The organism is Hymenobacter norwichensis DSM 15439 (assembly GCF_000420705.1).
Taxonomy (GTDB): domain Bacteria; phylum Bacteroidota; class Bacteroidia; order Cytophagales; family Hymenobacteraceae; genus Hymenobacter; species Hymenobacter norwichensis.
Genome location: NZ_ATVL01000006.1, coordinates 57,672 through 115,342 on the forward strand (window position 1 = coordinate 57,672; position 57,671 = coordinate 115,342).

Below are 57,671 nucleotides of genomic sequence, written 5' to 3' on the forward strand. Positions count from 1 at the left end.
GGGAATACAGCTTCTGCACGCTCACCGACTGCGCATTGACGGAAATATTAAGTAGGTTTCGGGACGAGCCAAAGCAAAACAGCAGCGCCACTAATTGCCAGGTTTCCTGCGCGAAGCCCAGCAGCGCCAGCGCTACATTGTAAAGCACCGCGCCCCCCATCATCACCTGCCGGCTGCTAAAGCGCTGATGCAGCCAGCCCGTAACGGGGAGCGTAAGCATGAGGCCGGTGGGCAACGCCAGCAATACGCCACCCAGCTCAGCCTCGTCTAGTCCTAGTTGGTGCTGAATGGTGGGAATCCGAGAGGCCCACGTGGAAAACCCGAAGCCCGAAACAAAGAAAAACAAGGCAATGGCTACCCGCGCCCGTTGCGCGGTGCTGTTTTCCAAAACTTCCGTCGTTGCCATACAAACACTGCTACCTGAGTGGCAAAGGTACGCCGGGCGTGTAGGCCACCGCCGCCGTGCGCCGGAATTAGTTAGGTATATGGCGCCGTAGCTAAACAGTACGCTTGGCGTTGGCAGCCGCAGCCACTCACGACAACCCCACAGTAGGTCACCTCGTATCAGCCCTCATTACAGCCAGCCGGCTATATGCTGTTCTCCCTGACGTTTCCTTTTATGAACAAGAACCTGCTCTTTCTGTCGGTAGCCGCGGCCACACTCGCCGCTACCTCCTGCACCCAGGATAAGCCTGCCGCCGTGGATGCCGCCACTACGCCCGCCGCCGATACGGCCGTGGTAGTAAACGAAGCCCCTGCCGACACCGCCGCCTACCGTACCGACGCCGATGCCCTGGCTGCCCGCGTAGCCCAAGACCTGAAGCTGACCGATACCGTAGTGGTAACCCGTATCTCGAAAACCTACTACACCCGGGGCCGCCGCCTCAACGAGGCTAACGCCCGCTATACCGCCGATACCACTGGCCGCTATGCCACCCTGCGTACCATTAACGACGAAACCGACCAGCAGGTGAAGGCCATCGTGCCCGACCAGTATGATACGTATGCTGCCAACCGCGGCACATATTATGATGGCACGCCCTACACGGCCATTGTGGTAGCGCCAGCAGCTTCGGCCAGCGCCGCGCCGGCTCGCCGCCGCGGACCGGCCATTGAGAAGTACGAGAAGAAGGCCAACGGCGAAACCAAAATCAAGTACGCCAACGGCAAAACCGTGAAAATCGATAAGGACGGCGACACCAAAGTGGAGTACCCGAACGGTACCAAAGTGAAGCGCGACGCCGACGATGGCAAAGTGAAAGTGAAAAACTAACCAGTAGTTTTCTGCTGAATTCGAAGCCTCCATACCCAGCGGGTGTGGAGGCTTTTTTCGCGCCCACGGTTTCCGATTTGGTTGCCTGTCAATGTAGCCTCGCGGCGGAAATGGTAAGCTAGGGCCTGAGCGCTGGCAACGTTGCCGGCAACGATTGCATAAATAAATCAATCGTTTGCCTGTCCGCTTGGGCCTGGAAACATGTAGTATAGTTCTTCGATATTATTGTCGGCCTTGTAACAGGCCCTGCGTTCTGTCTCAGAATTCTACCACCTAATTCCCCCTGATGCGTTCAAGCTCTACTCTTCCTGTTCTTAAAAACTATGTAGCAAAGCCCGGCCAATGGCTGGCGCTAGCTGTAGCGCTAACTGGCCTGGTCCCGGTGGCGCAGGCCCAGCTGCCGTCGTTTCCGGGGGCGGAGGGCGCCGGCAAATTCACCAGCGGCGGCCGGGGTACAGTGGCAGTGCCAACTACGGTGTTCGAAGTCACCAACCTCAACGATGACAACCTGCCGGGCAGTTTCCGCTACGCAGTAACGGCAGCGGCCACGCACCGCACGGTGGTATTTCGGGTGTCGGGTACCATTCATCTGCTGTCCGATTTGCGGATTTCGCGCGCCAACACCACCATTGCCGGCCAGACTGCGCCCGGCGACGGTATCTGCCTGGCCGACTACCCAGTAAGCGTCAGCAACGACAACGTTATCATTCGGTTTATCCGCTTCCGCCTCGGCGACAAAAACCAGAACCAGGGCATGGTGAATGGTAGCGGCGACGATGACGCTTTTGGGGCCCTGAGCCGTAAAAACCTGATGATTGACCACTGCACCATGAGTTGGTCGGCGGATGAGGCCTGCACCGTGTACCGCGGCGACAGCACCACGATGCAGTGGAACATCATGAGCGAGCCGCTCGACTACTCCTACCATTTTGAAACCGGCGACACCGACTTTGAGCGGCACGGTTACGGCGGCATCTGGGGCGGGCGCAACGCCTCATTCCACCACAACCTGCTGGCGCACATGCGCGGCCGGATGCCACGCTTTGATGGCAGCCGCAACCTTTCGCCGAACACCGCCGGTCAGGAAAACGTGGATTTCCGCAACAACGTCATCTACAACTGGGCCAGCTACAACGTGAATGGCGGCGAAGGAGGCAACTACAACATTGTCAATAACTACTACAAGTACGGCCCCAACACACCCACCAGCTCGTCGGGTGGGGTGCCCATCCGGAGCGAAGTGCTGAACCCGTACAAGCAAACCTCGTTGCCCTACGGCCGCTACTATATGGCTGGCAACTACGTGGATAGCTACCCCAACGTAACGGCTAACAACTGGCTGGGTGCCGTGATGAACGGCGGCACCCGCGCCGATACCACGCTTTCCAAAGTCTTGGTGCCCTTCACCACCGTGCCCGCCATTGCCCCGCAAAGCGCCCTGGCAGCCTACGCGGCTGTGCTGCAAAAAGCCGGCTGCGTGCTCCCCACCCGCGACACTTTGGACCAGCGCATCGTCAACAACGTGCTCAACCGCACCGGCCGCCTGATTGATGTGCAGGGCGGCTACGCGCACGGCACGCCATATAGTGTTTCGCAGTCGGCGTGGCCAACGCTCAACTCGCTGCCCGCCCCCCTCGACACCGACCAGGACGGTATGCCCGACGCCTGGGAAATTAGCATGGGCCTGAACCCCACCAACGCCGCCGACCGCAACACCCGTGGCACCAGCGGCTACACCATGCTGGAAAACTACCTCAACGGCCTAACTGCCACCGTGCTAGCCAAGTCCGCCGCTGTGGATGCTTCGGTGGCTGCCATTCAGGCCTATCCTAATCCGGCTCAAAACCAGCTCACGGTAGCCCACCCGGTAGCCAGCCGCGGTGCCGAAGTGCAGCTATACAGCCTGATGGGCCAGCTGCTGACCAAGGTAGCCGTAACGCCCGGCTCGTTGGAAACCCGGCTACCCGTAAACCGCCTCGCGCCCGGCACCTACTTGGTGCGCTACTCCGACGCCGCCACGCAACTGACCACCCGTTTCGCCCGGCAGTAACCAGTTACCAGGTAGGAGTTGCCGGTTGCCAGTCATGCATTCTGCAAGTCTTGGGTAACCGGCAACTCCTACCTGGCAAACGGTGACTCTCAACTGATTCCTTTCCTGTACCCTAAAAATTCCCTTTATGTCTCATTTGTACTCTATTAAGAGCTGGCTGGCAACGTGTTGCGTTGTGCTACTCAGTGTATTTGGTAGCCGGGCTTTGGCCTATGACTTGGTGGTAGCCAAAGACGGTACCGGCAACTACACCACCGTGCAGGCCGCCATCAATGCCGCGCCCATGGGCCGCACGGCGCTCTACACCATCTTCATCAAGAATGGCAAGTACCGCGAGAAAATAACGGTACCCAGCAACAAGCCCTTTTTGCAGCTCGTGGGCGAAAGTGTGGCCAACACTATCCTCACCTACGGCGACGGCGCCAGTGACCCGCTGCCCGGCGGCGGTACCGTGGGCACCCAGAACTCGGCTAGCTTCACGGTGAATGCGCCCGACTTTTCGGCCCTCAACATCACCTTCGTAAATTCCTACGGCGACGGTACGCAGGCAGTGGCCGTGTTGCTGAATGCCGACCGATCAGCTTTCAAGAACTGCCGCTTCCTCGGCAACCAAGATACGCTCTACACCAAAGGCAGCGGCGTGCCCCGCCATTATTTCCGCGACTGTTATATTGATGGCAACGTAGACTTTATCTTCGGTAGCTCGGTGGCCTTGTTTGAAAACTGCGTGGTGTACGCCAAGGCCCGCACCACAGCCGGTAGCTCGTTCATTACGGCGGCCAGCACACCACCGGGCCAAACCTACGGTTACGTGTTCAAGAAAACCAAGCTGCCCGCCAATACCGGCGGCACGGTGTATTTCCTAGGCCGGCCCTGGCAGAACTCCACCGGCAGTTCGCCGCTGGCCAACAACAAAACCGTGTTTATCAACAGCACGATGGGCGCGGGCCTGATTCAGCCGGCCGGCTGGACCGCCTGGGACGCGGGCACCAATACCAGCCTGATTACTTATGCTGAATTCCGGAGCCGTTTCTACGCCGGCAACCTACTGCCTACCACCCAGCGCGCCGCTTGGTCGCAGCAGCTAGCCCCAGCCGATACGGCGGCCTACAACCGAAGCGCCATGTTTGGTACCTGGGACCCGTGCACCGTGGCTACCGGCCTGTGCACCAGCACCACTTCCGCCGATATTGCCGTTTCCAACTTCCGGGCCGCGAAAGGCGCTACGCAAACCACGTTGAACTGGAACATCAGCTGGGCCATGAGCCAAATCAAGTACGAGCTGTTTCGCTCCGCTGATAACACCACGTTCAGCAAGATTTACGAGGTAACGGCTGCCACCGATTCGCTAATCAACTTCCAAGCTACCGACCCGCTGCCAGCAGCCGGCACGGCGTACTCCTACTACGTGCGAGCCTCCAAAGCCGGCGCGGCTACGCACATCACCGACACCGTGCGCATATCGAGCGTTGCCACGCTTACGGCCCCGGCCAGCCTGGGTACGTTCGTGCAGTATCAAACCGGCACGTCGGCAGTGCAGACCTACGCTATTTCGGGCGTGAACCTGACGGCTAACGTGACGGTAACGCCACCAACTGGCTATGAGGTATCGGCCAACGGGGGCACCAACTGGTACACTGCTGCCACGCCGCTGGTGCTAACGCCTGCCAACAATGCCTTGGCGGCCACCATCAGCGTACGGCTCAATGCTACGGCGCTGGGCGCGTATGCCGGCAACATCACGCATGCTAGCACCGGAGCCACGCCCATAACAGTGGCCGTAACGGGGTTGAAAACCAACAACACCCAAACCATTTCCACCCCGCTGCAATGGTGGTCGATGCGGGTTTCGGCGCAAGACAGTGCGGCGGTTCGTTCCAGCGCCGTAACGGCCAGCACGGCTACCCTGCGGCGGATGGCTGTGTCGGATGCTTCCACGGTAACATTTATCCCCGGCTATTCCAGCCAGTTTGGGCAGGCACTGGCTCCTATTGCGGCCGGTTCCTGGTCGACGACGGCCACACCGCCGGCCCCGGTGGCGGTAGGTTCCAGCCTCAACCGCCGCTTCTATGAGCAGTTCACCATCACGGCTGCCCCTGGCCGGGTTATACGCGTCGATTCACTGCTAATGAATACGGCTTTCTACAATACTGCCAACGGCCGCATGGCCATCGTGTACTCGTTGTCGGGCTTCACCACCGCCGACTCCACTAACATCCCGGCTGGTGGTACCATAGCCGGTACCACGCTGCCCACCACCGGCAACGGCGCCTACAACACTCCCGTGGCGCTGAACAACCAAACCGCCGGGCCCGCCAGCGTGTATCGTTTCGCGCTGTCGGGCACGCCTGGCGGCATAACGCTGGTTAGTGGCCGCACCCTTACGGTTCGGCTGTATTTCGGAGCTGGCTCCAACAACTCGGGCCGCTACGCCTTCCTCAAAGACGTGCTGTTCAAGGGGGAAAGCATAGTGGTAGCCTCCGCGAACCAGCCATTGGCCGGCACTTTGCTGAACGTATTTCCTAACCCCACACTGGACGGCCAGCTGACCGTGGAGCTAACCGGCTACCGGCACGCGGCCGAGCTGACCGTGCTTAATGCGCTGGGCCAGGTGGTGCGGCGCCAGCCAGTAGCCGCCGGTCAACGCCAGCAGCCCCTCGACCTTAGCGCCTTGCCATCGGGCATGTACATCCTACGCGCCACCACGGAAGGTGGTACCGACACACGCCGTATCGTACGGCCGTAGTTAGGTGCGCGCTAGCACACATGCGAAAATCCCCGCCGGTACTGCCGGCGGGGATTTTTGTTTGGACTCTATAGATGTCTCGAGGTAGAGTTCAAGTTTATAAGAACTTGGGCAGTAGCTAAATGCTAGGGTCGGCCGTTCAAGGCAGTCTGAGACTTGGTGCTGGGCGCGTGGAGCAACTCAAGCGTGTGAGCTAGCAACTCGGAGCCGCCCCACTGGCCGTGGCCGGGGACTACCACTGCGGCTTTGGGGTAGCGGGCCGCCACGGTGCGCACGGCTACGGGCCACTGTTTCAGGTCGGCGTCGTCGATGTTGCCAAGAGTGGTGGCATCGGCCCCTTTCACTAGGCAGCCGCCAAACAACACCCGCTGCTGCGGCAGCCAGGCCACCAGGTTGTCGGGGGCGTGGCCGGGGCCAGGAAAGAACAACTCCAGCCGCGTCCGGCCCGCCCGAATTACTGTGTAAGGCTTGATGGCGGGGGTGGGGGTACCATAAGAAAGACTAGCGGCCCGCTTGGCCGTGAGGGGCGTGCTGTACACCTTGATGTGGTTGGCTTGCAGCACCGCCACCCCGCCCATTCGGTCTTCGTGCGCGTGCGTGACAACGGCCAGCCGAACGTGCTGGTGCAGGCTGTCGGCCACCCAGCGCAGCAGTTCCATTGTTTGGGCGGGGTCCCAGGCAGTGTCAATTAGCAGAGCGCCGGTTTTGGTGCTGATGATGAGGCCGTTGGAAGAAACCGGCGTGGGGCTGCCGGGGTAGCGGTGGTAAGACGTATGCACAAACACCCCCGGCGCTACAGACCGCACTCGTAGGTGCAACGTGTTGAGTTTGGTGCCAGTGGGAGGGGAGGCCAGCAGCCAGGAGGGCAAGGAAATCAACAAAGCCACCAGACGTAACCGGGGCCATACGGGCAAGCGCAAAGATGAAACGAGCATTCGAAAACTAAAAGACAAGCTGGCCTAACGCTGTCGAACTCGGAATAGTGCCTACCTTTTTCAACTGCTCACTAGCGCTGCGCTGCTTCAGGGTTAATAATTCGCCTGTCTTCCGTTACTACGCCAAGATGAACCGTGTTGAAACCCAGCGAAAAGCAGCCGACCTTACGTACTAGGCTTGCGTAATGCGTCCCTGATTTGTCGTCCCTGTTTTCACTTGCTGCCCATGTCTGCCGTTTCTGCTGCTGCTCCGCTCGATACTACCACGCTAACGCAGCTTTTCCAGCAGCAGAAGGCCCGCTCGGAAGCTTTGCGCCGCGAGGATGTTTCGGCGCGTGTGGCCCGCTTGCGTAAGCTGGGGGAATGGATAGACGCCAACCGCAAGGCCATTCAGCAGGCCCTGTATGCTGATTTCCGCAAGCCCGCCACCGAAACCGACGTTAGTGAAATCTGGCCTTCCCAAACCGAGCTGAAGCACACATTCCGGCACTTAAAGCGCTGGGCCGCGCCACAACCCGTAGATACGCCGCTGGCCTTGATGGGTGCGCGCGGCTGGATGCAGGCCGAGCCCAAAGGCGTGTGCCTGATTATTGCGCCCTGGAACTACCCCTTCTATCTCGCCATCGACCCGCTGATTTCGGCGCTGGCTGCTGGCAACTGCGTCATTATTAAACCCTCCGAAATGACGCCTGCCGTGGCTGCGCTGCTTAGCCGCATGGCCCGCGAAGTGTTCGACCCGGCTGAAGTATCCGTAGTAGAAGGCGATAAGGAAGTAGCCACCGAACTGCTCAAGCTGCCCTTCGACCATATCTTTTTCACGGGCAGCCCGCAGGTAGGTAAGGTGGTGATGCGGGCCGCCGCCGAGCACCTCACCAGCGTCACGCTGGAGCTGGGCGGCAAGAGCCCGGCCATTGTAGACGAAACCGCCGACCTGCGCGACGCCGCCGAGAAAATCGTGTGGGGCAAGGGCATCAACGCCGGCCAAACCTGCGTGGCTCCCGACTACCTGTTGGTGCACGAAGCGGTGCGCGAGCCGCTACTAGCGGAAATAAAAGCTGTAGTACAGCGCTTCTACAACCCCAACGGGCAAGGCGTGGTGGCTTCCGAGTCGTTTGCGCGCATCGTCAACCAGCACCACTTCGAGCGGGTAGCGAGTTTGCTGGAAGATGCCCAGCAGCGCGGCGCTACCGTAGCCCTGGGAGGCCACGTAGACGAGCGGCAGCGCTTCATCGAGCCGACGGTGCTGCTCAACGTGCCCGCCGACAGCCGCGTGATGCAGGAAGAAATCTTCGGGCCGCTGCTGCCGGTGCGCACTTTCCGCACCCTGATGGAAGCCACCGACGAGGTGAATGCCCGGCCCCGGCCACTGGCGCTGTATGTCTTCACCCAAAGCAAGGAAAACCAGCGCTACCTGCTGCGCAATATTCCGGCTGGGGGAGCGGCTGTCAACGAAACTATTTTGCAGCTAGCCCACCCCGAGTTACCGTTCGGCGGGGCTGGCAACAGCGGCATTGGGCGGGCGCACGGCCACGCGGGCTTTCTGGCCTTCAGCAACGAAAAAGCGGTGTTCAAACAGCGTATTGGCCGTACCGGCATCAAGAGTTTCTACCCGCCTTACACGCCCAAAGTGCAGCGCATGGTTGGCTGGCTGCTCAAGTACTTATAATAGTCAGCCTAAGTAGTGGAGCCGGTGCCAGTGCTGTCCTTTCTGCCAGCTGATCGGTCGTTGCTAGCACCGCATGAATAACTAGCATCGGGCAACAACCGGCCAGTATGCCAAAGACCGGACAGACGAGCGAACTTTCGCGAAGTACTCTGCAACTTAGTGAGTTGTGGATGCTGAATATTGTCTTTAATTGCGTGCCAAGTTGCGGGCACAATAAGTGCAAAAGCCATCCTACTTTGGCTGCGCGGACGCTAGGTCAAGAATGATGGCCGAAAGGAATATCCAGTGCCTATCACATGATAAACTTACTCTTAACTGCCGGCCAGGGCTTTGGCTACCAGCGCCTGTGCATCGGGTGATAGGTCGAGCTGCAAGGCTAGTTCGTGGCCATGCGGAGTCATTTTGCGCCAGGTTTTCTGCACGATGTCAATTACTTTTTCTTCGGGGTGTCGGGCGGCGAAATCCAGAAGGTAATAGCGCAGAAATACCAGGCAGATAACGTCTTCCAGCAGTTGCACTTCGGGGTCGTGCTGGAGTTGCTGTTTCTGCACTAGAGCCTGTACGCGGACAATCAACTCCGGCTCATAACCAACTTCCTGCAACAGTTGGCCGGCCAGTTCGGCGTGGTATTGCTTGAGGCGGTTGCGCCATTTGTGGTAGCCGGCGCGGTCCATAGCAAAATCCTGGCGCGGGATAACCCAGCGTTGAATGTGCTGGCACCGCACCGCTAGTTGCAGCGCCTCACTGGCCTGTGGGGCCACTTCCTGCAAACAGGCACTCATACGCTGGGCATACAGCACCTCCTTGGGGTAGGAAATGCCATCGACTACTTCCATGTTCGGGTCGGTGCTGTTGGCTGCATCGAACTTGCGGATGGCCGCTTCAAATCGTTGAGGGTCGGTCGGCATCAGTGAATTAATGAAGTGGTGAGATGGTGAGTTCGACGATCAGCTTACGCCACTTGCGCAGATCCGCGCAGTTTGGCTTGTAAGAACGGAAAACTCACCATCTCACCACTTCACAATTTCGCCATTTCGTATGCAAGCCGAGTAATTTTGCGGAAAAATCCCGATATTTTCCAGGTGAAGTGGCCTCAGCCGGCCGCGTCGTTCCCACCCGCCTCGTTCAAGCCCGTATGACCTTCACCGAAGTCCAGCGCGAAACGCTCCGCGCCCTCGCCGATACCTTTATACCCAGCCTGGAGGGCCCCGCCGAACAGGCCGCGTATTGGCGCCGCAGGGGCTCGGATGGGTTGAATATCAAGCAGATAGGGGATATTCTGAACGAGCAGCCGGCCGCAGCGCGGGCAGAGTTTATGAAGCTGCTGGGCTTGCTGGACACGCCTACGCTGGGTTTAACGTGGTTTGGGCCGCTGCGGCCATTTGCCCGGTTGCAGCCCGCTCAACGCGAGAAGCTGCTGCAAAGCTGGGCCCACAGCAACATACCACAGCTGCGCAAAGGTTTCCAAGCGCTGCGCAAGCTGTTCACGTTCCTGTACTACGGCGGCTCCACCGCCGAAGCCGGTAACCCGGTGTGGGAAAGTATCGGCTATACGGGCCCCTTGCCTGCCGATGCGGTGGTGGATGCCCCTAAACCCATCCGAACCCTGCGCCCCAGCCAGGACGTAACCTACCACTGCGACGTGCTAGTGATTGGCAGCGGCGCGGGCGGCGGGGTAGTAGCCGGCGAATTGGCCGCCGCCGGCTATGATGTGCTGGTGCTGGAAAAAGGGCCCTACTGCCACGGCTGCGACTTCACACAGCGCGAAGTGGATATGCTGGGCAAGCTCTACGACGGCAAAGGCACCCTAAGCACCCAAGATGGCAGCATCGGGCTTCTGGCGGGCTCCTGCCTCGGCGGCGGCACCACCGTCAACTGGGCCGGCGCCTTCCGTACCCCCGACTACGTATTGGCGGAATGGGCTCAGGAACACCAAGCACCGCATTTCACGTCATCAGCATTTCAGCAAAGCCTTGACGCTGTAAGCCGAGCCTTGAGCGTAAACACCGACTACCCGCGCCACAACGGCCAGAACCAAGCCCTCTGGGACGGCTCCCGCAAGCTGGGGCAGGAGGTGAAGCTGATTCCGCGCAACGAAAAAAACCTCACCGACTCCGAAAGCCACTTCCGCGCCCTCGGCTACAGCAGCCTCGGCGACGCGTACGGCATCAAGCAAGGCACTCTGAACACCTATTTGTTGCAGGCCTTTGAGCACGGTGCCCGTTTGCTAGCCGATACGCAGGTGGAGCGCGTAACCATAGCCGCCGGCCGCGCTACCGGAGCCGAAGCCGTGCACACCACTTCCGATGGCCACCAGGTGCGCGTGACGGTGCAGGCCCAGAGGGTAGTAGTGGCAGGCGGTGCTATCCAGACGCCGGCGCTGCTCTTGCGAAGTGGCCTGCGGCATCCACATTTAGGCCGTCACCTTAATCTGCACCCGACGGTGGTGGTATCAGCACTGTACGAGCAGGCCATGAACCCGTGGTTCGGGCCGAGCATGTCGGTGGTCAACGACAGTTTTACCCGCCTCAATGGCACCAACTACGGCGTGAAGCTGGAAACCCCGCCCGCCCATACCGGCCTGATGAGCATGGTGCTGCCGTGGCTGTCGGGGGCGCAGCACAAGCAGCTGATGCAGCAGGCGGCGCATCTGGGTTCGTTCATTGTCCTGACGCGGGACAGGGACGGGGGCCGCGTCAGCATCGACCGGCACGGACAAGCCCTGATTGATTATGCGCTGAGCGAACATGACCGCGCCAACATGCTGACGGGTGTACGAAAAGCCGCCGAAATCCATGCCGCGGCCGGAGCGCACACCATCTTTCTGCCCCACGGTACGCTGCCCACCTTGCACGCCAAGCAGGGCCAGCTACAGAACCCCGCCGTGCTCGACCAGCTGCCGCACCTAAGCTGGAAGCCCAACCAGTTCGGCCTTTACAGCGCCCATCAGATGAGTTCCTGCCGCATGGGTGGCGACCCCGCCACGCACCCCGCCAGCCCCACCGGCGAAACCTATGAGGTGCGTAACCTATTCGTGGCCGATGCCTCGGCGTTTCCGGCGTGCAGCGGCGCCAACCCCATGCTTACCGTTATGGCGCTGGCCCACCATACCGCGCAGCAACTGAAAACCACTGGGGCTGCCGGAACTGCCGCCGCCGGTACGGGTCGGGGCCACGTTGTGCATGGGTAGCCGCGGCCGAAATAGCCGGACGGCGCGGTTTTCGCGTATGGGGTTGCACGTTCACCTATTTTTGCCCCATGCGCCTCTCACACTCCTTACTCGCCCTTTCTCTGCTGACGGCCACCACCTTCAGCTGTGCCCGCCGCAACAAGAATATTCCCGAAGCTAAATCCGTGACAGTAGCACCGGCGCCGGCCCCCACTGTAGCCCCCACCGCCGCCCGCGACCTGGCCGATGTAATGACCGATGAGCTGAAGCTACGCCCCGACCAGCAGCAGAAGGTGCGGGCCATCCTGAGCAGCACCGCAGAGCAGGCTAACACCGCTCAGAAGCAGTATGCTGGTAACCGCCCTGCTCTGATGACCGAGTTGAAGCGCATTAACGCCTCGTCTGATAAGCAGATGCAACAGGTGCTGACGCCCACGCAATATCAGCAGCTCAAAGCCAAGCAGCGCCAGATGCAGGCGCAAATGCAAAGCCGCAAAGGCAACTGATGCAAAACCGTTCGGGCGCGGGCAACCCTTTTGGTAGCAGCCACATCTGAGGTAGCAACAGCGTGTAGCTGGTATTCACCTCAATCCCCTGCGTCATGAAAAAAAGCTTCGTTTTGCTGAGTGTTGCCTTGCTGCTAGGCTACACCGCCCCGGCCCAAACCATGTCTGCCGCTCCCAAGCAACTGGCGCTGGCCCGGCAGCTCAACCAATTGATGCGCGACCCGGCCAAGCCCAAGCAGGACGTGCTGATTGCCTTGAACAGCTGCCATGTTCAGCAAATTATCCGCGACCGGGACGCGGACGTGAACTTGGATAACCCATTGGCCATGAGCTTTGCTAGCGGCAAATCGGGGTGGGCGGTAAGTTCTAGTAACGGGTTTTTCGAACTGAAAATGGACTTTGAGTGGTCGGACGTTACGGCCGTGAGCTATGCCCGCTCCGATGACAAAGACTCGAAAGCGTTGTATGAAATTCAAATCAAGCGGCAAAAGAAAAACAGCACTACCAACTCTGAGCTGCAACTCTATACCACTGATGAGGCTGTGGTAAAGAACTTGGTAGCGCAACTAAACAAGCTGCGGCAAGGCTGTAACCAATAAGTAACGGCCATAACATTTCGGGGGGCGTGGCCGTTGGCGTACCCAACAACCGCCTCTTCTGCATGCGCCACCAATCCTATCTGCTGCATTTCAATCCTAAGCTGAGCGTAAACAAAGCCGGCAAACACGTCCGCGACGGGCTTTCCACCGTGCTGCGTACCGGCAACAATGTGTGGATGAGCTGTGATGAGCGGACTAGTATTGAGCGGCTGCGCCTGACGGGCGCGCACGAGCTAAGTGCCCATTGCCGCTACGAACTGGCGGAGTTGCTCGACTTGGGTGATGATGGCGAAGTGGAAATTGACATCGAAGGCATGGCCGAGGCCGAGCATTATCTGTGGGTGATTGGCTCGCACAGCCGCAAACGCAAGCAGCCCAAGCCCGACGACGAGGACGTTGCCCACCAAATTTCCCGGCTAGCAGAAGTGAAAGAAGAACCCAGCCGCTACCTACTGGCTCGGATTCCGATGCTGCTCAACCCTACCACCGGCGACTATGAGCTACAGCGCGAGGCCCCGCACCCCACCGACCCCACCAAAACCTTGTGCGCTGCCCAACTCCGTGGCACCGACACCACCAACGACTTACTGGAACTGCTGGCCGAGGACCCGCACCTGAAACCTTTCATGCAGATTCCGGGCAAAGACAACGGCTTTGATATTGAAGGGCTGGCTATTGCTCCTGACGGACGGCTGTTTGTGGGCTTGCGTGGGCCAGTGCTACGCGGTTGGGCGGTGGTGCTGGAGCTACAGCCCTGCGAAGACAAGCACGGCCGATTGCGCCTCGATAAAGTGCCGGGTGCCACCCAGAAGTACTACAAAAAGCATTTCCTGGATTTGGGCGGTATGGGCGTGCGGGAATTGCGCCAGCGTGGCTCCGACTTGCTGCTCCTGGCCGGCCCCACCATGGACCTCGACGGCACCATCGCCGTGTATTGCTGGCCCGATGCTCTGCGTTGCGAACAAGATAGCCTCATCGGTTCCGATAAGCTACAACGCCTCTTCGACGTGCCGCACGGGTTTGGTGCTACCGCCGGCCAGGACAAGGCCGAAGGCATGGCCCTGCTCGACGACCAGCACGTGCTCATCGTGTTCGACAGTCCAACGGATGCCCGCAAACCTGCCCCTCACCAAGTAACTGCCGACGTGTACAAAATCTGACGTCAGTTCATTTTTAGTGGTGCTGCCTAACCAGCGAATATCACCCGCTGGCTGGGGCTGTAAAACAAACGAGTAAGGTTCGAGGTATGGACCTGTCTGACCATTGCCCCCTTTATGGCGTTACTACGCACTCCCGAAACCACTCACCGCGTCCATTTCCAGGATTGCGACATGCTGGGCCACCTCAACAACGCCCGCTACCTCGATTACTTCCTCAACGCTCGTGAAGAGCACACCACCCAACATTACTCCCTCAACCTCGGCGAGCTGGCTCGTGAGCAGGGCTCGGCCTGGGTGATTACCAAGCACCACCTCAGCTACTTGCGCCCGGCAGTACACGCCGAGCGGGTGTTAATTCGTACCCAGCTCATTCATTTCGACAACTCCAACCTAGTAGTGGAAATGCAGATGCTTAGCGAAGACGGACAGCGCCTCAAGGCGTTGCTGTGGTCGGAAATGGCGTTTGTAAGCGTGAAATCCGCCACCCGCTCCGAGCATTCCGATGCCCTGATGGACATGCTGGAAGAGTTGGATGTGGAAGAAGTGCAGTATGATGCCGATGGGTTTGATGAGCGGGTGAAGTACCTGCGCAAAACACTCAAGCAGCTGCGCAAAGAATAGCGCCGCTGGCGTGCATAACTCGGGCCGAAAGCAGTAAAATCAGAACCCACTGCCGAGGCTAGGCGTATTGAAAAAGGGGCCGGGATAGACCCGCAGCCCCTTTTCTTTTTACCTCCCGATCATCATGAGCATCTTCAGCAGCGACAAACTCAAAGGAAAAAAAATAGCCATTGTTGCCACCGACGGTTTCGAGCAGGTGGAACTCACCGAACCCAAGAAATACCTAGAAAATGAAGGTGCCGAAGTGCACGTCATTTCCCTAAAAAGCGGCTCCATTAAAGGCTGGGATGAAACCGACTGGGGCGACAAAGTGGACGTAGACAAGGTAATAACCGACGCCCGCGTAGCCGACTACGATGCGCTGGTACTGCCCGGCGGCCAAATCAACCCTGACAAGCTGCGCGTCGAGCAAGACGTGGTGAACTTTGTAGGTGAGTTTATGCGCTCCGGCAAAGTAGTAGCTGCCATCTGCCACGGCCCCTGGACGCTCATCGAAACTGGCCTCGTGCATGGCAAGAAAATGACCAGTTACCCCAGCATCAAAACCGACCTCAAAAACGCTGGTGCCCACTGGGAAGACTCGGAAGTGGTAGTGGACAAAGGCCTTATTACCAGCCGCAACCCCAACGATATTCCAGCCTTCAATAAGAAGATTGTAGAAGAAATTCTGGAAGGCACTCACGCATCCCGCAGCTAAGCCGTTGGGTTCCATAGCAAAGGCCCCGCCGGCTCAACGGTGGGGCCTTTTGCATTTAATGACTTATTAAAAGTCAAGACTGCGTAGCATAGAGCCGTAGCGGATTCCTAAACAATGCAGCTCGGTACAGTTGCTCCGGTTTGACGGCTTTTCGGCCGTCGGGCTAGTTGTCGTCTGCTACCTAGTAAGGGTAGTATTTCATAACCGGCCCGACAGCCGAAAAACCGTTAAACCGGGTGAGCTAGTTCTAAAACCACTTTAGTATAGCAACTCCAGCAGCCGGCTGGCCTGCTGGTGATACACCAAGTAAAAGCTTACGTCAAATACAAATAGAAATCCGCCTTGCAGCCACAACGAACGGCCGAAACCTAGCAGGCGCTCCGGTAGCTTGTTGGCCGTGGCCGCCCGCGCCCGCAGCCAACTCCCAATGCACACGTACGCTACATCGAGGCCCGCATTGAAAAGCAGGATTTTCTCGAAGGTAAATTGCGCAGTTAAGCTGTCGGGTAACGTGAGGCCTTCTACGTGGTTAGGTTGCGCCCGGAGCATGCCCCACACTGCCAGCGCCACATTCACGAGGTTCCAACCCAGGTTCATCCGGTGGAAATATACTTCCTCGGTATGTACGCCTGATTGGTTGACTTGGTAGCCACTTACCAGCAGATTGAGCAGTGCCCATGCCCCCAGCACCGCCATGCCCCGCTCGGCCAGCAGCTCACGGGCCTGATTGATGGTGGGTAATGAATCAAGCAAGAGGAATGTCATAAGGTACAATAGTTTGCGGAACAGCTAAAAACTAAAAAGGGAAGCCGCATTGGCCTCCCTTTTCTGATAGTAGTAAACCCGCAGAAATAGATTTAGTTGGTGAACCCAACGCCTACATACACCTGAAAAACACCGTTTTTCACGTCTTTGTACACTCGGGCAGCAGTAGCAGAATCTTTATAGATGTCGGCCAAGCCCAAATCGTAGCGCGCACCCACGCGGGCGGGTCCTATGCGGGCTTCCAAGCCACCCACCACACCATAATCGAGACTATGCAGGCCGGCGCTGGAAATGCTTTTCTCGGCTCCAGCATCTTTCACCCGTACCAACAGCGACGCCTGTGGCCCTACGTGCACGCTCACGTTGTCGAGGAAATTGTACACGAAAAGCACGGGCACCTGAATGTAGTCCAGCCGGGTTTCGCGCGTAGTCGTCGAGCCACCACCTAATGGAACTTGCGTGTCGTCGTAGCCTTTGCGGGAAAACAGGATTTCCGGCTGGATGGAAACTTTGTCGTTTAAGCCAAACTGAGCGTACAAACCGGCGTGGTAAGTTTTCAAATTTGACAGCGCATCTTCGTACGTGTCGCGGTTGCCGCCCCGGATATCAGCCAGGTTGAAGCCACCTTTAATGCCGAAGCCATTGTTGCGCGAGTCACTGGTGGAAGGAGCATAATCGGTGGAAGAGCGCACTCCATCAACGCTTTGCTGGGCCGACGCTGTGAAGCCAACGCCGCATGCTGCAAGTAAGAGAAGTAGTTTTTTCATGGGAATAAGGGGTAAGTAATGGGGCGAAACCCAGGAAGCCACATATGGGCTGGCTAGTTGATGCTAAGCCCCTATACTTTCACCGGGCCGGAAAGTTGCGCCGGCTAAGTATTCGTAACCCATAAATTCTAAAGAATAAGCTAGTATCTCTGCTAATAGTTACTATCTTTGGCTCTTTACGGCCGCCGCCAGACGATTTGCGGGGCGTTAGCTCAGTTGGTTCAGAGCATTACCTCGACAAGGTAGGGGTCACTGGTTCGAGCCCAGTACGCCCCACGCAAATCACCCGAATCCGAAATAACCGTCTGTGAAGACGGTTATTATCGTTTTTAAGGGTGTAGAAAGTAGAACTGGGAATTCAGGCCTTAGACTTGATGATAGCTCTTTCCTGCCAAGCAAAACCAACCGTGTAGCTGATGCAAGTTGTGGCGCCGTTGCCAGTTTACTGGCTTTTTTGCCAGCTGATCGGTCGTTGTCAATACCATATGGCGAACTAGCAGCGGATACCAACGGTGGCATATAGCCGCCCATCATCCCGCTGAAAAACAGGCTGACGGGCGAACCTCCGCCAAGCACTCCACAACTTGGGGTAGCTAAGCTCTTTTTATCTCAGTTCTAAGCTCTACGTAAGATGCTCTCTATTGCCTGGGCACCCCTCTACGCACACCCCTTGCCCGACAATCACCGCTTTCCGATGCTGAAGTATGAGCTGTTGCCTGAGCAACTACTGCGCGAAGGCACAGTGCCGGAAAGTGCCTTCTTCATGCCCGTTGCGCCACCCGCCACCGATATTCTGCGCACCCACGAGGCGGAGTATTACCAGCGGCTCTGCACCGGCGGCCTCACCCGGCAGGAGGAGCGCGCCACCGGCTTTCCGTGGAGTACGCAGCTTATCGAACGTGAAGTAACTATTCTGGGCGGTACGCTGGAATGTGCCCGTCGCGCCCTGCAAAGCGGTATTGCGCTCAACATTGCGGGCGGTACGCACCACGCCTTCCGCAACCGGGGCGAAGGGTTCTGCCTGCTCAACGACCAAGCCGCCGCCGCTGATTACCTACTGGCTCACCCGGAATTTAATGTGCGTAAAGTACTGATTGTAGACCTGGACGTGCACCAGGGCAATGGCACAGCCAGCATTTTCCAGCAGGAGCCGTGCGTGTTCACCTTCTCGATGCACGGCGCCCGCAACTACCCGCACCGCAAAGAGCAATCCGACCTTGACCTGCCCCTACCCGACAACACCGATGATGCCGCCTACCTTACGCTGCTCCACAATACGCTCCCGCGCCTACTCGACGAAGTGCAGCCCGATTTCGTGTTCTACCTCAGCGGCGTTGATGTGCTGGCCACCGATAAGCTAGGCCACCTCGCCCTCAGCCGGGAGGGCTGCCGCCAGCGCGACGAGTATGTACTAGGCCTCTGCCACCGCCACAAGCTGCCCGTAGTGGTGTGCATGGGCGGCGGCTACTCCCCGCGCATCGCCGACATTATAGAAGCCCACGCCAACACCTTCCGCGCCGCGGCGGCTATATGGTGAAGTAGTAAACTTGTGAGATGGTGAGATTGATGTTTCAGCGGGCCTACTGGCGCAAATAGCGCAGCGGACTCATCATTTCACAAACTCACCGTCTTACCGTATCACAACTTGCCACCGGAAGGCCCAGCGCCAGCGTAGGGTATACTGCCTGATATTGGCTTGTTGGAGCAAGCGTTGCCAGTCTTGGCGGCTGAAGGAGCGGGCTACTGATAGCGGAGCATCATTCTGTACCAGATACGAGCCGCGTAACAGGCGCGTCAGCCATTTAATGCTATAATACGCCAGCGGGTGGCGGTGCAAATCGTTGATGATAACGGCAGTGCTAGCTTGGGTTTGGCATTGCGCTAATAGCGGCGCCAGAATTTCATCGGGGAAGTGGTGGCAGAACAGGCTGCACGTGATGATATCGAACGGCTGCCGCTGAAATTCCAGCGAGAAGATGTCATGCTGCTGGAAACTGATTTCCGGGAAGCTTTGGGCTTTAATGGCCGCGTATTCCAGCATGAACGGGCTGGCATCAATACCGATCAACTCCACCGGAATCTGGTGCTGGCGGGCCCAACGCGCCACTTTCCGAAGCGTGTCGCCACCACCGCTGCCTAAATCGGCGAGGCGCAACGGGCGACCCACCGGAAACTGTGGCCGCAGACGTTCCAACGCATCCAGCACCGGCGCATATCCTCCCAGCCACGTGTTGATGGTTTCCAACTCATCTAGGTTCTGGCGCAACGCATCATTGGCCAGCGAGTGGTCGTCCATCAACTCTTCTTCCGTTGCACGGCGCGTAAAATCAGGCATTGGGTATTAATTGCTGAATTGTTCAATAGTTGATGGCTGCATAGTCTGACTGCTGCTGGTATGCTGGTATTCAGCGCAACGTGTTCCAACAATTCAACTATTAAGCAATGCCGCAATTCCACCCATCAACACACCACCCGCAACAGCATGGCTTCCAGCGTGAGGCCGGGACCGAAGGCGAAGCTAAGAACCGGCGCTCCGGCATCAGCAGCCGTAAAGCCACCTAGTAGCTCCCGCAACACGTACAGGACTGTAGCCGACGACATATTGCCGTACTCGCGTAGCACTTTGTACGCTGGCGCGTTGTCGGCACGGGTCAAGTTCAGCTCCTGCTCGATGGTTTCGAGGATGCGCCGCCCACCGGGGTGAATGGCGAAATGTTTGATATCAGTCAGCTTAACGGGTAGGCGACGCAGCAGGTCGTCGGTGAGTTGGCGGATGCCCTTCTGAATCAGCCGCGGCACATACGAAGACAAGGTCATTTCAAACCCGAAGTCGTTGACGTGCCAAGCCATGTCAGCGTGGCCATCGGGCTCCAAGCCACAATGAAACGCTTCTAAAGCCAGATGGGGCCGTGTGCCCGATGGCCGGCCCAGCACCAAAGCCGCGGCCGAACCATCCCCGAACAAGGCGTTGGAAACCAGATGGTCTTCTTCGTGGTGCTTCTGAAAGTGCAGCGTGCACAGCTCGGTACATACCACCAGCACCCGCGCATCGGCATCGGCCCGGCAGATGGCGTCGGCCAGTTTCAGGGCGTTAAAGGCCGCGTAGCAGCCCATAAAATTCACGCACGTACGCTGCACGTTGGGTTGCAGCCCCAGTCGGTGTACCAGCTCAATGTCCAGCCCCGGAGCGTACATGCCCGTGCAGCTCACCGAAATCAGGTGGGTGAGCGAACTGGCCGGAATTTCGGGGGCCTGACTCAAACAGCTTTCGGCCGCCGCCGCCGCCAGCGGCAGCGCCTCGCGACGATACGCCTGCATGCGGGTTCCTACCGACGGAAAAGGCTCTAGATCAGGTGTGTTTGGGAAGAAAGTGAAGTCGCCGTTGGGGCGTCCGTAATCCGGTAGTACGGTGTATCGATGCTCAATGCCCGACATCCGGTACAGAGCCCGCAGTTTGCGCGTAGCTGCCTCGTCGAATTGCAAGGCCTGGGCCATGAAATCGCCAATTTGAGCTTGTGGAAGACGGTGGGAGGGGTTGGCCGTGCCAATGGCACTGAGGTAGCTAATCATTAAAGGCAGTATACGGAAATAGTGACGCGGTGAGATGGTGGAGCGGTGAAATAGTGAGGCGTGAGATTAGAATCTAACAGGCGAATCTGCATGAGTAGCGCCGGTCGAACGGCAAACACACTAGTTCGCTACCTCACTAGTTCACCAATTCGCCTCGCCATGGGTGCGGCGCATGAGGGCCCGCACGCCGCCGGGCCAGTGGCGCAGGCCACCCACCACGGCTTCGCTCATCAGCGGCCGGCCAAACAAGCCCTGAATCAGGCGGCCTACTTGTAGCCGCCGCCCAAACTGCGCGTGCCAACTGTGGCGGTAGCGGGCTTCCAGGGTGGCGCGATTGGTGCGGTGTTGCAGAAAATCGTGGAGGTGGGCGCTGGCTAGCTGGGCTCCGTGCAGTGCCATGGCCATGCCATTACCACACAACGGCGTGATAAGGCCGGCCGCGTCGCCGCACAGCAGCACGTGGTCTTCCACGCAGCTTTTGGGGGCGAAGGATATTTCGTTGATGACTTCGGGCTGCGGATACAATACTTCGGCTTCGGTAAGGATGCGGCGCAGCAGCGGGTTGGTTGCTAGTACGTTCTGCTCCATGGCCGCAATAGTGCCGTGCTGTTTCAGGTTGTGGCGGGTGGTGAGGTAGCAGAAGCAGTAGCGCCCATCTTCCACCGCCGAAATTCCTGCGTAGCCATCCGGGAAGTTGTGCAGCGCAATCAGGTTGGTTGGGAAATCGAGGCGCAAATGATATTTCACCCCCAGGTAAGGCGAGCGGGCCTGGAAAAACGGCCGCTGCCGGTCGAGGGCGCTCCGCTTGCCATAAGCACCGAGCACGGCCCGCGTGGTGAAAGTGCGGCCGTCAGCTAGGGTGGTGGTGTGCGTATCGGTGGCGGCGTTGTATGCTAGAGCAGCTACGGTGGCTAACTGAAGCACCGTTACGCCCCGCGCTTCGGCCAACTGAAACAGGTGCTGGTCGAGGGTAAAGCGGCTCACCCCAAAACCGCCCATATCCAGCGGCACCGACAACGTGCGCCCCGCCGGCGACGACACCATGAACTGCGTAATCCGGGCCGGGTTCAGCACCTCCGGGTCGGCGTGCAGGCGGCGCAGATACGGTAGCACCTCGTTGGATATATACTCGCCGCACACCCGATGGAAGGGGTACTGCTTTTTCTCGACCACCACTACGCGGTAGCCGCGGGCCGTCAAATCGAGGGCTGCCGTGAGGCCCCCTAGTCCACCACCAATAACGAGAACGTCCAACTTATTTTGTCCAGTAAAACAATGAAAATTAAGCCAGCAATAGCAGTTTATTACCAGAAGTATTATATTTTAACTTCCTAATTAAGATTCATCCGGTATCTTTGCAAACCAAATTGGACAGCTAACGTTTTATAGAACTGTCTGAGCGCCCTGCTATTTCTGCTCTAATTCCCCCTATGATGAAACGCGTACTCTCTTCTTTATCAACACTATTGCTGGCTTTGGGTCTACTTTGCGGTAGTCTGACGGCCGACGCAGCTAAGCCAGGCGTACGTTCCCAGGCGGTAGCTAAGCCCGTCGAAGAGCGCAGTTTGGTAGTTTATCCAAACCCTAGCACTGGGGTTGTTCATATTTCTATCAATGGTTTCGAAGGCCGCAAAGTAGAGCTGCGTGTGCTAAACATAATTGGCTCCGTGGTCTACCGCGAAGCCATTACTGAACTCAACGACCGGTTTACAAAAACGCTGGATTTAAGCAAATTTGCCAGTGGGCTTTATTACGTGAAGCTTGAAGGCGACAACGCCAGCCAGATGCGCAAGCTTGTAATTCGCTAGCAAGTAACGTAACCCGAGTATATCAACCATCAAAAAGCCCCGTCTGCATGCAGGCGGGGCTTTTTGATGGTTGCCGTTTTAAACGGTTAACCGGTGCACTTAACGGCCGTTGTTGGCGCGTACGGGTACTGGCTTCAAAGAAGCTTTCAACTGGTCGAATGTATTGAGAGCAAGAAGGGCAGTAGCCAATGCAATACCTAAGAAAATTAGAAGAGACATGAGAATTGAATTAAGGAGATACAAAAGAAACGCAACAGCCAGCCCTATTGGTATACCCGGCAGTACTTGGTGTTGGTATGTGTAAAGCTAACCCCAAAAGCAGCTAACTAGTTGCAGTATAATTATGTGCTTTTCAGCAAGTGCTCCACCACATAGCGGGCATCGGGTCCGGCACCGCCCATTAGGGCCGAACTGCGGTTGTTCAGCCAAGGCAGGCCCAGAAAAGCTACGCCCGGCGCTGCCGTAAGGCCCCGCTGGTGGCGGGGCGTACCGTCGGGCTCGAAAATGGGCAGATTTACCCATTGAAAACCAGGGCCGAAACCGGTGGCCCACACCACTGCTTCTAGAGGTGGGGTATTCTGGCGCTGGGCCTCTAGTGCGCCCTCAGCAGTAGCCCTGGTGGCCCGGCCTACGAAGTGCGCATTCGGGAATTGCTTGAGGCGCTGTAAGTCGCCACGTACCACGGGCTCGGGCTGGTGCATGATGTGGCGGCCTAGTAGGGTGGCGCGCGGGATGCTTAGAAAGCCGCTTTTTTTGAGGACCACCCACGTCAGCTGGTTGTTGGGAAAAGCTCCCACGGCCTCATCAAACGCCACGAATACAGGACGGCCGGTGGTAGCCAAGTCGGCGGCAATCTGCAATGCCGAGTTGCCGCTGCCTACCACGGCCACCGGGCCGGTACCAGAAATCTGGTGAGGTTGGTGATACTGGCTGCTGTGGAGCTGCTGCACGTGTGGCGGCAGGCCGGTGGCAAACTCCGGTTGCTTGGGAGCTGAATACGCACCCGTACTAATAATAACTCGTTGGGCCTGATAAGTGGTGCCGGCTGCTGTTTCAACGCGGTAGCCAGTGGCATCATTGGCGAAGCTGAGCTGTATGGCGCGCTGGCCTAGCTGCACTGGCAACCGGAAATGGTTGGCGTAGGCTTGCAGATAGGCCGCCGCTTCGTCTTTGGTAGGGTAACGTAGCGCCGATCCCGGCCAGGAAAAGCCTGGTAACCCGCTGGCCCAAGCTGGTGAAAACAGTCGCAAGGCCTCGAAGCGGGTGGCCCAGACGTCGCCCACAGCCGGCCGCTCGTCCAGCACTACAAACTCCACGCCGTGCTGTTGCAGGTAATACGCGGCTGCCAGTCCTGCTTGCCCTGCCCCGATTACGAGGGTGTCAACCTGCTTGGTAAGCATAATTTGTCGTTAAGTTACAAGCCCGGAAAGTCCTGCCGCAGCCCGGCCATCACCTGTGCCGTTACTTCCTTCACCAAACCAACCAGCTGCTCCATTTCAGCGGCGGGAAGGGGCGTATCACGGCAGGCTTCGAGGTGGCGGATTGGGTTGTGTAGCTGCTGAATGTGCAGACCATCGAGGGCGCTTTTCAGGCTGTGCGCCACTGCTCCCAACTGCTGGTAGTTGCCGGTAGCGGCGTGCTGCTCCAGTTCTCGCACAGCGGGTGGGGTAGTTTGGATAAACAACTGCGCTAGCCGCCGCACAAACTCTTCATTGCCGTGAGCTAGCCGCCGGATGCCGCTTAGGTTGTAGAGTAGCATGCTGTCTTCCGGCTGCGGAACTGGAGTGCTAGTGCCAGCCTGCAGCGTTGGGCGCCGCCCCAGTAATTTGCCAATAGCCTGGAATAAATCTTCCTCCCGAAATGGCTTTGATAAGTAGCCCGAAAAACCAGCTGCTAAATATTGCTCTTCTTCGCCGCGCAGTGCATGGGCGGTAAGGGCCAGAATAGGGGTGGCAGCTCGGGCAGGATCTGGGTGTTGGCGTAAAAGTTGGGTGGCTGTTATACCATCCATGCCGGGCATCTGAATGTCCATAAGCACCACATCATAGTTCTGCTGGCTGAACAGCGCCACGGCTTTAGGACCTGTGCCAGCCGTATCAACGGTCCATCCCCAGTTGCGTACCAACGATTCAACTAGAAATTGGTTGATGGCGTTGTCTTCAGCCAGCAGTACCCGGCGTGGCCCCAAGGACCGATAGTCAATGGGCTGGGCGGGCAGCTCAGCACGGTTAGCCGGCGTAGCCAGTTTGAATGGTAAGGTGAAACTGAATGTGCTGCCTACATCAAGCTGACTTTCAACGCTCATAGTGCCACCCATCAACTCCACTAAGTTGCGGGAAATACTTAAACCCAGCCCCGAACCGCCATATTCACGTGCCGTGCTGGCCGAGGCCTGCGTGAATGGCTCAAACATGTCCTGAATCTGGTGCGCTGGAATGCCCGTGCCGGTATCCTGCACCATAAACCGGAACAGCGCCTGCCCGTCGGGTGCGGTGCCTAGCGGCTGGCAGACCAACTGTACGCTCCCGAGCCCCGTGAACTTAACGGCGTTGGAAAGCAGATTCAGCAGCACCTGGCGCAGCCGGTACGGGTCGCCGTACACAGTAGTGGGTACTTCTGGCGCGGGCAGGGTAAGCATGAGGCCAATGCCCTTCTCCTGAGCGCGCGGCAGCAACGACTCCTGGCTGGCTTGCAACACGTCGCGCAGGTCGAAGGCAATGGTTTCGGTGCGCACTTTGCCGGCACTCAGCTGCGCCATAGCCAGTACGTCGTTGATGACAACCAATAGGTGGTCGGCGGAGTGGCGAATGTGACCTAGGTACTGGTTCTGCTGGTCGTCGAGTGATGTTTTAGCTAGCAAGCCAGCAATGCCTAATATGCCGTTGAGCGGCGTCCGGATTTCGTGGCTCATGTTGGCCAGAAAGTTCTGTTTGGCCAGGGCATTTTCTTCGGCTGCCTCTTTAGCGGCCCGCAGATCCAACTGGGTGCGCTTTAGCTCAGTGATGTTGCTATCGATGCCCAGCACCTGCACGCTGCCGTCGGCCAATACAAAGGGGCGCTTAATGCTGTGGAACCACAGTACCGTGCCGTCGGGGCGGGTGAAGGTTTCTTCCTGCGCCATCTCCTGCCCGGTCCGGATAACCTGCTCATCTTGAAGGCGGTAACGCTGACTGTCAGCTAGGCTAACCGGCCGCTGCCCCAACTGGGTGTTCACTATCTGGGCCGGTGTCATGCCATACAGCTCGGCGGTAGCTCGGTTGGCCAGCAGGTAATGGTCCTGGCTGTCTTTGAGGTAGATAAGGTGCGGGGTGGTATCAATTACCTGCCGGAACAGGCGGTTCTGTTCGGCCAACCGGCGGTTGGCAGTGCGACGCTGCTCGTCGGCTACTTTCCAGCGGGTAATATCTTCAGCAGTGCCTACTATTTGGCGTACCCGCCCCTCAGCGTCCCGCTCGAAAGGAGTGGTGGTAATGCGTAGCCACCGTACCGAGCCGTTGACGTGGGTGAGGTGATATTCCATGGTAATAACCTCGCCGTCAGCTGCTTCCTTTATCTCTATGACGTGTTGCCGCAACTTCTCGGCTTCTGCTGCTGGCATCAACGAAAGGAGCATTTCGGCACCCATAGCCAGAATTTCGGTTCGGCTGTAGCCCGTAATAGTTTCGATGTAGCGGTTGCAGTACACATTGCGCTGCTTTTCGTAATCGTAGATGTAGATGAGGTTAGGCACTGTGTTCGCCACCCGATCCTGCAACAACCGAATCTGGCGCAGCGAGTCTTCGGTGGCTTTACGGTCGGTGATATCCTCGGCGCTGCCTACCATCTGCCGAATGGTGCCGTTGGCGTCGCGCATAAATACACAGCCCTGAATCTTCAGCCACTGCCAGCTGCCTCGTTGGTGCCGGACCCGTAATTCGTAGGTTACATTCTGCTCGTCGGTGAGTGGAGCTATCTGCTCGTGCAGGTTCGCCAGTACGAGTAGCCCATTAGTATCTAGCAGTTGCGGACCTACTTCACTGCCCATAGCCAGCAGTTGCTGCTCGGTGTAGCCCATAATACGCTCTACCTGCTGGTTGGCGTACAAAATCCGCATTTCGTGTACATCAAACAGAAATACGATGGCTGGAATAGTATCGTTAATGCGGGCCGCAAACAACTGGCTATGGCGCAGTTCTTTTTCTGCTTGGCGCCGAGCTGTAATATCGGTTAGATACACATTGGCGGCGCCTTCTTCCGGTAGCGGCACCACTGTCCAGAGGTAGTGAGCACCATTAAGGCTACGCTCAACAGTGCTGGTAGCAGTGCTAGCCAAGGTGCTAGCTACTTCTCGTTGCAGAAATTCTTGTTCAGCCTGCCACTGAGGCTGCGCCAGAGTGTGCAATACCGGCTCGGCAGCTGGATTGGCGTACCGGGCTTGTCCGTCTTGCCCAAAGCAAAAAATAGGGGCTGGGCTGAATTCGGCTAGTTGAGAAAGCTCTCGCACACGAGACAACATGCGTTGCTGCTGCGTTACGTCTTCGTAGCTCCACAAGTGCAGGACGGTGCGCCCATCCTGCATAAGCGGCAGATATTCGCGTTGCAGAATAGTGTTGTTGGTTAGCGTAACCAAATCTGTCTGACGCGCTTGCGCTGCCATAGCCTCTGTGGCTTGCTGTTGGGCTTCATCAGGGCGAGCAAACGGAACGACTTGCGTGAGGAGCTCAGTCTGGTCGGTGCCCACATACGTTGCAGCCGGCGCAGGTAAGCCCAGTAACTCACAAAAGCGCTGATTCACGAGCACCGTACGCAGGTGTTCATCCTGAGCCAGCATGCCGGCGCTCATGGTTTGGAGTAGGGCATTGAGCTGGCCCGCTGCCGCCTCTTGTTGCTGCTGGAGCTGTTCACGCAGTTCCTGAAGCTGTAATTGAGCGGTGCGGTGGGCACTACGCGCCTGTCGCAGCTGGCGTTGCTGCTGGCGGTACGCAATAGAGGTCATAGCATGCACTAAAAAGAAAGCATATTATCTACAACTACGATATAGAGGCGGGTTTGGAGTAAGAGCTAACAAGATGGCTGAAAATAGAGGCAAGGCCCGAAATACGCTAAAATAAAACCGCTTTTCCGCGCACCAGACTAATGTTACTGGGTGACGCACGAAAAAGCGGTTTGCTTTAAAGCAACTAGTTTCAACTACCGTAGGCGTACCTCATTATTCTGAGCCATGCGGTAAATAGTTGATTTGCCGATTTGCAGCTTCGCGGCTACTTGCAGAATGTTGCCTTGGTAAGCGTCGAGGTAACGCTGCACGATGTTAGCTACCTGTATCCGTAATGGCTCGTTGCCAATAGGGGCTGTGGCGTTTAAGGTGTTGGAGCTGGCGCCTTGCACCCGCAACGATAGGTCTTGGGGACGAATCGTATCGTCTTCAGCCAATACTGCGGCTAGCTCCACTACTGCTTTCAACTCACGTACGTTGCCCGGGAAGGGATACTGCATCATCATTGCCTGCGCTTCTGCCGAGAGAGAATAATGCGCCATTTTATTCTGGCTACAGAAGTCTCGCAGAAAGGCATCAGCCAGCAGCAGAATATCCTCGCCCCGCTCACGAAGTGGCGGGAGCATAATAGGCAACCCCAGAAGGCGGTAATACAGGTCTTCGCGGAAACGGCCCTGCTTCACCTCCTCGGCAATGTCGCGGTGCGTGGCCACCATCAGGCGAGCATCAAACGGAATCGGCTGGCCACCTCCCACTCGCTGCACTTCCCGCTCTTGCAAAACACGCAGCAATTTGGCCTGTAGGTCTAATGACAATTCCCCAATTTCATCGAGAAATAGGGTGCCCTGGTGGGCTTCCTCGAATCGGCCGATACGGCGGCTGATAGCTCCTGTGAAAGCGCCTTTTTCGTGCCCAAATAGTTCGCTCTCCAGCAACTCGTGCGGAATAGCAGCTACGTTTACGGCCACAAAAGCCCGATTGCGCCGGGCCGACTTATAATGGATAGCCTTCGCTACCAGTTCCTTACCAGTGCCCGTTTCACCACTAACTGATACGGTGATGTTGGTGCGGGCTGCCTTGTCTATTAGAGAAGCCAAATGCTGCATTTGGGAGCTTTCACCCAAAATGGCGCGTCCAGGGTCGTATTTCTGCCCAATTTGCTCGCGGAGCCGGTCGTTTTCACGGCGCAGTTGCAACTGCTTACGCACATTGCCCACCATGTTCCAGAGTCGGTCGGCCGTTTCCTCATCCTTCAGCAGATAGTCGTAGGCACCTTGTCGGAGCAGGCCAATAGCGGTGCGTACGTCTTCCTGCCCCGAAATAACGATGACGGCCACTTCCGGCAGACGTTCTTTTATCTGGCGCAGTACTTCATCACCTTTGCCGTCGGGTAAGTTGTAATCCAGCGTAATAAGGTCGGGCTGCTCGTGTAAGTGCGCAAGGCACGCCTGCGCGGTAGTGAAGCGCTGAATCTGGTTGTCAGGATTCTGGGCAAGTTTATATTCAAGCAACTCGCCATACCAGGCGTTGTCTTCGACTACGAAGATGTTGAGTGGAGATGAAACCGACATAGGTGGATAAGATGCTGGGCTGGCTATAGCAGGAATAATCATAAAGGCATTGGCAGTTGGGGGTGGGAGAAATGCCTTTTAGATGGTGTTGAGTCTATATAGCGCAGAATAGATGGGAAAGAGCGAGGATGCGAGTATAATAGGGAAATGTGGGCTTTGCCATCTTTTCCCGAATTAGGAATGGGAATCTAATATAAGGACAGTATATAGATTTCACAATGAATTTAAACAATTGATTATCAATGCACTTTGTTTTGAAATGTAATTTGGCAACTTGATTGCACTTATGGAAGATATACCCAACATTTTCCCACCAATAAGAGCTCGTTCCTATGAAACGCATGTTCTATCCCCAGATTTTCAGTGTTTTGGCTTTGTGCTTGTCAGTTCTGTTCCCAAGTTGGGCTCAGAGCCAAACAGGTCCCGCTTACTATTCCACTAGCGGCCGTTCTTCCTTCAGCCGTGCTTGCTCGCTCAGCTTAGCTTGTGGGAATATTACAAATGAAGCTAGAGCAGTGGATGCCGATTTTACTAGCTATGCCACCCTGCGCCCATCCATTCTGGCGCTTAATCTTTTTCCAGTATCGTTGCGGATGCAGATGGATGCGCCAGTACCCAAAAACCACCGGGCTGGGGTGGTAATTGGAGCGGCAACTGGCTTGTCTGCAATCGGAACCATTACACTTCGCACCTACTTAACTGGCGACCCAAATCCTAAGCAAACCCTTAACGTAACCGCATTGGCTTTGGCCGCGCTAGGCAGTACTATCCCCGGTCGAGTGGAATTCTTAGCCACTCAAACCTTCGACCAACTAGAAATAGAAGTGAATTCGGTGCTCAATTTGAGCTACGATGTGCGCGTGTACTATGCCTATGGGGTAGACGCCAACGTAGTAGAAACGGCCCGTGGAGTGGTATCACGTTTTGCCACGGCAACAGCCGGCGTAAGCTATAGCACGGCTGTTGTTGATAACAACAATGTGCAGGTATGTGTCAACTCCAACGTGCTTAATCCTGAGCGGGCCGTCGACCAAGACTTAAGCAACTACGCTACATTCAGCACGTTGGTGGGAGTGAGCTGCCCGAATACGCTACGAGTGAAGCTGGAAACGGCCGCACCTGCTGGCTATCAGGCCGGATTTGTGGTAGGGCAGCAAGGCGTGCTGGATGTGAATGCCTTGGCGGGGTTGCAGCTTACTACTTACAAGAATGGTGTGCGCCAAGAAACTGCCACCGGCGGCCAACTGCTGAACGTAACCGTACTGCCTGATGGTAAGCAACATATCAGCTTTCCTACCACTCTGGGCTTTGATGAAGTGCAACTCACACGGTCTAGCGCAGTTGGTGCCCTCGATAACCTCGCCGTGTATTATGGATTTGGCCTAGAACCTAGTGTATTCCGCGACCAGACCCCGGTGCTGTCGAATTTCTCCAGTGGAGCTAACCAGTTTGATGTCGTGTCGAATGGCGTGCTGTGTGTACTGTGTGCCAACGTAAATGTATTGAACCCCGAGCGTGCTGCCGACAACAATTTAAACTCCAACGACTATGCCGTGATTAGAACTGGCTTGGCCGGGGTTCTCACATCGTCGGCGCTACGCCTAAACCTCAACGGTACGGGAGTTGCTGGCAATGCTGCGGGCGTAGTGCTCAACCAAGGTGCTGGCTTACTGAATACGCAACTACTGAATGGCATCACTCTCCGGACCTACGGTGGGCCTAATGGTGACCAGCTGTTGGAAACGGCCGCCGCCGGCAGCCTGCTTCAGCAGGGCCTGCTATCTGATGGCCGGGTGGAAGTGTTTTTCCGAACTACTCAAAATTTTCAGCGGGTGGAAGTAGAAGTAAGTAATGCGGTTGCTGCCCTCGACCAAACCCGCATTTATTATGCCTTCGCCCAAGACCGCCCAATGGGCTTTCCAACAACGATTGTCCCATTGGCAGCGCCGTTGCCAGTGGAGTTGCGGGCTTTCCGGGCACAGGCAAGTGGCAATGATGTAGTGCTAAGCTGGCAGACGGCTTCTGAGCGAGGAAACAGCCATTTTGTAGTGGAGCGGGCAGTGCAGGCTACCAGCGGCTTCGAGGCAATTGGAACCGTAAAAGGGGCTGGTACCAATGCCAGCACCCAAGCGTACAGTTTCCAAGATGAAAGCGTTGCGACGGTAGGAAAGACGACGCTCTACTATCGTTTGCGGCAAGTAGACATCAACGGCCATGAAAGCTTTTCGCCGGTAGCTGCTGTATCCATCAGTAAGCAGTCAAAAGCACTGGAAATGTACCCGAATCCAACAGCTGGGATGGCGCAGGTGCAAGTACACATTACTGCTTCAGAAGCAGCTAACGCCAGCATAGTACAGGTTTACAACAGTCACGGGGCCTTGATTCAAAAAAATACTAACTTAACCAACGGTTTGGTCATCAATGTCTTGGGCTTGCCATCTGGCATTTACACTGTTATGTTGCTTGATGCTAGAGGGAAACGCTTAGAATCCCAACGCTTACTTATTTCAGGAAACTAGTAACCTGTTTAGATAGGAATACGTTGATGGCCAAACTAGCACTCACTTGCTATTGCCAATTGGCCGCCCTGATTACTTCACCTACTGCTACACCGTTATCAACTTAAAAGCCACTGGAAACAGTACGCCAAGATTATGGAAGTAGAAGAAGAATTCTTGCACAACGCAACCAGCATGGCCCGTTTTGCTGAGGAAGAAATCAAGCAGTTCATAACCTGGACTGGCAAGCGCAGCCCTTATAACCGTACCGCGGAGGAAATAAAGGCCAAGCTCCAGACTATAGTAGACGACATTAAACTGCTCAAAAAGGAATACGTAGATATAGCCACAACCAATTCTGTGTTACGGCATCCGAGTACTTCTTCTTAAATAAGCCTAGGCTCTTTCCTAAGAATATATAGTAAAAAGGCCCCGCCAGTACGTACTGACGGAGCCTTTTTGCCTGTTCGTTATGCAGTGTAGTCACTCATTCCGCGTCGGTGCGCAGCAGGCGTGCTACTTGTCGGCCATCAACTGAGCGGGCTAGATATAGGCCAGCTGCTACGCCCGTGCCGGGCTGCCACACTACCTCGCCGGTTGGCCGGCTTTTCAGTTCGGCGACTTGGCGGCCAAGGTGGTCGAACACGAGCACAGTTTGTACACCAGGCTTCGCCAGCGTGAAGCTGACCTGACCCCGGAACGGCGTGGGTACTGCCGCCAACGAAGTAGTATTGTGGGGCGCTTTAGTAGCTAACGTGGTATTGGTTACACGGAAGGTGAGCGTCTGCTGAGTGACTCCTTTGATGGGGCAGGCGTTGTCGGTGGTAGTAACTGTGCAATAATATAAGCCTGAGCGCAGATTGGTAGGTGGCAGCCAGTTGAGGGAGGCTGTAGGCTGAGTGCTAGGAACAGAAGCTACGAAATCTGCATTAGGTAGCACTTGCTCGGCATTGCTGCTCATTGTCACTATCTGGGTGTTGTTAGGATCGGTGCCAGTTAGCTGCAGGCTTACCAGTTGCCCCGCTATTACCGGAATAACAGTATTGATAGGTAGCGCAGTAGCGCTACTATTAATGCGCAACTGAGCAAGCGACGGATTTTGGTTAGCCCCGCAATCCACCACAATAAACATCATATCGCGCCGGGTACTGCCTATTAGCGTGTAGGCGTTGTTCAAACGGCGGTATTCATCTACCTGCACTACCACCACATACTTGTTCTCCGGAGAATTAACTGCTGGGTTATAGATCAAAGGTCGGAATGACACCGAGCCGGTTGCAGGGTCGAAAACGAAGTACGGAGTGGCTGTTTTCACCGGACAGTTGCCCGTGATGTTATAAGAGGCCAACGGGAACGTGGGAGTATAAACGGTACCACCCATTATAGTCGCCAAGCAAGACACTCCGCCTGCCGACAGGTCGATGTATGGGCCGAGCAAGCTAATGTTTCGGTAGGCAACCGGGTCGCCACAGTTAGCAAGTGGCTGCACCAGTGAGTAAACCAACGAGTCTCCGTCAGCATCACTGGCCAGATGGCTGAAGGTAGTGTTTAGGTTCCAGCCCACAAATTGCGTTTGGATAGTAGCGAAAGAGGCAGAGTTATTCAGGATAGTTTGTCCGCCTACAGCATTGCGAAGAGTAGCTTCGTAAAGGATATTATCCTGGCCTACTAGGTTAGCTGTTGCGGGCCTAGCACTATCATTTACACTAATGCGCCACTCGGCTTTCGGGGGCAAGGTTACCTCCACCTCGTAGCGGCCAGTTTCGTAGTTGGTAGGCAAGCCGGATCCGCAGGGGCTACTTCCCCCCGTAGCCGTAGCACAATAGTCGCTACCGATGGTAGATCCACCGAGCAGAGGTGCTACGATATCGGCTGGGTCGCCGGGGGCACCAGTGGAGCTACAGCCGTTGCTTCGGAACCGGAAGGTAGCCGTTGTGTACAGACTGGCTCCGCCACAGTCGCGGTACACCCGTAGCGTGAATTTGTAGCGGTTGGGTGTGCCTACAACAGCAGTATACGTGAGCTGACCGCCCAAGAAATGCGAAGCGTAGCTGGTTTGTATGCCTAATAGCAAAGCAAACAGCAGCAGGAAGTGAGGAAGGCGTAACGGTGTAAGCATAAGTAAGTAATTGATTGGAAGTGGATGATGAGAATGAGCGAACAATAATTGTGCTGTTTATTCAGATAAGTCTATATAAGGCCGAATTTTATTTGCAAAAAGCCTGACATGCAGGCCTCTATATCAGATAATTAACCCTCGTATTGCAGAAGCCAAGTGCACAAAAACTACGCTTCATAGTAGTATCGTATATAAAATGTATGCTATAATCATGCTATGCCCATCAAAGGCTTTAAGTGGCTGAGGTATTGATGAATAGTTACTATAAAAAGGGCTTTGCTGTCTTTGTCATTGGCTTTATGGCCTAAAAATTATGGTTTAAAAGGACCGAAGTAATGAATCAAGGGAATATTAACGTTTTGTTATTCAAAATTTTATCCTACCTTATGGTTCCTCTATTCTGTACCTTTGTGTCGTGAGTGAAGTGCACAGAGGAAAGAAAGCAAAGAGCCGCGCTGCAACGCGGCTCTTTGCGCGTTGCAGCCACTCGTAATACCTCCACACGAAGCTTAATGGTTAAGTAATCAGCTCATAACAAGCCGCTAATCTTGATTTCCGAAGTTTGGTAACTATCCGCGTTGCTAGATATTCGGCATATGTTAGTTGGCTTGTATGGAATTACACTCATCTCAGGGTTCTTCGTTAACTCATGTACTGCGCGGGCCACGTACACTGCTGCGCTCAGTATGGGAGCAGTTCGTGCATATGCGTGATTTGCAGCGGCTGTACGAGAAATGCCAGCATCAGCAAGGGCTTGTTTTCGTGGAGCAGTTACTGATACATCTGCGTATCACTGTCCGTTATGATGCCGCCGAGCTACGACGGTTGCCCAAGGGGGCTTTTGTAGCGGTAGCTAATCACCCGTGTGGGTTGCTCGACGGAGTGGTGTTACTACACGTACTAGGCAAAGCTCGTCCCGATTTGCGAGCTGTAGCCAACGAGTTACTGGCCCCACTACTGCCGCAACTGGCCGCGCAACTAATTTTAGTTAGCCCGGAGCGAGAGGCGGCCGGCCGCAACGTGCCAGGAGTGCGGCGGCTATTGCGGCACCTGCACAATGACGTGCCGTTGCTGCTTTTTCCGGCTGGTGAGGTAGCACATAGAGCCAACCCTTTCCAAGCAGCTACCGACTCGGAATGGAACCCGACGGCTGGCCGGCTGTTGCAAACGGCGCGAGTACCAGTAGTACCTGTGTGGTTAAGCGGCCAGAATAGCTCCGGTTTCAGCTGGCTAGGGTTTATACATCCGTTACTACGTACGGCCCGTTTGCCGGCCGAGCTACTCAACAAACAGGGCCAGACGATTCAAGTACGAATCGGACAGCCCATTGGACCGGCCGTGTTAGACCGTCTGCCCACCGCCGACCAACTAGCGTATCTTCGGGCCCAGGTGTATGCTCTGGGAACTGCCGCCGAGCGTAGCGTTGCTGCCTTGCTGCCGGCGCTGCCCACCCCGCCTATTATTACCGAAACTGCCCCGGCGCTTATCGAGCAGGATATTGCGGGGCTGCGGGCCAGCCGCCGCCTGCTGGTAAGTGGTCGTTGGGAAGTATATGTCGCCAAATGCTCTGAAATCCCACATGTACTGCGTGAAATTGGGCGTCTGCGCGAGCTAACTTTTCGGCTGGTAGGCGAAGGCACTCAGCAACCCACCGACCTTGATAAATACGATACCTATTACCGACATCTGTTTCTCTACGACCGAGAAAATCAACGCTTGGTAGGAGCCTACCGATTAGGAAAGGGCCGTGCCATTTTGCGTCAGTATGGGCGGCGTGGTTTTTATCTGCACTCTCTATTCAAGCTCAGCCGTGAACTGACACCTGTATTACGACAATCGTTGGAACTAGGGCGCTCCTTTATCCGGCCCGAGTACCAGCGGCAGCCGCTACCATTAGCCCTACTATGGGAAGGAGTGGCCGCCTATATGCTGGTACATCCGGAGTACCGCTACCTCATCGGCCCCGTGAGTATCAGCAACCGCTTCTCATCGGTGTCGAAAGCGGTAATGGTGGAATATCTTACGCGGCATTTTTTCAACGCAGAGTTAGCTGCTTATGTGCGTCCGCGCGAGCAGTTTCGATACAAGCCGCTCGATGGCCAAAACGCTGCAGCTCTTCTTCAAGCTGGCCTGACCAATCTACAAGAACTGCAACAACTCATCTGTGGCTTAGAGCCGGGTGGTACTGGCGTGCCAGTGCTGTTGCGCCAATACCTCAAGCAGAATGCCCGCCTATTGGGTTTCAACTTAGATCCTAGTTTTAGTAATTGCCTAGATGGTTTCCTGTTGTTAGATGCCCGCACCTTGCCGGACCGGATACAGCGTGTTGGCCGGGAGTAGTTTGAATGGTGCTTAGGCTATTAAATTTTATAATCCTGAATAACTCAGGCCAGAAGAAGGCTTACTGTTCTATTCCTCCAGCAGCTGGCCGGCTGTTCATATAGGAACGAAAGGACATGGCTATTTCACTAGCTAGAGAAGTAGCCTGTGCTGTTACGCGCCGGTCATTGTGAGTCCGGTCGTTGTGGCGCTCTTGGGCCAGTTGCTCCACAAAGTCCTCAAAAGGCACCGTATTAGTGGGGTTTTTGATGTCTGGAACAACGCGGAAATAACCTACACTGTACTCGTAGCCTGTAGGCAGGGCCCGGAAAACGAATTCAAACAGAACGGGCCGCTCTTGTAGCTGCCCTGACGAGGAGGCCGTTTTCACCTGCACCGTGCCCGAAACCCGGATTTCCCCCTTCGCCGCATCGGTGCGCACAACTTGCTTGGGTTTGTAAGTGAACCGATTCTCGGTCCAGTCGAGAGTGCGCTGATAGAGGGTGCTGGCATCAGCATTTTCATCCGGCACCCGCTCACTATATTCGATAGGGGCCGCCACAAAGTCCTGGGCATAGGCCACTGACGTAAACGACAGAAAACCAGCTAACAACAACCCGCGGAATAGATATTTCATAGCAAAAGACAGAAGCTGATTTAGATAGGGTAAAGATACCACGCGCTACTCTTATTGTACTTATAATAGTTTGATATAATTTTATTAATACAAATAAAGCAAGTGATAATGCTACCCGCTATTGTGGAGTTGTATCCTAGCTATCTATCTTTGCCTCTCAGTACTATATATATTATCGGTAACCTCCTTGATTTGTATTATTTCAATGCAATGGATTTGAGTGTTATACAGCTTGTGAACCTTTCTGCTTTGGCAACCGTGAAGTTAAGTGAACTTCGTGGATTCGTTGGTTTACAGCCTGCTGTTGTGTAAGGCGTTGAATGCCAGAATAATAAAACGTGCAATATTTTGTCAGACAGTTTTTAGTTATTAAAACTGGCACGAGAAAAAACTTTCTCTAACAGCAGGGTTTTTCGGCGCTTGTTTGGTGGCAGTAAAATCATTTTGTACTTTTGCTTCGTGCTTCACCCCAATCAAAATTCTTTGATGAAGTGCGGGACTGGTTTCGAATCCGTCCTGCGAGACAACCGGAAGGTCGTTTCTACCATTGACTCCTTTGCTTTCCTGGTTTTCAGCCCGTTCGCCGCTCCGGTTTCCGAAGCGGTTTTTTTGTGTTCGTTCAGTTTCAATAGGTTGGTGCCAGACACCTATCCCCGCTTTCACTGACTGCTCACTTTCATTTGCGCCGTTGTATCACCCCAGGTTAAGTCGAATCCTGGTAGACTTTCACTCCGACAATATTTGAAATAAAGTCCTTCGCAGCCCGACGGGCTTTTTAGTTTCTACGCTATGCAACTCGGTTCCCTCACTTTGCAGAATCCCGTTTGTCTGGCCGCGGCCAGCTGGCAGTTGCCCGACGGACTTGGTTACGAGCAACTAGGCGGCATCTTCACCCGAACCGTCACCATGGAGCCCAAGCCCGGGCTGTATGAGGAAGGTATCTGGCAGGTAGCCGAACAAACCCTGCTTAACGCCACCAATATGCGCACCGAAAGCGCAGAAATACTGGCCAACGAACACCTACCTCATCTGCGCCGGTTTGGCGTGCCCGTGTTCGTGAGCATTACGGCACCGGGCGTACCGGGCTTCCGCAAGATTGCCCGCTATCTGGCCCGCGAAGTAGCTGACCAGATAGCTGGAGTAGAAGTATATATAGCCGCACCCGACACCGCAAACGGACAAGACCTGACCGCCAAGTTTGTGCGTGAAGCCACCCAAGCCGTGCGCGACGAACTAGGCCCGGAATCTGCCGTGGTGGTGAAGCTACCTCCGTGGCCCGAGCATATTCGGAGTCTCGCGGTGGGAGCACAGGAGGGCGGCGCTACCGCGCTGGCCGCTACCAACGTTTTGAAAGGCTTGCACTTACCTGATGATGCTACGGCCGAACCCTTGGTAGGTGGGTTGTCGGGTGAGGCATTGCGGGCCGTAGCTTTGCGGTGCGTGTGGGAACTGGCCCACGATGAGCGAATTACGCTGCCCATCTTCGGAACGGGCGGGGTGTTTACCGCCGCGCACGTCACGGATTATCTGCGGTGCGGCGCTTCGGCCGTGCAGATAGCCAGCGGCGAGTGGCTGGAACCCGGCCTATCGGCGCGCTTGGCGCACGAGTGTGCTCATGTAGTTCCCAACTCGAATATGATAAACCGCTAAGCTTTATTCAGAGCAGCCACTTTTCATTTACCACCCAATGAACAAACTCACTGCCCGCGTTCAGCAAGTCAACTCCCTGCTTTGTGTGGGGCTCGACCCTATCGGTAACGATGCGCAAGTGGAAAGCCGCTTGGCCGAAGTCATCGAGCAGACAGCGGAGTACGCGGCGGCCTTCAAACCTAACCTAGCCTTCTTCCTGAGCCGGCCGGGCGGGGTAGAGCTGTTGCAGCGCACAGTACGCCGGATTCCGACGGAGGCGCTGGTGATTCTGGACGGTAAGTTCGGCGACATTGCCAACACCGCTGACCATTACGCCCGCTTCGCCTACAACGTAATCGGGGCCGATTCGGTGACGGTGAACCCCTATATGGGCGACGATTCCATTGTGCCCTTTGCCCGCGAAGGCAAGATGGTGTTCGTATTGGCTAAAACGTCCAATAAGCCTGCGCACTCCCTGCAAGACGTAGCCCTCACCCAGGGCGGCACCCTCGCCGACTATACCACCGGCGTAGCACAGGAGCTCAACGAGCAGCACCACAACATCGGACTGGTAGTAGGCGCCACCAACGCCGAAGCCGTGGCCCGTATCCGGAGCATCAGCGCCCAGCAGTGGTTCTTGGTACCCGGCATCGGCGCGCAAGGCGGCGACTTGGAAGCAACGCTAAATGCTGGCTTGCGACCTGATGGGCAAGGACTTCTGATTAACGCCTCGCGCGCTATTTGGCAAGCCTCGGATGCCGCGGCAGCAGCCAAAGAACTGACTGCTCAAATCAACCAGTTGCGGCCGGTAGGCGTGTAGCCTCAGCTGAAACGCTGAGACCTCGCCACTCTATTTTTTGAATCCCACATACAATCACCTCTTGACTACCCCCCTTACCCCCGAAACGCTGGAGCAACAACTGGTGCAGGAAGACGCCCTTTTGCGCGGCCACTTCCGGCTTTCCTCCGGCTTGCATTCCGATACCTACGTGCAGTGCGCCCGTTTCCTGCGGCGCCCCGATTTGGCTGGACCAGCCGCAGCTGAGCTAGCTGAACAGTTGCGGGCTGCTGGCTTGCAGCCCGACCTGGTAGTAGGCCCGGCCATGGGCGGCGTGGTGATTGGCTACGAAATGGCCCGCCAGTTGGGGGTGCCGGGCATCTTCACGGAGCGCGACGATTCCGGACAGATGACCTTGCGCCGGGGCTTCACGGTGGAGCCCGGCCAGACAATTGTTATTGCCGAAGACGTAGTAACTACCGGCAAGAGCACCAACGAAGTAGCGCGCGTGCTGGAAGGCTTGGGCGCGAAAGTTTTGGCCGTGGTAAGTTTAATTGACCGGACGGGTGGGAAAGCTGAGCTAACTTTTCCGAACTTTGCACTGCTGTCGGTAACGGCGGCCACCTACGCACCCGATGATTGCCCGCTGTGTCGGGCAGGTATTCCGGTGGTGAAGCCCGGCAGTCGGCCGGAAAAAGCGTTTTCTTAAACCTACTTCCGCGCAACCGGCGCAGGAGCAAGGCATTTTCGGCGTACTCTGCGCGGGTATGCTTCCTCACGGCTGCCAGTTGCGGCGCGTGGGAAACCGAAAAATAGATAACCCACTTCCCTTTTGGAATCTACCCAAAGAACCATTCAGCTTCTGCTCAAGCCCGGCCAACATGATGGCGAGGGCCAACGTGTGGCAGAAGTTGCCCAACGCCACCTTGGCCTCACCACTGGCCGGGTGCAAAGCACCGCCCTCTACACGGTGCGCTACCCCGTAACCGACGAGCAGCTGCGCGACTTCGCGACCCACTGCCTGCAAGACCCGGTGCTGCACGATGTCGCCCTCGACGAGTTCCGCCACGAGCCTACCTACAAGAGTTACATCCTAGTAGCCAAGCTCCCCGGCGTAACCGACGACGAAGGCATATCGGCGCAGAACGCCCTCGGCGACTTCCTGAACCAGCCCCTCGATACGCACACGCAGCACATCTTCAGCAAGCGGCTCTACTTCCTGGAGCACGAACTGCCCGAGAGTAGTTTGCGCTGCCTGGCCGAAGAACTGCTCGGTAACAAGCTCATCAACCGCTTCGAAACCGGCCCCATAACCGACATCCGCGACTACACGCCGCGGCCCGGTGGTGGGGCCGAATCCATTACCAACCTCGTGCCGCTCACCAATCTGGCGGACAGCGAGTTGGTGCAGCTCTCGAAGGAAAATCTCTACGCTCTCAACCTAGAGGAAATGCGGGCTGTGCGCGACCATTACGTGGCCATTGCCCCCGAGCGCCAAGCCGCCGGCCTGCCCATTGACCCCACTGACTGCGAGCTGGAAATCATTGCCCAAACCTGGTCGGAGCACTGCAAGCACAAGGAGTTCAGCGCCGTTATCAAGTACAAGGACGCGGACACCGGTGAGGAGCACGAAATCGACGGCCTGTTCAAGACCTATATCAAGAACGCCACGTCCGAAGTGGACCGCCAACTGCGCGCTAACGGCAACGACTGGCTGATTAAGGTGTTCTCCGACAACGCTGGCGCGGTGCGTATCAACCCCGAATCGTTGTTTGTGTGGAAGGTGGAAACCCACAACTCGCCTTCGGCCATCGACCCGTACGGCGGAGCCATTACCGGCATCTTGGGCAACAACCGCGACCCGCTAGCTACCGGCATCGGGGGCGCGCGGCTGCTGTTCAATACCAACGTGCTGTGCTTCGGCAACCCCGAGTTCAACGGCACGCTGCTCAGCAACCAACTGCACCCGCGCCGCATTTTTGAAGGCGTGCGCAAGGGCATCGAAGACGGCGGCAACAAGTCGGGCGTACCGACGGTGAACGGCGCCATCGTGTTCGACGACCGGTACGCGGGTAAGCCGCTGGTGTACTGTGGCACCGGTGCCGTGATGCCAATGCAGCTGGCCGGGTTGGACTCGTGGGAGAAGAACATCGACGCGCAGGACCGCATCATCATGGCCGGTGGCCGGGTGGGTAAAGACGGCATCCACGGCGCGACGTTCTCTTCTATTGAGCTAGACGAAACCTCGCCGGCTACGGCCGTGCAAATTGGCTCGCCGATTACGCAGAAGCTGGCCATGGATTTCCTGGTGCTGGCTACGCGCCGCGGCCTAATCAAGTGCAGCACCGACAACGGCGCGGGCGGCTTGTCGTCCAGCATTGGCGAGCTGGCAACCATCAGCGGCGGAGCCGTGGTAGAGCTGGAGAAAGTACCGCTGAAATATCCGGGGCTGCGGCCGTGGGAGATTTTCGTGAGTGAGTCGCAGGAGCGTTTCTCGCTGGCCGTGGAGCCCGCCAAGATCAACGAACTGCTGGCCTTGGGCCGCGAAATGGAAGTGGAGCTAACCGATATCGGGTACTTCACCGCCGATGGCTACCTCGATGTGCGCTTCGATGGCGACTCGGTGGCCCGCCTGAACATGGAATTCTTGCACAACGGCGTGCCGCGTAAAGTGCTGGAAGCCGAGTGGACCAAGCCCCAAGTCGCGGAGCCAACCTTACCCGCTACTTCCGATTACACGGATGTTCTCACCCGCCTGCTCGGCAGCCTCAACATCTGCTCCCGCGAGTCGGTGATTCGGCAGTATGACCATGAGGTGAAGGGCCGCACCATCATCAAGCCGTTGATGGGGGCCACGGGCCAAGCGCCGCAGGATGCCGCCGTGGTGCGCTTCAACTTCGAGAGTTGGGAAGGCGTGGCCGTGAGCAACGGCATCTTGCCCCGCTTCGGTGATTTAGACGCCTACCATATGTCGGCCGGTGCTTTCGATGAAGCGGTGCGCCAGATTGTGGCGGTAGGCGGCAAACTGCCCAACCTGAGCTACGGCGACGGCAACTTCTGGTCGGTCAACGACAACTTCTGCGTACCCGATTCAGTCTACGACGCCACCACCAACCCTGATGGTAAGCTCAAGCTAGCCAAGCTGGTCCGGATGTGCGAAGCCCTGCGCGACGCCACGGCCGCCTACTGCATTCCGCTCACCAGCGGCAAAGATTCGATGAAGAACGACTTCAAGGCCGACGGTGTGAAAATCTCCGTGCCGCCAACTGTTCTGTATTCGATGACAGCCAAGATTGAAGACGTCCGCCACACCATCACCTCCGACTTCAAGCAGGCCGACGACGTCATTTATCTGTTAGGAGAAACCTACGACGAACTCGGCGGCTCGGAGTTTTACCAGCTGTTCGGTGAGCTAGGCGCCAACGTGCCCCAAGTGCGCTTCGATAAGGCCAAGGAACTCTACACCCTAATGGGCCAGGCCAACGACCAGCACCTCATCCAGTCCTGCCACGACCTCTCGGATGGCGGCTTGGCGGTGGCGCTGGCGGAAGCCACGTTCGGCCACGGCTACGGCGCCACGGTTGATTTATCTGAAGGTTTGCCGGTGCATGTACAGCTGTTCTCGGAGTCGCACTCCCGGTTTGTGGCCACGGTAGCACCCGAAGATGTGGTGGCTTTCGAGCAGCACTTCGGCGCCCGCGCCACTCGGCTTGGGGTAGTTACGCCGGATAGCCAACTGACGGTGCGCCACGCGGGGCAACCAATTATTGCCGCTAGCACGGCCGTGCTGCGCCACGAGTGGACCAACGGCCCGGTGAACCGCATCATTGGCTTCGGCCAGCCAGCAGGAGAGGAGGCCGCCCGATGAACGACCAACACATGAACGATACCAGCCAGAAAGTCCAAGCCCTGATTCTCACGGGTTTCGGCATCAACTGCGAAGAAGAATACGCCGCGGCCTACCGCTTGGCGGGTGCCGAAGCAACCATCGTGCACCTCAACCAAGTGCTGCACGGCCACGTCAGCATCCACGACTACGACATCCTGAACTTCCCCGGCGGCTTTTCCTTCGGTGATGATTTGGGGTCCGGCGTGGTACTGGCTAACAAACTCCGCTACCGCAAAAACGCCGAGGGCCGCACGCTGCTCGATGACATCAAGCAGTTCGTGGCCAACGGTAAGTTCGTGATGGGCATCTGCAACGGCTTCCAGGTGCTCGTGAAGCTCGGGCTGCTCCCCAACCTGAGCGGCACCGTAACGCCCGAAGTAACGCTCACGCACAACGCTTCGGGCCGCTACGAAGACCGGTGGGTTCGCCTGAAAGTCAACCCGAAGTCGAACTCACCTTTCCTGAAGGGCCTCGACACCATGGAAGTGCCCGTGCGCCACGGCGAAGGTCGCCTCATCATCTCGGGCACCGACACGCTGGCCCACATCGAAGAGCAGGCGCTCAACTGCCTGTCCTACACCGATTACGATGGTTCGCCGACTGACGTGTACCCGCACAACCCCAACGGCGCCGACCTCAACTGCGCCGGCCTGACCGATACCACCGGCCAAGTGTTCGGGTTGATGCCGCACCCGGAGGCGTTCCTCTCCTTGTATAACCACCCCGATTGGGCCCGCCGCAAGCGCCTCAACCCCGGTTTGAGTGAGGAAGGTGACGGGTTGCGCTTGTTCCGCAACATTGTGGAGCACGTGCAGAACCAGCGCCAAGCCGCCGTTTCGCCGCAGGAAGCCAGCCAGTTTTCATCTTAAGACACCCTCGCAGTTCATCGGCCTTCCGGACCGGCTGACACTTTACCTATGGACACCCTCAACCACTTCGATACTCCTCAGCTCGAGCTCCTGCACCGCGGCAAAGTCCGTGATTCGTACCGGGCCCCCTCGGGTGAGCGGCTCATCGTCGTTACCGACCGTTTGTCGGCCTTCGATTCGGTGCTGGAAACGCCGATTGCGCATAAAGGCGCGGTGCTGAATGGGCTGGCGGCTTTCTGGTTCGAAAAGACGCAGCACATCATCCCCAACCACGTTATCAGCCTGCTCGACCCCAACGTCACGTTGGCCAAGGAAGCCGAGCCGATTCGGGTGGAGATGGTGGTGCGCAACTACCTCACGGGTTCCATGTTGCGCGGCTACCTGCAAGGCCAGCGCACGTTTTCGGGCGTGACCGTGCCTGACGGCCTGACCAAGCACCAGCAGTTCCCCGAGCCGATTGTAACGCCCACTACTAAGGAGGAGTCGGACCGCGAAATCACGCCTGAGAATTTGGTTTCGGAAGGGTGGGTATCGGCTGAGCTGTACGAGAAGATGCGCGTGAAAGCGCTGGAGCTGTTCAACTTCGCTTCACAGTGGATGGCAGAGCGCGGCATCATTCTGGTGGACACCAAGTACGAGTTCGGTTTGCTGAATGGTGAGCTGATTCTGATCGACGAAATCCACACGCCGGATTCGTCGCGGTTCTGGAGCGCCGAGGACTACGCCAAGAATCCGGAAACGGCCGAGCAGATGGACAAGGAGTACGTGCGCCAGTGGCTGATTGCCAACAAGGTAGACGGTCAGTATCCCCGCGGCCTCACGCCCGAAGTATCTGCCGAAGCCAGCCGCCGCTACCTCGATATCTATGAGCGTATCACCGGCGCCCCACTGTCAACCGGCAATGAAACCACCGGCGGCGGCGACGTCCGGGCCCGCCTCGTGGGCAACCTGGTGCGCGCTGGCATTATGAAAGATGCCTGAACTCGTCAATGCTAATGCCCTCGGACGCTGAACTGCGGGTGCACTAGTCCACTTCTTTAGCCGTCATGGAAACCGCCGCCACTCCAAAGCAACTCGTGCTAGCCTACATCGAAGCGTACAACCGCTTCGATGTAGACGGTATGGTGGCCAACCTGCACGACGAGGTAGTGTTCAGGAACATTGCCAACGGCGAAGTGAACCTGACGACAACCGGCAAGGAAAGCTTCCGGCAGCAGGCCGAACGAGCTAAGCAGTATTTCTCTCAGCGGGAGCAGCGCGTCACTAATTGGCAAGTAGCCGGCAACCGGGTGGAAGTTCTGATTGACTACACCGGCTTGGCGGCCATAGGATTCCCAAACGGCTTGAAACCCGGCGACACCTTGCAGATGCAGGGGAAGTCGGTTTTCCAGTTGGAAGGCGGCAAGATTCTTTCCATCGAAGATATCAGCTAACCGATATGAGCGACTGGAAAGACACGTTGCATATTGAGCACGAAGATTTAATGGCAGAAGTGTCAGTAGATCTTTTTGAGAAGCATGCCTTAGTGCCTGTGCTTTTTGAAGGTGTAACAGAACTAACGCCTCTAGCTGAAGCCGCTTTAGAGTCGTTGTTGCAACGGCTATCAAGTTTGGAGGGGATTATTACAGATACTGCTTTCGAACACTACCAGCGTGTTGCTGAAGGATTCAAAACTATCTACGGACGTCCACTTGATATGCCCGTGGTGACAAACGCCGCTGCATTGCTTCCATACTACCATCCTTACACGATTTACCTACCAGAGGAGCCTGAAGTAGGAAGATTTGGAATAGGGTTCGGATGTGAGTGGGAAGAAGAACATGGCTTCGGTATACAATTTCGCAACTGGCAGATAGTGGAAATAGGTGGAGACGCTGAGGCCTTTTCCTTTTACCATTAACACCGCTTGCCACCCCCTGACTTATCAACCACACAACATTGAGCACCAGCAATAAAACCATAGTTCTCCTCGGTGGCGGGGCCCGTGAACACGCCATGGCGTGGAAGCTGACCCGCGACGGTGCCACGGTGCACGTGCTGCCCGGCAACGGCGGCATCCCGAACAGCCACCCCGAAATCAGCGCCACGGATTTTCCTGCGGTGCAAAGCTTCTGCGAAGCCAATGGCGTGAACCTGATTGTGGTGGGTCCCGAGGCGCCACTGGCGGCAGGCGTCGTCGATTACTTTGCTGGCTCTGATATCCGCGTGTTCGGGCCGAGCCGGGCCGGGGCGGTGCTGGAAAGCTCCAAGGTGTGGAGCAAGGACTTCATGCGGCGGCACGGCGTGGCTACGGCCATGTCGTGGCAGTACCGCAGCGACCAGCTAGATGAGGCTCGCGCCAAAGCCACCGAGCTGGACGGGCAGGTGGTAGTGAAATACGACGGCCTAGCCGCCGGCAAAGGCGTGTATGTGTGCTCTTCCATAGAAGAAGCCGAACAGGCCCTCACCGATTTGCAAGCCGAGCACACCGGCTGGTTCAGCTTCCTGCTGGAAGAAAAACTGACCGGTCCGGAAATCAGTATCATCGGTATTACCGATGGTAACCGCATCCGGCTGTTGGCGCCTTCCCAAGACCACAAGCAGTTGCTGGCCGGCGACAAAGGCCCTAACACCGGCGGCATGGGTGCCTATTGCCCCGTGCCCTTCGCCGACGACAACGTGCTAGCCGCCATCCGGACCGACATTGTGGACCCCACGCTGTTGGGCCTCCAAAACGAGCAGTTCGATTTCAACGGCTTCTTGTATTTCGGAGTGATGCTCACGCCGCAAGGGCCGAAGCTGCTGGAATACAACGTCCGCCTCGGCGACCCGGAAGCGGAAGTGCTGCTGCCCGCTATGGAAAGCAGCTTGCTGGAACTCATTGAAGCCACGCTCGACGGCAACTTGGCCCAAACCACCGTTTGGCAGCGGCCCGGTTACTATGTGGGTGTGGTGCTGGCTTCAGGTGGCTATCCGGCTGCCAAGTTTCCTACCGGTTTTCCTATCACTGGTCTCAATGAACTGCCGGATACCATTCATGCGTTTCACGGGGCTACTCGCCAGCAAGGCGGCGAGTTGGTAACCAGTGGCGGCCGGGTGATGGTGCTAGTGGCGCAGGGCGTAGAGCTGGAAGATGCTGTAGCTCATGTGTATCGGGAAATAGAAAAGGTTAAATTTCAGGATGCGTACATCCGCACAGACATCGGCCAACGGCCAACTCCCGTTCTTGAAGGCACTTGGTAAGCATAGCGCCCACAAGCAGCGCCTGGCTGTTTTGCTGTCGGGCCGGGGCTCCAACATGGTGGCCCTGGTAAACGCCGTGCAAGGCGGCGTGCTGAACGGTTTGGCCGAAGTAGCGGTGGTGTTCAGCAACAAGCCTGATGCGCCCGGCCTGGAAACGGCTGCCGCGCTGGGTTGCACTACGGCCAGCCTCAGCAGCCAAGGCCGCAAGCGGGTGGAGTTTGACGCCGAAGTGGTAGAAGTGCTCAACCAGTATCAGCCCGACTATGTGGTGTTGGCCGGCTACATGCGCATTCTGTCGCCCACGTTCATTCGGGCGTTTGCGGGGCGCATCCTCAACATTCACCCCGCCGATACCCACCAGCACCAAGGGTTGCACGCCTACGAATGGGCCTTTGAAAATCAATTGCAGGAAACCAAAATCACGGTTCATGTGGTTGATGAGGGTCTGGACACCGGACCTATTCTGGCCCAGGCGCCCGTGGATTTGCGCGGCGCCGAAACCTTAGCTGAAGTAGAGCGTCGCGGCTTGGCCGTGGAGCACTTTTTATATGCCGACACCTTGGCCCGCCTCATTCAGGGCGAGCTACCTGCCACAACGCTTGAAACTACGGCTGCGGCCTCGGTTTCAGCTTCCACCCCCGACCCTCTGCTGCCTAACGCAACTGGTGCTTCTCCGCTCGGAGAAACCGCTGGGAGCTAGGTCTATTGCTCTCGACACCCCACACACCAATGCCTGCCGGGTTGGTGTCACACTTATCACTCCGGTAACAAGCTTTGCGGTTTGTTGCCACTTCAGATACTTCCCATGTGCGGAATTGTAGGTTTTTACGGCCCCGATGATGTTGTGCAGGACATCGTAATTGGTCTCACCGCCCTCCAGCACCGGGGGCAGGATGCCGCGGGCATTGCCACCTTCGACGACAACTTTCATTTACATAAAGGCAACGGCCTGATCAATGACGTGTTCAAGCCCAAGCAGCTCAAGAAGCTGAAGGGCAATATCGGCATTGGGCACGCGCGCTATACCACCCAGGGCTCCAACGACACCGAGTTGGCCCAGCCGTTTACCACCAGCTACCCCTTCGGGCTGAGCATGGTGCACAATGGCAATGTCATCAACTTCCGGCAGGTAGCCAAGCTGATGCACGAGAAGTACCACGTGTTGCCCAAAACCAGCAACGACCTGGAGCTGATCATGTACACCTTCGCGTCGGAACTGCGGTTGAAAAACCTCGACGCCCTGTCGGTGGTGGATATTTTCGATGCGGTGGAAACCACCCAGGAACTGGTGAAAGGTGCCTACGCTACTATCACCATCATTGCCGGACACGGCCTGCTGGCCTTCAACGACCCGTTGGGTATTCGGCCGCTGGTAATGGGCCGCCGCGACACGCCACGCGGCCCGGTTTACGCCTTTACTTCCGAGAGCACCTGCTTCGACTACCTGGGTTTCGAATTCATCGAGAACGTGGGGCCGGGGCAGGCGGTATTTATTGACAGTGACTTCAAGGTTCACTACAAGAACCCGTACCAGCAGCCCAAGAACTTCTGCGTTTTCGAGCACATCTACTTCGCCCGCGAAGACTCCACGATTCATGGCCGCCTGGTGGCCCGGGAGCGGGTGCGGTTAGGTAAAATACTGGCCCGTAAGGTAATCGAGTCGGGCATTCAGCCGGATATGGTGATTGATGTGCCGTCGTCGGGGTACTTTGCGGCGTCGGGTTTGGCGGAGGCTATTGGCGTGCCGTATCGGCGGGCTTTGGTGAAGAACAACCACATGGGGCGTTCCTTCATTGTGAGCAGCCAAGCCGGCCGCGAGGATGTGGTGAAGAAGAAGCTGAACCCCATCCGTGAGTTTGTAGAAGGTAAAAAAGTGGCCGTAGTCGATGACAGCATCGTGCGTGGCACTACCTCCCGACGTATCGTGCGGATTCTGCGCGAGGCAGGGGCCAAGGAAGTGTACTTCATTTCCAGTGCGCCGCCCATCGTGTCGCCGTGCATCTACGGTATTGATATGGCCATGAGCACCGAGCTGATTGCCGCCAACTACACCGAGGAAGAAATCTGCCGCTACATCGAGGCCGATAAGGTGATTTACCAGTCGCTGGAGGATTTGCAGGAGTTGTTTTCCGAAGACAAAGGCCACGGCGGCAGCTGCTTCGCCTGCTTCACCGGCAAGTACCCCACTGGCGACGTGACCAAGTACCTGCGACACATTCAGGAGGAACGCCAGAGCCATCGCAAAAAAGAGCCCGCCGAAGCGCTTACCTCGGTAAGCGCCAAAGCCCCGGAACCAACCGAGCATTAAAGGTGAACGAAACTATAGTTGTAGGCTAGCAAGCTAGTTCCCCTCCTCAGATGAGGAGGGGTTAGGGGTGGTTGAACACGTCCGAACAGTTTTTAGCTTATTCTCTAGAGTCGTTCAACGCTCCGGTCAACCACCCCTAGCCCCTCCTCATCTGAGGAGGGGAACTAGTTTTCTAGCTTTAACATAGCTCTCCATATGTCCTCCACCATCAAAGAAACCGCCGGCTATTCCATTGAAGAAGGCAACGCCGCTTCCAAAAACGCATATAATTGGGCGCAGAAAACCTTCAGTACCCGTGCTGGCAAGCCTGGTGAACCGGCTCAGGATTTGGCTGGGGGCTTCTCCAATGAAATCCGGTTTGGCAGTGAGCGGCTTGGTATCGGCTCCGATGGCATCGGGACCAAGATTGAAGTAGCCGAGCGCACCGACCGTTACGACACGCTGGGCTACGACCTGATTGCCATGGTGGCCGACGACTTGGTGGTGGCCGGTTTTATCCCCACCAACCTGTCGAACATCATCGACGTGAACACGCTCAATTACGAGGTGGTAGATGAGTTGATGCGCGGCCTGCACGACGCGGCGCGGTTCAGTCAGATTGCCGTAACGGGCGGCGAAATTGCCGAGCTGGGCAACCGCATCGGTGGCTACCCCGGCGCCCGCATGAACTTCAACTGGTGCTCGACAGCTGTAGGCGTGTTGCACCCCAGCCTGGAGCGCCCCCTGAGCGGAGCCAACGTGCGCGCCGGACAGGCTGTAGTAGCGCTTCGTTCGCCTTCGTTCCGCTCCAACGGCTACTCGCTAGCCCGCCGCGCCCTCACCAAAGCTTTTGGTGAAGCGTGGCACACGGCGCCTTACACTGGCTCTGACGCCGCTGAAATGGGTACTACCTGGGGTGACGTGATGCTGGCGCCTTCGCTGATTTTCTCTCCCGGCGTGGGAGCGGTACTGGATGCGGGCCTGCCCCTCCACGCTGCCGCGCACATCACCGGCGGTGGCATTGCCGACAACTTCAAGCGCGTACTCAAGAACGGTGTCGGGGCCGAACTGACCAACTTGTTCGAGCCGCTGCCTGCTATGCAGCAGCTGGCCGAGCTGGCCGGCATCACGCCCACGGAGGCCTACCTCTACTGGAACATGGGCAACGGCATGCTGCTCGTGACGGAGGAAGCGCAGGCTGAAGCTGTAGCGGCCGAGTTGCAAGCCAAAGGCTACCAAGCCCAAGTAGCCGGCCGTATCACCGCCGAGCCGGGCGTCCGGCTGAAGGTAGGTGCCGGTGAGTTGAGCTATGAATAAGCAATAAAGTGGTTCTGCCACTCACTATTAACTAAAAAGCCCGGTCTCTGCGAAGAGGCTGGGCTTTTTACTGCGCATAAGCGTAGGGCGAGCTAAAAATATCAGCGCTGCCATCTCCTGCTGTAGGTAAAGCGGAAAGAGAGAGGTTGAAAAAGGATAGTGGGTATAATATTTAGGGTGCTTTTTATATTTTATTTCAATAATTGGGCTATAAGGCATAAAATATCATACCCATATTCTGTTTTTTATAACACATCTGTATATATTGGCCTTACAATAACAAGGCAAAATCAGAAAGCCTATTCTAATTACTGGTTTGTTTGCTACTTGATCAAACTCAACTATAGTTTGCGAGAGTAAGCACAACCCACTTGGCTGGCCACTCGGACTGGCAGCCACCAACCGACATACCACCCCCCGGTAGGTCAGCTACAAAAGCATTTTCAAGGAGAGTAGAAGTGTGCTTCCTGATGGAGGCAGGAGGGGAGCAGTATATCCATTACCTGCGCTTCGTGCTGTTTTCGGGGAGTAATCAAGGAGAGTAACTCGCACGCATGAGTGGCCTATGCCGGTATGCCCATTTGCGCGATGCTTTACCAGTCATCACTCATAACCCTAACCAGTATGCTGCTTTTTACCGCTGCCATTGCCTTGAGCCTGCCGCTTGCCTCAGAACCCGGTGATTCCATCAAAACCTCGCCTTTCAAGATTTCTGGCTACGCCGACGGCTACTACCGCTACAACTTCAACAACCCCGGCGACGCGCCCTACAACAACCTGACGAGCTTCACCAACAGCCACCAATCCTTTGAACTGGGCATGGTGTCGGTGAAGGCCGAGCACACGGTTGGGAAGGTAGGCTTGGTGGCCGATTTGGGCTATGGCCGGCGGGCCGAGGAGTTTTCCTACAACGACGCCAATACCCGTTTTGCCATCAAGCAGCTGTACGTAACCTATTCACCGTCAGCTAAAATTAAGCTCACGGCCGGTAGCTGGGCCACCCACATTGGGTACGAGTCGGTGGACCCGTATTTGAACCGGAATTACAGCATGAGCTACATGTTCTCGTATGGTCCGTTCTTCCATACCGGCGTGAAAGCCGAGTATGTGCTGAGTGAAAAAACCACGCTGATGGCTGGCGTTGCCAACCCTACCGACCTGAAAAGCGCCAGCGGCATGCCCAAAACGTTCGTTGCGCAAGTGGCTACCGGCTCGGCCGACGGTAAGGTGAAAGCCTACTTCAACTACCAGGGCGGTGCCCAGCACGATTCGTTGCGGGTGCAGCAGGGGGATGTGGTGCTGACCTTCGCGCCATCGAGCCTACTGAGCTTTTCCTACAACGGCACCGCGCAATACCGGCAAAACCGCGGCGAAACCGGCTGGGGCGACTACCAGGCGTGGTGGGGCAGTGCCCTGTACGCCAACCTCGACCCCGCCCCGTGGTTCGGTTTGACGTTGCGCGGTGAGTACCTGGGCGACAAAAATTCGGTGCTCGGCTTCAGCGGGTCGGTTATCGAAACCACGCTGTCCGGCAACTTCCGCATCGACAACCTCACCATCATCCCGGAAATGCGCCTGGACAGCGGCGACACTGATTTCTCGCTGTTCGCCAACAAGTCGGGAGCCGCTAAGAACACCACGGTAAGCGCCTTACTGGCCGCTGTGTACAAGTTCTAGCACGAGCTTGAGCGACAAGAATGCGCCAAGCCGCGGCTACAACCCGGAAGCTGATAAACCACAACGTATATACCAATTAACTGCCTCATGGACCAGACAGTACATTCAAAATCTAAATTGAACTACGGCACGCTGGCGCTGCTCGTGCTCTTCGTGCTGAGCGCGGTAGCCGGATTCGTGAAAGTGAACCACCCCGCCGCCGCGCCCAATACCATCAACGGGGCCGATGTAGCCTGGATGCTAACGGCCTCGGCTTTTGTGCTGCTGATGACGCCGGGCTTGTCGTTCTTCTACGGCGGCATGGTTCGCCCTAAAAACCTGATTTCCACTATGCTGCAAAGCTTCGTGGCCCTGGGCGTGATTTCACTGGTGTGGTACTTCGTGGGCTTCTCGCTGGCTTATGGCGACTCGTTTGGGGGTTTCATCGGCGACCCGCGCACTTTCTTTCTGCTGAAAGATGTAGGTACCGCCACTCACCCCACGTTGTCGCCGACTATTCCGCTGGTGCTGTTCTTTGCCTTCCAGCTGAAGTTCGCCATCATCACGCCGGCCCTAATTACGGGTTCGTTTGCTGAGCGGGTGCGCTTCAAAGGCTACCTGGCGTTCATCATCTTGTTCTGCCTGTTCATTTATTGCCCGCTGGCCCACTGGACTTGGCACCCTGAGGGTTTCCTGCGCAAGTGGGGCGTGCTGGACTTTGCTGGTGGCACGGTGGTGCACATTTCGGCGGGTGTAGCGGCGCTGGTAGGTGCCTTGGTACTGGGTCCGCGCAAAACGCACCGCGGCCAGTCGTTCTCGACGCCGAACGTGCCGTTTGTATTGCTGGGTACGGGTTTATTGTGGTTTGGCTGGTTCGGGTTCAACGCCGGCTCGGCATTGGGTGCCAATGAAATGGCTTCGTTGTCTTTCGTGAACACCAACCTGGCTTCGGCGGCCGCGCTGGTAGCCTGGATGCTGATTGAAGTGGCCCGCGGCGGCAAGCCTACGGCTATGGGGGCTTGCATTGGGGCAGTAGTTGGGCTGGTGGCCATTACGCCCGCCGCTGGCTACGTCGATTATGGCCAAAGCGTGCTGATTGGGGTAGTGGCCTCCAGCATCAGCTTCATGGGCGTGCATTGGAAAAACAGCCGCACCGGCATTGACGATACGCTGGACGTGTTTCCATGCCACGGCTTGGGCGGCATCGTGGGCATGCTGCTCACCGGCGTGTTTGCGGCTAACGTAGGCTTAGTGAATGGCACAGCTACCGTATTCGGCTACCACTTACTCGGCTTGGTCATCGTTGTTGGTTACACTGCCATTGTATCGTGGGTGCTGCTGAAGGTGACGGATGCCCTGTTTGGCCTGCGGGTGAAAGAAGCCGACGAAGAGCTGGGCCTCGACCTGAGCCAGCACGAAGAGTCCATCTACCACGTGGACGAGGAGTTCGAAAAGACTTACCGCAAAGAACTGGTATAGCTTGGGGTACGGTGACTAATGAATACAACGGTGTTTCCAGTGAAACGAGGGGTCTTGCTCACAGCGAACCATTAAGTTGGATTCCTCGCTTCACTCGAAATGACCATACATAAGTTCAGTTACTGTGTGGCTACTTCTGCCGACTCGCGCAGTAGCGTATCATTCAAAACGCTGATGAAGCGCCGCATGTGAGTGTCAACCTGAGCTAGCTTCTTCGCGCGGTACTTGCTGGGACGGGTGTACACCACGGTTTCGATGCCGGTAGTGAAAGGACCAGTACTGTATTTACCGGCGCGGGCGTTATCGGAGCGGGTGTAGGTAAGGTTATGGAGCTGATAGGTGTAGGCACCCTCGGCTACATTCAGAGAAAGCAGGAAATTGTAGGCTTCTTGCCCATCCTTCACGGCCACCTGCGCGCTGGCAGTTCCGGCGGCAGTGTTAGTGCGGTAGTTGGTGGCACGGTAGCCCTTAGGCAGCCGCTCCGACAGTTCCTGCACGCGCGTGAGCAACTCCTGTTCCGACAAGCCTGCCGCAGCTACTTTATCCGTGTACACCACCCGGTTAGTGGCTGCATCAAGCGGGAGCAAGGAGAAGGCATACGGCGTGTGCTGGGCGCTACTAGGCGTTTCGAACAGCAAAAACAACGAAAACAGGAGCGTTTTCATAAGCGGATGGGGTAGTGTGCTGGGTGGCACCGATGGGGAGAATGTAGGATATACGTCTTCCGGCGGCGCAAAGGTGCTAAAGCTCTTGCATTATGCAGCACCCGCTACAATATGCCCCAGCATAACACGGGCCGGCAGCTATAGTAGCTGCCGGCCCGTGTTATGCTAGAATGTAAGTAGTTACGCTGCCGGCTCGATGTCGAACCCAGCCTGCGCAACAGCTTTCATAATAAGCTCAGGAATGGGGTTCGGGCCTTCTACTGTTAGCGTTTTGGCGGGGTCGTTGGTGTCTACTTGCCACTTTTCGATGCTGGCTTCGGCATCGAGGAAGGGTGTAACGGCGCGCAGGCAGTTGGCGCAGTTGATGCTGGTTTTGAACTTTAGCGTTGACATGAAGTGCAAATGGTTAGGTTGCGGTGGCCGCCGAAATGCGGCTAGCAACGAGTGTGCTGGTATGGTATTCAATACGCAGCAAAAATAGCAGCGTTGGTGGGGGCTAGGAGTATAGGCTGCGGTTGCTGAAGTACAGAGTTTTGGTGTACTTCGCCGCTCGTGCATACTGCATCATACCCACCCTAGAAATGGATAAAAAGGAATTCTGGCAACTGATTGAGGCAGCCAAAGAAATATCGAAAGGCAACCAGGCACTACAAGAACAAGCCTTAATCAACAGCTTAGCACAACTCAGCCCCGAGAAGATTATCGAATTCGAGTGTATTCTGCGTGAGTACCTGATTGAGGCCGACCACTTCAACGTCATGGCCGCCCAAAAAATCCTCAACGGCTACGTAACCGACGATTCCTACTTGTACTTCCGCTGCTGGCTGGTTGGGCAGGGGGAGGTGGTATTCACTAGTGCGCTCCGCAACCCTGACGCCCTGGCAACCGTCGTGCAAGAGCCTTACCTTGATTTCGAGGAGTTATTATATGTAGCTACTCAGGCATACGAAAAGCGCACGGGCACCAAGGAAGAAGACAACGAGGCAACGTTCCCACGGGACATAGCGCACAGCCGCGGACTGGACTACGATTACGGCTCGGTAACCAAAGGTGAAGACTGGACCGAAAACCAACTCCCCAAGATGCTGCCGAAGCTCTGGAAGAAGTTTGGAGCAACCTAAACAGCAAAGAGCCCCGAGTGAGATACGCTCGGGGCTCTTTGCTGTTTACGCCGGCCGTTGCGGGCGTTTCTCCAGAATCAGATTGGTGCGGAAGGTGTTGAGGCTTTCTTCTAAGCCCACCGGGTACACGTGCGGGTTCAGGAAACGGCGGATACTAGGGTCGAGGCTCTGTACTTCGCGCTGGGCGTAGGCGCGGCTTTCAGTTAAAGTAGGTAAATCCATCACCCGCTGGCCGTTGCGGAACACCGGCTCCAGCAACTCTTTGAAGCTAGCCTCCGGGCGTACGGGGCGGCGCCGCGTGGGGTCAAATGGGTCAATCAGGTTGAGCTTTTCGGGTAGGGGCTCGGCGGTGTTATAGAGCATGTCGGCGCGGGGCTGGCCTTTCTCACTGGTATAGCGCCGCACCTGCAAAATACCGGGAATGCTGGTTTTGATGAGCTGCTCGGAAAGCTTCAAGGTGAAGTCCCAGCCCGAATCATCGGCTTTGCGCAGGGCCGCCAGCTTGTACACTCCACCCAGCGCCGCCTGGTTGTAGGCCGTCACGAGCTGGGTGCCAATGCCCCAGGTATCAATGCGGGCTCCCTGGCTTTTCAGGCTGGTAATGAGGTTTTCTTCGAGGTCGTTGCTGGCTACGATGCGAGTTTTCGGGAAACCTGCCTCATCTAGCAAAGCGCGGGCTTCACGGCTGAGGTAGGCCAAGTCGCCCGAATCGAGGCGGATGCCACCCAACTCGTGGCCGTTGGCGCGCATCTCACGGGCTACTTTAATGGCGTGGCGCACTCCTTCCAGCGTGTCGTAAGTGTCCACCAGAAACACCGAATCATCAGGAAAAGCCTTGGCGTAGGCGGCAAAGGCAGTCGGCTCATCCTCGAAGGCCATCACCCAACTGTGGGCGTGGGTACCCTTCACCGGAATGCCGTAGCGCTGCCCGGCTAGTACGTTGGACGTAGCATCAACTCCGCCCAGATAAGCCGCCCGACTGGCACCCAAGCCCCCATCGAAGCCCTGCGCCCGCCGCAAGCCAAACTCCAGAATCTGGTCCTGGGGGCCGGCTGCTTCCCGGATGCGGGCTGCTTTGGTGGCAATTAGGGTCTGGAAATTCATGACGGTCAACAGCGCCGTTTCTAGTAGCTGCGCCTGCAAAAGTGGCCCCTGCACCCGCAGCAGTGGCTCGTTGCCGAACACCACCGTGCCTTCGGGTATGGCTTCCACGTCGCAGGTGAATTTCAGCTCGCGCAGGTAGCGCAGAAACTCCGCCGGAAACAGCGCCGTGCCTTTACTGCCGCGCAGGCTGCCAAGATATTCCAGGTCGTCGTCTGAAAAGCTGAAATTCTCCATCCAATCCACAGCCAGTGCCAGCCCGGCAGCCACCGCGTAGCCGCCCTGAAATGGTGCTTTGCGGAAATAAAGGTGAAACACCGCCTCCCGGTCCTGCATGCCTTGCTGCCAGTAGCCGTAGGCCATAGTCAGCTGATACAAATCGGTGACGAGACTGAGCGAGGGCGCGTAGAGGCCAGACAGCGGGGCAGAGTTCATAAAGTGGGCATATCGTAAGGAACGCCCCAAGGTACGGTGCCGCCGCAACTTGCGCCGCCGAACCGCCACCTAGGCTCCCGCCCTATACTGTTGGTACCTGCGAAATCCTGTAGCTTACAACACCATTTTCACTTGTTGCCCTGCCCGATGTCGCCATTGCCTGCCCCCAGTTTGATGCACCGGATTAGCTTGCTGCCCAGTTGGCTGCGGCTGTCGTTGGGGTTGGTACCGGCGGCGTTGCTGTATGGGGCAGCTCCGGCAGCTTGGCAACTGCTCACTCGCCTCATGGCCGCCTGGGACGCCTTTGCACTAACCACGCTGGCCCTGACCTGGAGCATAATCATTACGGCCGAAGTCAACCACATCCGGCGCGTAGCCACCCGCAACGACCCTGGCCGGCACATATCGTTTGGGCTGGCGCTGCTGGCGGCCAGTGCCAGCTTACTGGCGGTGGGGTTTCTGCTATCGTCGGTGCATAGCGTGGGCGGGCACCTGCGCAATCTGCACGTGGGGCTGGCTATAGCTGGCGTGGCTTCCAGCTGGCTGCTGGTACACACGCTGTTCACGCTACGGTATGCGCACCTGTTCTACAACCCTGCTACCGGTCGGGCAGAAGGCGGGCTAGACTTTCCGGGCGGTGAGCATGCCCCTGATTACCTAGATTTCGCCTATTTCTCGTTCGTGATTGGCATGACCGCCCAAACCGCCGATGTCAGCATTTCCGGCCGCCAGCTCCGGCGGCAGGCCTTGCTGCACGGCCTGCTTTCGTTTG

At 56.8% G+C, this 57,671-nt stretch carries 47 protein-coding genes and 1 tRNA gene (2 of these 48 cut by a window edge); 32 read left to right on the forward strand and 16 right to left on the reverse strand.

From position 1 onward, the window contains the following. Nucleotides 1-406: the 5' end (the start) of an MFS transporter gene (locus G536_RS0101350; RefSeq protein WP_022821779.1), read on the reverse strand. It extends 743 nt beyond the left edge of the window; the window shows 406 of its 1,149 coding nt (coding positions 1-406); the start codon lies at nt 404-406; the stop codon falls past the left edge of the window. Between the two features lie 186 nt (nt 407-592). On the opposite strand from G536_RS0101350, the gene G536_RS0101355 reads away from it, so the two are divergent. The 3 genes from G536_RS0101355 (at nt 593) to G536_RS30145 (ending at nt 6,069) form a co-directional block, all read left to right on the forward strand. Next, nucleotides 593-1,273 carry a T-complex 10 C-terminal domain-containing protein gene (locus G536_RS0101355; RefSeq protein WP_022821780.1) on the forward strand — a complete coding sequence of 227 codons (681 nt, stop codon included), beginning with the start codon at nt 593-595 and terminating at the stop codon, nt 1,271-1,273. A gap of 286 nt (nt 1,274-1,559) precedes the next feature. Further along, nucleotides 1,560-3,323, forward strand: coding sequence for a T9SS type A sorting domain-containing protein (locus G536_RS25720; protein ID WP_022821781.1), 1,764 nt, complete (start codon nt 1,560-1,562; stop codon nt 3,321-3,323). A 127-nt stretch (nt 3,324-3,450) separates the two neighbouring features. Beyond that, on the forward strand, nt 3,451-6,069 hold the full coding sequence (locus G536_RS30145; RefSeq protein ID WP_022821782.1) for a pectinesterase family protein: 2,619 nt from the start codon (nt 3,451-3,453) through the stop codon (nt 6,067-6,069). A gap of 125 nt (nt 6,070-6,194) precedes the next feature. Here G536_RS30145 and bla read toward each other — a convergent pair whose 3' ends face one another. Continuing rightward, nucleotides 6,195-7,004 (reverse strand): subclass B1 metallo-beta-lactamase, encoded by an 810-nt coding sequence (gene bla, locus G536_RS0101370; protein WP_071837648.1) that lies wholly within the window; start codon nt 7,002-7,004, stop codon nt 6,195-6,197. 226 nt (nt 7,005-7,230) lie between these two features. On the opposite strand from bla, the gene G536_RS0101375 reads away from it, so the two are divergent. Beyond that, nucleotides 7,231-8,670 (forward strand): aldehyde dehydrogenase family protein, encoded by a 1,440-nt coding sequence (locus tag G536_RS0101375; RefSeq protein WP_022821784.1) that lies wholly within the window; start codon nt 7,231-7,233, stop codon nt 8,668-8,670. Between the two features lie 311 nt (nt 8,671-8,981). Here the strand turns inward: G536_RS0101375 and G536_RS0101380 are convergent, their stop codons facing one another. Beyond that, nucleotides 8,982-9,578, reverse strand: coding sequence for a DUF4202 domain-containing protein (locus G536_RS0101380; protein ID WP_022821785.1), 597 nt, complete (start codon nt 9,576-9,578; stop codon nt 8,982-8,984). Between the two features lie 227 nt (nt 9,579-9,805). Here G536_RS0101380 and G536_RS25730 point away from each other — a divergent pair, with 227 nt between their 5' ends. The 6 genes from G536_RS25730 (at nt 9,806) to G536_RS0101410 (ending at nt 15,422) form a co-directional block, all read left to right on the forward strand. After that, entirely contained in the window at nt 9,806-11,860 is a 2,055-nt protein-coding gene (locus tag G536_RS25730; RefSeq protein ID WP_022821786.1) for a GMC family oxidoreductase N-terminal domain-containing protein, read from the forward strand. 68 nt (nt 11,861-11,928) lie between these two features. Then, nucleotides 11,929-12,345 (forward strand): hypothetical protein, encoded by a 417-nt coding sequence (locus G536_RS0101390; protein ID WP_022821787.1) that lies wholly within the window; start codon nt 11,929-11,931, stop codon nt 12,343-12,345. Between the two features lie 95 nt (nt 12,346-12,440). Further along, on the forward strand, nt 12,441-12,944 hold the full coding sequence (locus tag G536_RS0101395; RefSeq protein WP_022821788.1) for a hypothetical protein: 504 nt from the start codon (nt 12,441-12,443) through the stop codon (nt 12,942-12,944). Between the two features lie 62 nt (nt 12,945-13,006). Continuing rightward, nucleotides 13,007-14,104: a DUF3616 domain-containing protein gene (locus G536_RS0101400; protein WP_051166853.1), complete on the forward strand. Its 1,098-nt coding sequence runs from the start codon at nt 13,007-13,009 to the stop codon at nt 14,102-14,104. 114 nt (nt 14,105-14,218) lie between these two features. Continuing rightward, complete coding sequence (locus G536_RS0101405) at nt 14,219-14,725, forward strand: acyl-CoA thioesterase (RefSeq protein ID WP_022821790.1); 507 nt, start codon at nt 14,219-14,221, stop codon at nt 14,723-14,725. Between the two features lie 124 nt (nt 14,726-14,849). Then, complete coding sequence (locus tag G536_RS0101410; protein WP_026879740.1) at nt 14,850-15,422, forward strand: type 1 glutamine amidotransferase domain-containing protein; 573 nt, start codon at nt 14,850-14,852, stop codon at nt 15,420-15,422. Between the two features lie 258 nt (nt 15,423-15,680). On the opposite strand, the gene G536_RS25735 is transcribed toward G536_RS0101410, so the two are convergent. Next, complete coding sequence (locus G536_RS25735) at nt 15,681-16,187, reverse strand: DUF6992 family protein (RefSeq protein WP_022821791.1); 507 nt, start codon at nt 16,185-16,187, stop codon at nt 15,681-15,683. Nucleotides 16,188-16,279: 92 nt separating this feature from the next. Beyond that, nucleotides 16,280-16,954, reverse strand: a complete 675-nt coding sequence (locus G536_RS25740; RefSeq protein ID WP_022821792.1) for a porin family protein — start codon at nt 16,952-16,954, stop codon at nt 16,280-16,282. Nucleotides 16,955-17,155: 201 nt separating this feature from the next. On the opposite strand from G536_RS25740, the gene G536_RS0101425 reads away from it, so the two are divergent. Further along, a tRNA-Val gene (locus G536_RS0101425) sits at nt 17,156-17,230 on the forward strand. 355 nt (nt 17,231-17,585) lie between these two features. After that, a complete protein-coding gene (locus G536_RS0101430; protein ID WP_022821793.1) occupies nt 17,586-18,491 on the forward strand; it encodes a histone deacetylase family protein in 906 nt (301 codons plus the stop codon). Nucleotides 18,492-18,584: 93 nt separating this feature from the next. Here G536_RS0101430 and G536_RS0101435 read toward each other — a convergent pair whose 3' ends face one another. From G536_RS0101435 to G536_RS0101445, 3 genes are all read right to left on the reverse strand, one after another. After that, entirely contained in the window at nt 18,585-19,289 is a 705-nt protein-coding gene (locus G536_RS0101435; RefSeq protein WP_022821794.1) for a methyltransferase domain-containing protein, read from the reverse strand. Nucleotides 19,290-19,414: 125 nt separating this feature from the next. Continuing rightward, nucleotides 19,415-20,524: a type III polyketide synthase gene (locus G536_RS0101440; RefSeq protein ID WP_022821795.1), complete on the reverse strand. Its 1,110-nt coding sequence runs from the start codon at nt 20,522-20,524 to the stop codon at nt 19,415-19,417. A gap of 141 nt (nt 20,525-20,665) precedes the next feature. Next, the gene (locus G536_RS0101445; RefSeq protein WP_022821796.1) at nt 20,666-21,778 is read right to left on the reverse strand and encodes an NAD(P)/FAD-dependent oxidoreductase; all 1,113 of its coding nucleotides are present in this window, start codon (nt 21,776-21,778) and stop codon (nt 20,666-20,668) included. A gap of 176 nt (nt 21,779-21,954) precedes the next feature. Between G536_RS0101445 and G536_RS0101450 the strand changes: the two genes are divergently transcribed. Continuing rightward, a complete protein-coding gene (locus tag G536_RS0101450) occupies nt 21,955-22,332 on the forward strand; it encodes a T9SS type A sorting domain-containing protein (RefSeq protein ID WP_084708443.1) in 378 nt (125 codons plus the stop codon). Between the two features lie 341 nt (nt 22,333-22,673). Here G536_RS0101450 and G536_RS0101455 read toward each other — a convergent pair whose 3' ends face one another. From G536_RS0101455 to G536_RS0101465, 3 genes are all read right to left on the reverse strand, one after another. Beyond that, complete coding sequence (locus tag G536_RS0101455) at nt 22,674-23,732, reverse strand: flavin-containing monooxygenase (protein WP_022821798.1); 1,059 nt, start codon at nt 23,730-23,732, stop codon at nt 22,674-22,676. Between the two features lie 14 nt (nt 23,733-23,746). After that, nucleotides 23,747-27,307, reverse strand: a complete 3,561-nt coding sequence (locus G536_RS0101460; protein WP_022821799.1) for a PAS domain S-box protein — start codon at nt 27,305-27,307, stop codon at nt 23,747-23,749. Between the two features lie 194 nt (nt 27,308-27,501). Further along, nucleotides 27,502-28,878 (reverse strand): sigma-54-dependent transcriptional regulator, encoded by a 1,377-nt coding sequence (locus G536_RS0101465; RefSeq protein ID WP_022821800.1) that lies wholly within the window; start codon nt 28,876-28,878, stop codon nt 27,502-27,504. Between the two features lie 515 nt (nt 28,879-29,393). Between G536_RS0101465 and G536_RS30150 the strand changes: the two genes are divergently transcribed. Together G536_RS30150 and G536_RS0101475 are read left to right on the forward strand one after the other, a co-directional pair. Then, nucleotides 29,394-31,397, forward strand: a complete 2,004-nt coding sequence (locus tag G536_RS30150) for a T9SS type A sorting domain-containing protein (protein ID WP_022821801.1) — start codon at nt 29,394-29,396, stop codon at nt 31,395-31,397. 174 nt (nt 31,398-31,571) lie between these two features. Continuing rightward, the gene (locus G536_RS0101475) at nt 31,572-31,766 is read left to right on the forward strand and encodes a hypothetical protein (protein ID WP_169515024.1); all 195 of its coding nucleotides are present in this window, start codon (nt 31,572-31,574) and stop codon (nt 31,764-31,766) included. 97 nt (nt 31,767-31,863) lie between these two features. Here G536_RS0101475 and G536_RS0101480 read toward each other — a convergent pair whose 3' ends face one another. Then, entirely contained in the window at nt 31,864-33,495 is a 1,632-nt protein-coding gene (locus G536_RS0101480) for a hypothetical protein (RefSeq protein ID WP_022821803.1), read from the reverse strand. Between the two features lie 705 nt (nt 33,496-34,200). On the opposite strand from G536_RS0101480, the gene G536_RS0101485 reads away from it, so the two are divergent. Continuing rightward, nucleotides 34,201-35,835, forward strand: coding sequence for a bifunctional lysophospholipid acyltransferase family protein/GNAT family N-acetyltransferase (locus G536_RS0101485; protein ID WP_051166816.1), 1,635 nt, complete (start codon nt 34,201-34,203; stop codon nt 35,833-35,835). Nucleotides 35,836-35,896: 61 nt separating this feature from the next. Here the strand turns inward: G536_RS0101485 and G536_RS0101490 are convergent, their stop codons facing one another. Beyond that, nucleotides 35,897-36,451 (reverse strand): DUF4468 domain-containing protein, encoded by a 555-nt coding sequence (locus G536_RS0101490; protein WP_022821805.1) that lies wholly within the window; start codon nt 36,449-36,451, stop codon nt 35,897-35,899. Between the two features lie 789 nt (nt 36,452-37,240). Here G536_RS0101490 and G536_RS0101495 point away from each other — a divergent pair. The 14 genes from G536_RS0101495 to G536_RS25770 all read left to right on the forward strand — a co-directional run bounded on the left by G536_RS0101495 (nt 37,241) and on the right by G536_RS25770 (nt 53,577). Then, on the forward strand, nt 37,241-38,101 hold the full coding sequence (locus tag G536_RS0101495) for a dihydroorotate dehydrogenase (protein ID WP_022821806.1): 861 nt from the start codon (nt 37,241-37,243) through the stop codon (nt 38,099-38,101). Between the two features lie 37 nt (nt 38,102-38,138). Next, nucleotides 38,139-38,900: an orotidine-5'-phosphate decarboxylase gene (gene pyrF, locus G536_RS0101500; protein ID WP_022821807.1), complete on the forward strand. Its 762-nt coding sequence runs from the start codon at nt 38,139-38,141 to the stop codon at nt 38,898-38,900. A gap of 61 nt (nt 38,901-38,961) precedes the next feature. Beyond that, nucleotides 38,962-39,567, forward strand: coding sequence for an orotate phosphoribosyltransferase (pyrE, locus tag G536_RS0101505; protein ID WP_022821808.1), 606 nt, complete (start codon nt 38,962-38,964; stop codon nt 39,565-39,567). Between the two features lie 123 nt (nt 39,568-39,690). Beyond that, complete coding sequence (locus G536_RS0101510; protein ID WP_022821809.1) at nt 39,691-42,726, forward strand: phosphoribosylformylglycinamidine synthase subunit PurL; 3,036 nt, start codon at nt 39,691-39,693, stop codon at nt 42,724-42,726. An 11-nt stretch (nt 42,727-42,737) separates the two neighbouring features. Continuing rightward, on the forward strand, nt 42,738-43,616 hold the full coding sequence (locus G536_RS25750; RefSeq protein WP_051166854.1) for a phosphoribosylformylglycinamidine synthase subunit PurQ: 879 nt from the start codon (nt 42,738-42,740) through the stop codon (nt 43,614-43,616). Between the two features lie 48 nt (nt 43,617-43,664). Beyond that, nucleotides 43,665-44,597: a phosphoribosylaminoimidazolesuccinocarboxamide synthase gene (locus G536_RS0101520; protein ID WP_022821811.1), complete on the forward strand. Its 933-nt coding sequence runs from the start codon at nt 43,665-43,667 to the stop codon at nt 44,595-44,597. Between the two features lie 65 nt (nt 44,598-44,662). Further along, nucleotides 44,663-45,049, forward strand: coding sequence for a nuclear transport factor 2 family protein (locus tag G536_RS0101525; protein ID WP_022821812.1), 387 nt, complete (start codon nt 44,663-44,665; stop codon nt 45,047-45,049). A gap of 5 nt (nt 45,050-45,054) precedes the next feature. Next, entirely contained in the window at nt 45,055-45,516 is a 462-nt protein-coding gene (locus tag G536_RS30155; RefSeq protein ID WP_022821813.1) for a DUF6985 domain-containing protein, read from the forward strand. A gap of 38 nt (nt 45,517-45,554) precedes the next feature. Beyond that, complete coding sequence (gene purD, locus G536_RS0101535; RefSeq protein WP_022821814.1) at nt 45,555-46,838, forward strand: phosphoribosylamine--glycine ligase; 1,284 nt, start codon at nt 45,555-45,557, stop codon at nt 46,836-46,838. Beyond that, on the forward strand, nt 46,777-47,538 hold the full coding sequence (gene purN, locus G536_RS25760; RefSeq protein WP_084708445.1) for a phosphoribosylglycinamide formyltransferase: 762 nt from the start codon (nt 46,777-46,779) through the stop codon (nt 47,536-47,538). The genes purD and purN overlap by 62 nt, the downstream gene beginning before the upstream one ends. A 105-nt stretch (nt 47,539-47,643) precedes the next feature. Next, nucleotides 47,644-49,146, forward strand: coding sequence for an amidophosphoribosyltransferase (gene purF, locus G536_RS0101545; RefSeq protein WP_022821816.1), 1,503 nt, complete (start codon nt 47,644-47,646; stop codon nt 49,144-49,146). A 195-nt stretch (nt 49,147-49,341) separates the two neighbouring features. Further along, entirely contained in the window at nt 49,342-50,442 is a 1,101-nt protein-coding gene (locus tag G536_RS0101550) for an AIR synthase-related protein (protein ID WP_022821817.1), read from the forward strand. Between the two features lie 624 nt (nt 50,443-51,066). Then, nucleotides 51,067-52,119 (forward strand): porin, encoded by a 1,053-nt coding sequence (locus G536_RS25765; RefSeq protein WP_022821818.1) that lies wholly within the window; start codon nt 51,067-51,069, stop codon nt 52,117-52,119. Between the two features lie 87 nt (nt 52,120-52,206). Beyond that, the gene (locus tag G536_RS25770; protein ID WP_051166817.1) at nt 52,207-53,577 is read left to right on the forward strand and encodes an ammonium transporter; all 1,371 of its coding nucleotides are present in this window, start codon (nt 52,207-52,209) and stop codon (nt 53,575-53,577) included. Nucleotides 53,578-53,696: 119 nt separating this feature from the next. On the opposite strand, the gene G536_RS0101565 is transcribed toward G536_RS25770, so the two are convergent. Beyond that, a complete protein-coding gene (locus G536_RS0101565) occupies nt 53,697-54,242 on the reverse strand; it encodes a hypothetical protein (protein ID WP_022821820.1) in 546 nt (181 codons plus the stop codon). A gap of 180 nt (nt 54,243-54,422) precedes the next feature. Continuing rightward, nucleotides 54,423-54,635 carry a heavy-metal-associated domain-containing protein gene (locus G536_RS0101570; RefSeq protein WP_022821821.1) on the reverse strand — a complete coding sequence of 71 codons (213 nt, stop codon included), beginning with the start codon at nt 54,633-54,635 and terminating at the stop codon, nt 54,423-54,425. 188 nt (nt 54,636-54,823) lie between these two features. On the opposite strand from G536_RS0101570, the gene G536_RS0101575 reads away from it, so the two are divergent. Next, complete coding sequence (locus tag G536_RS0101575) at nt 54,824-55,363, forward strand: DUF4240 domain-containing protein (RefSeq protein WP_026879745.1); 540 nt, start codon at nt 54,824-54,826, stop codon at nt 55,361-55,363. A 45-nt stretch (nt 55,364-55,408) separates the two neighbouring features. Here G536_RS0101575 and G536_RS0101580 read toward each other — a convergent pair whose 3' ends face one another. Then, nucleotides 55,409-56,899, reverse strand: a complete 1,491-nt coding sequence (locus tag G536_RS0101580; protein ID WP_022821823.1) for a nicotinate phosphoribosyltransferase — start codon at nt 56,897-56,899, stop codon at nt 55,409-55,411. 147 nt (nt 56,900-57,046) lie between these two features. Here G536_RS0101580 and G536_RS0101585 point away from each other — a divergent pair, with 147 nt between their 5' ends. Beyond that, on the forward strand, nt 57,047-57,671 hold the 5' portion of the coding sequence (locus G536_RS0101585) for a DUF1345 domain-containing protein (protein ID WP_022821824.1). It continues 56 nt past the right edge of the window; the window shows 625 of its 681 coding nt (coding positions 1-625); its start codon is at nt 57,047-57,049; its stop codon lies off the right edge, out of view.

What these genes read in the sequence shown, in the direction of transcription:
- G536_RS0101480 (WP_022821803.1), bottom strand. Translation starts at nt 33,495, where the DNA reads ATGCTTACACCGTTACGCCTTCCTCACTTCCTGCTGCTGTTTGCTTTG.
- G536_RS0101395 (WP_022821788.1), top strand. Translation starts at nt 12,441, where the DNA reads ATGAAAAAAAGCTTCGTTTTGCTGAGTGTTGCCTTGCTGCTAGGCTAC.
- G536_RS0101525 (WP_022821812.1), top strand. Translation starts at nt 44,663, where the DNA reads ATGGAAACCGCCGCCACTCCAAAGCAACTCGTGCTAGCCTACATCGAA.
- G536_RS0101410 (WP_026879740.1), top strand. Translation starts at nt 14,850, where the DNA reads ATGAGCATCTTCAGCAGCGACAAACTCAAAGGAAAAAAAATAGCCATT.
- pyrF (WP_022821807.1), top strand. Translation starts at nt 38,139, where the DNA reads ATGAACAAACTCACTGCCCGCGTTCAGCAAGTCAACTCCCTGCTTTGT.
- G536_RS0101475 (WP_169515024.1), top strand. Translation starts at nt 31,572, where the DNA reads ATGGCCCGTTTTGCTGAGGAAGAAATCAAGCAGTTCATAACCTGGACT.
- G536_RS0101355 (WP_022821780.1), top strand. Translation starts at nt 593, where the DNA reads ATGCTGTTCTCCCTGACGTTTCCTTTTATGAACAAGAACCTGCTCTTT.
- purF (WP_022821816.1), top strand. Translation starts at nt 47,644, where the DNA reads ATGTGCGGAATTGTAGGTTTTTACGGCCCCGATGATGTTGTGCAGGAC.
- G536_RS0101380 (WP_022821785.1), bottom strand. Translation starts at nt 9,578, where the DNA reads ATGCCGACCGACCCTCAACGATTTGAAGCGGCCATCCGCAAGTTCGAT.
- G536_RS0101580 (WP_022821823.1), bottom strand. Translation starts at nt 56,899, where the DNA reads ATGAACTCTGCCCCGCTGTCTGGCCTCTACGCGCCCTCGCTCAGTCTC.
- G536_RS30145 (WP_022821782.1), top strand. Translation starts at nt 3,451, where the DNA reads ATGTCTCATTTGTACTCTATTAAGAGCTGGCTGGCAACGTGTTGCGTT.
- G536_RS0101460 (WP_022821799.1), bottom strand. Translation starts at nt 27,307, where the DNA reads ATGACCTCTATTGCGTACCGCCAGCAGCAACGCCAGCTGCGACAGGCG.
- G536_RS0101520 (WP_022821811.1), top strand. Translation starts at nt 43,665, where the DNA reads ATGGACACCCTCAACCACTTCGATACTCCTCAGCTCGAGCTCCTGCAC.
- G536_RS0101440 (WP_022821795.1), bottom strand. Translation starts at nt 20,524, where the DNA reads ATGATTAGCTACCTCAGTGCCATTGGCACGGCCAACCCCTCCCACCGT.
- G536_RS0101465 (WP_022821800.1), bottom strand. Translation starts at nt 28,878, where the DNA reads ATGTCGGTTTCATCTCCACTCAACATCTTCGTAGTCGAAGACAACGCC.
- G536_RS25770 (WP_051166817.1), top strand. Translation starts at nt 52,207, where the DNA reads ATGGACCAGACAGTACATTCAAAATCTAAATTGAACTACGGCACGCTG.
- G536_RS25720 (WP_022821781.1), top strand. Translation starts at nt 1,560, where the DNA reads ATGCGTTCAAGCTCTACTCTTCCTGTTCTTAAAAACTATGTAGCAAAG.
- G536_RS0101565 (WP_022821820.1), bottom strand. Translation starts at nt 54,242, where the DNA reads ATGAAAACGCTCCTGTTTTCGTTGTTTTTGCTGTTCGAAACGCCTAGT.
- purN (WP_084708445.1), top strand. Translation starts at nt 46,777, where the DNA reads ATGCGTACATCCGCACAGACATCGGCCAACGGCCAACTCCCGTTCTTG.
- G536_RS0101485 (WP_051166816.1), top strand. Translation starts at nt 34,201, where the DNA reads ATGCGTGATTTGCAGCGGCTGTACGAGAAATGCCAGCATCAGCAAGGG.
- G536_RS30155 (WP_022821813.1), top strand. Translation starts at nt 45,055, where the DNA reads ATGAGCGACTGGAAAGACACGTTGCATATTGAGCACGAAGATTTAATG.
- G536_RS0101430 (WP_022821793.1), top strand. Translation starts at nt 17,586, where the DNA reads ATGCTCTCTATTGCCTGGGCACCCCTCTACGCACACCCCTTGCCCGAC.
- bla (WP_071837648.1), bottom strand. Translation starts at nt 7,004, where the DNA reads ATGCTCGTTTCATCTTTGCGCTTGCCCGTATGGCCCCGGTTACGTCTG.
- G536_RS0101575 (WP_026879745.1), top strand. Translation starts at nt 54,824, where the DNA reads ATGGATAAAAAGGAATTCTGGCAACTGATTGAGGCAGCCAAAGAAATA.
- G536_RS0101405 (WP_022821790.1), top strand. Translation starts at nt 14,219, where the DNA reads ATGGCGTTACTACGCACTCCCGAAACCACTCACCGCGTCCATTTCCAG.
- G536_RS0101570 (WP_022821821.1), bottom strand. Translation starts at nt 54,635, where the DNA reads ATGTCAACGCTAAAGTTCAAAACCAGCATCAACTGCGCCAACTGCCTG.
- G536_RS25765 (WP_022821818.1), top strand. Translation starts at nt 51,067, where the DNA reads ATGCTGCTTTTTACCGCTGCCATTGCCTTGAGCCTGCCGCTTGCCTCA.
- G536_RS25740 (WP_022821792.1), bottom strand. Translation starts at nt 16,954, where the DNA reads ATGAAAAAACTACTTCTCTTACTTGCAGCATGCGGCGTTGGCTTCACA.
- G536_RS0101550 (WP_022821817.1), top strand. Translation starts at nt 49,342, where the DNA reads ATGTCCTCCACCATCAAAGAAACCGCCGGCTATTCCATTGAAGAAGGC.
- G536_RS0101450 (WP_084708443.1), top strand. Translation starts at nt 21,955, where the DNA reads ATGATGAAACGCGTACTCTCTTCTTTATCAACACTATTGCTGGCTTTG.
- G536_RS0101435 (WP_022821794.1), bottom strand. Translation starts at nt 19,289, where the DNA reads ATGCCTGATTTTACGCGCCGTGCAACGGAAGAAGAGTTGATGGACGAC.
- G536_RS0101490 (WP_022821805.1), bottom strand. Translation starts at nt 36,451, where the DNA reads ATGAAATATCTATTCCGCGGGTTGTTGTTAGCTGGTTTTCTGTCGTTT.
- G536_RS0101390 (WP_022821787.1), top strand. Translation starts at nt 11,929, where the DNA reads ATGCGCCTCTCACACTCCTTACTCGCCCTTTCTCTGCTGACGGCCACC.
- G536_RS0101495 (WP_022821806.1), top strand. Translation starts at nt 37,241, where the DNA reads ATGCAACTCGGTTCCCTCACTTTGCAGAATCCCGTTTGTCTGGCCGCG.
- G536_RS0101375 (WP_022821784.1), top strand. Translation starts at nt 7,231, where the DNA reads ATGTCTGCCGTTTCTGCTGCTGCTCCGCTCGATACTACCACGCTAACG.
- G536_RS25730 (WP_022821786.1), top strand. Translation starts at nt 9,806, where the DNA reads ATGACCTTCACCGAAGTCCAGCGCGAAACGCTCCGCGCCCTCGCCGAT.
- G536_RS0101455 (WP_022821798.1), bottom strand. Translation starts at nt 23,732, where the DNA reads ATGCTTACCAAGCAGGTTGACACCCTCGTAATCGGGGCAGGGCAAGCA.
- G536_RS25750 (WP_051166854.1), top strand. Translation starts at nt 42,738, where the DNA reads ATGAACGATACCAGCCAGAAAGTCCAAGCCCTGATTCTCACGGGTTTC.
- G536_RS25735 (WP_022821791.1), bottom strand. Translation starts at nt 16,187, where the DNA reads ATGACATTCCTCTTGCTTGATTCATTACCCACCATCAATCAGGCCCGT.
- G536_RS0101400 (WP_051166853.1), top strand. Translation starts at nt 13,007, where the DNA reads ATGCGCCACCAATCCTATCTGCTGCATTTCAATCCTAAGCTGAGCGTA.